Source organism: Shewanella sp. 4t3-1-2LB, from assembly GCF_017368415.1.
Lineage (GTDB): Bacteria > Pseudomonadota > Gammaproteobacteria > Enterobacterales > Shewanellaceae > Shewanella > Shewanella fodinae.
Genome location: NZ_JAFNJD010000006.1, coordinates 1 through 57671 on the forward strand (window position 1 = coordinate 1; position 57671 = coordinate 57671).

Sequence of the window (57671 nt, forward strand, 5' to 3'; positions counted from 1 at the left end):
ACATCGTACAGAGGGTCGGAAAACAACGATAGACACCCGTTACTATGTGAGTTCGTTGTCCCCACGCCACAAACTGCTTGGGCACTACATCCGCCAGCACTGGCGGATTGAGAACAGTCAGCATTATGTGCTAGATGTTGTATTTAAAGAAGATGAGTCACGGATAGCACTCGAAGGTGCTGTCGAAAACCTAGCACTGTTCCGACGTTTCGTGATGAACATACTGCGGCAGTGTGATTGCGGCTCACCGAGCCAGCGGAACAAACTAAAACAAGCTAGCTGGAGCGATGACTACCGTGAAAAAGTGTTCTTTGGTTAGAAATTGCTCAAAGTGTGCTCCGACCCTGGTCGCCTGCCACCTCAAAGTCCTCCATCAATTCTTCAAAAGTCAAACTTAGCTTCTCTGCGTCATGGTGAATCCATAGATTGTTCTCATATTTATCGGTGGAGTAGAACTTTGACAATCTAGGAAGGGAAGATATTTTCAATCGCAACGGAGCGCCAAACTCCATCTCCTCCATTGCAGGGACATAATCGGAGACGTAATCAATCCTGAATGCTATTTCGGACAGCATTCCTTTTTCAATGAGTTCCTCGATAGAGGTAAGCAGCTTCCTCGGAACTTTTATCCAGAAGTGTCGCCCTATGCGTTCATCGCGTATTGTCTGACTATCCTTGTCGTTGAATATCTGAATATTCTCGTTCAGGCTGACAAGACTATATTTAGAGAACTGAGCATCTTCCTTTCTTATGTCAATTCCAATTTTCTCGTACTCACGTTCAACTACCTTGGAATATTTTAGCTCCAGCATCTCAGCCCTCCCCATGATTGATTGGTGCTTGGAATAAAAAATGCAGCCAATGCGATAATTTGCGTAATTTTCTTTTATGTACGAAACACCATCTTCGTCATGGATATGCTTGTAGGAATTGTTGAGAATTTCTAGCGATCCCGGATACTCGTTGAGATAATTATTTAAGTAGTCCATTAAATGCTGGATTGTCTTTATAGCCAATCGCTTGTCCACTAGATCAAGCTGTGGCCCATAAAACTTGGCTGCGTTTGGATGGTCGCGTTTGGCTTCAAATTCTTTCAGAATGGCCGCCTTTTCATTCATGCAGCCCTCCGTATAAGCACGCATTACGTCTGCCTGAAAGCTCTCATTTGCCAGAGAGGTTTGGATGAGGGGAAGCAATTTCTTGACAAAGATCGGGTCTTTATTAAGAAAGACGTAGCAAAATTTCCCAAAGCTGAATAACGCGATTTTTTCCGAAGAAAATTCATTGATTTCTTCAAAGATATTTTTCATATTTTTTACTCAACTCGCCGTAGTCCAAATAGTAAGCGACGGAACCTTGAGCGTCTCCACTTTGTGGATCGCGCTGCTCCACGTTCGCTATTCGCTCATCCCTGACGGGACTGGCATTCGCCAGCCCTCCACGGCCCGACACTGTGATCCGGGCCTGCGCGCTCCGCTTGCATGTTGAGCTGGCGACAGCAGGGCATGCAGAGCGAGCCGCGCGCAGATGATTCAGCCAAACGCTAAACAAAGCTGTAGGGCATCCCATAGAGAGCGCGGTTGCGCTACTCGTGATTTCTATGGAATTTGATCGTATCCAAAACTGCATGAGGCAAGCTTGCGAGTTACTTGATACTCTTCGCCAGAATACTGGCGAACTCGACCTCGTTCCGAAACAAGGTGCAGGTTCTTCCTTGCCCGCGAACCAATGACATACAGCAATTTCATCGCGCTTTCTTGACCGTTCGGATCATTGAAATGCGGCACCATATCTTCTAATAATGCATAAGCGATCACTGCATCGAACTCGGCTCCCTTGACGCCGTGTATCGTCGAGATGGTGATTCCAGTCCTATGCTGAAATACCTTCCTGAATGTCTCAATATCGCCTATAAATTCGCTACCTTCACTCTTCAATCGATTTACCCGGGCTTGCGAACTATCGAAGAAGGCAACGTGATGCTCTTGAAGCAGCGTGAAAAGGCGAAAGTCGATTGCTAAGTTTGCAAACAGACGCTCGAAAAATGCGCTCAAGTAGGTAAGACCATCTGTTTCATCGATCTTAATTGCATTGCACTCCCTCAACAAGGACCTCCGCGTGAGCTTCGACACGCTAGCCCCGGCCGCCTCTAGGTCATTCAGAATCTCCCCGGCCCACCGCAGTCTGCGCACATACATTCCCGGCGATGCCTGAGTAAGTGCAATCTTAGAAAGCCTGTACCAGAAATTCTCTGTGTCCCGTGCAAAGGGAACCATACCGGGGCCATCGAATGAGTACTCCGGCATGCTGGCGACCAAACGACGTGTCATGCTTGCAAGATGCGTCCACTGTGGCGCGAGAATGCACACCTCGTGAGGTGAGATGCCCATAGTCTCAATGTTGAAACGGATGAGCCGGATGAGCTCAGCGTCCAGATCATTTTTGCTCACTGTGTCGTCGAATGAAATAAGGCTTGGGTACGCCTTGTCCTCGGATGCGGCTTCGATGCGTGTGTTGTGAACGTTGTAGTTTCCGAAGTACTCAATGATGCGCTCAGAAGAACGGTAGTTCCGCGACAGTTCGAGTTCGTCCAAATCGATATTGGCCATCGCCTTGAAATCCTCGAAGGCAATCGGATATCCGCCAAGCGATTGATAAATCGCCTGGTTAGGATCTCCGACAATAAAGGCCTTGGTCGCACCTTGACCAGCTTTCAGAATGGCGGTGATGATCGAATACTGAATTCGTTTGGTGTCCTGATACTCGTCGATCAGCACGAAAGAGAACAACTGTGCCAGAAGAGTGCTGATCGCAGGATGACGTGCGATCAGTTGGTACGCATAGTAAAGAATGAGCTCAAAGTCTAGCTGCCGACTTTCGTGCAGAATCTCAAAATACTTGCCCAATATGACGTGAAGACCCGAATGCTTCCAATCTTGTGGGCAGGAGAGCACATATCCAGTTTCGGTGTAATAAAACTCACAATCCCAGAATGTTATTTTTGGCTTCTGGTAAGGCTTGCACAATGCCTCCAGGATTTTCTCGCGCTCATGCTGATCGATCACACGGAAGCCTCGATCCAACGCTTCGTGATAGATGCCGTACGGTTTCAATATCCATTCAAGACAGAACGAATGTATCGTTCCTATCCATAATCGGGATGTATCCACCCCAAGGCTCTCAATGCGCTCGTGGATTTCGTCGGCGGCACGGTGCGTATAAGTGATGGCAACGACAAACTGCTTGTTCGATTTCAGCCTGGACAACTCATAGGCGATTTTGTAGGTGAGCGTGCGCGTTTTCCCGCTGCCCGGGCAAGCGATGAGAAAGACGCTCCCTGGCTTCAGAATGGCTGCTTCCTGCTCGGGATTCAGATCATCTTTGTTCCACATGAACATGATCAGAACACCGCGAGTACATCGTTGATGCGATCATCTGGGAACGTGGCAAGCATCTCGTTTCGGATGCCGACGAAGTCGATGTCTCCATTTCGGAAGGCCAGCAGCTTGGCCCTAAAGTCGTCGAATACGGCAGACGCAGTGAAGATATCTTCTGCATCGATGTAGTTCACGCGGTAGCTCAGCACGTTAAACCAGACTTCCTTAGTGACCACCGGATGCGCAAAAGCGATGGCGTCCAAGATGTACTTCGGAATGGCGGTCTGCGGATCGATCTTCTTTCCCAGCAAGATGGCAAACCATCCCTTGCCGTAGTTGTCCGCCATGGTCAATGCGCGCTGACCGAACAACGCGATGTCCGCTGATTCGAGCTCCGCCTTGGCCGTCGCGATGGTTGGTGCATCCTTGTAGACATCAGGAAGGATGCCGACCACCTTACGCGCATTGCCGGCGGCAATGAAGTCGACCTCGAAGGTATGGGGGGCAAAGAATGGAGAAACCCACCCGTTATCTTTGAAGGTGTCTTCCAATAACGCTTTCCTGGCGACCCCTTTTTCCTGGGATGCCTGATACTTGCCCTTGCGCCGGAGCAGCCCTTCGGAGTCTCCCGCCGCCGGCGTTGTGTCAATGATGGACTTGTCAAGGTCGGTGACGATGCTGCACCGCTTCCGGATTCGGGCATCATCGAAAAGAACCGCGACGTTCTGAAATCCAGTGCTGCGGATATTAATTAAACTGATGCCGAGTTCATCAAGGCTGACGCCTAGCACGTTCTTGATCAGGATCGGAACGAGAATTTCTTCTGCATCGCCCTCCACTAAGAGGACGCTCTTGGCAAACAACAAGTTGCTACGGACAGCATCCAGGTAGCGTTGAATGTTGCCGATCTCTTCTGGGTTTAGGCCAATTGCAGGCTGGTATGCCTCGCAACGATCACCTTCTCTGCCGAGGATGTTCACGTTCTGAACATTGCTGACCTCAGAGATGTGCGTCGAATGGGTCGAATAAATGATCTGTGTGTCGTCGTATTTGAGCTTGTCGAACAGTGTTTTCTGGATATGTGTGTGAATGTGAGCTTCCGGCTCTTCGATAAGCAGAAAGTTGGCGATCGACTGTTTAGCCTTTTGATACTTGAATTCAAGCAGTTTCAACGTGAGGAATATCAGGTTTGCTCCACCAAGGCTCAGCTCGTGGATCGGTCCTTCGTGGCTCTCCCCCGATTCGCCAACGAACAGCTTGAGCGACTGGAACAACTTGTCAGCTTCGTCTGGCAGATCCGACTTGATAGAAAGAGAAGACGGCGAATACGCCTCACCCGCCGCATCCTTGATGGTGTCTCTGATATCCGTCCGGACGACCTGCACGTCTGGCAACGCTTCGATGGAGTCATTCAATGCCTTTACCCCGTCGGTGATAGCCTGGAACGCCACGGGGTCGATATCGCCGCTCTTGCCCTTCAGAAGCGAAAAGAGCGGATTTGTCCGGTTGTTGTGAAATTCGGAGACGACGTCCCGTAGCGCCTGGACGAAAGTGAACGAAATTTCTTTGGAGACGGACAGCACGTTCGGAATCTTCGCGCCGATAACACGAAATTCAACCTCTTCATTGAATCGAACATTCGCGAAGTCGCCGACCACATCCTTATAGAAGGCCTCGTCGTTGAAGTCGGCTTCACTCCGACCTGTGAAAATCGTTTCATAGTCGTCGATGGTGACCGGGTTCAGGATAGCGTCGAGGCCTGCCTGATCACCATCGTTCAATTGAGAAAGTCGCAGCCTGATTTCCTTCTTCGGACGAAAGATCAGGTTGTAAGTGGCCTTGCCGTTCGCCTCTTCCTCAATTACGCCCGTCCCATGTCGGAAGAGCGCCTGCACTGATTCATCCGCAGAGATTTCCTCAAACTCAAGACTGATGATGATCCAATGTCCCTGCCAGCGCCCTAGGCCGCGATGAAAGTCGGTATGCTCCAGCCGGTAGGCAGAGCGAATCATGTTGTCATCAAGCAGCAATCTGATTGCGCGAAAGAGATTGGTTTTGCCAGATCCATTTTCGCCGATGACAGTGTTGATACCCTTCTGGAACAGCAGCTTCGTGTTGGGAAAGTTCCGGTAGTTGACCAGGCTGAGCTTGGATATATGCATTTGATTCAATCTTGTTGTTGAAATCCACATGCCGATCGGCCGATGGATTGGTTGAACACTGCAGCCATTGATCCCAACTACGGAATGGCCAACTGTCAGTTGGTTTTAGAACGGCACCGTGTCTAAGGTAGGAATCGGTTGGAGCGCATTTTTAATCTCGGTTAGCCTTGCAAGTAGTTCATCGAAAGTCACGATCACGATCTCTGCGAACGCATTTCGAACGAGCTCGAATGACTTTCTTTGCTGATGCTCTTGTGGCGTCATGCCAGCGACAACTATGCAGCGAACCGCATAGCTGTGGAGGTCGTATCGGTTCATGTTATTTTTTATGACGGGTAGTTCACTCTGCAATTTGAAACGCTGATCTAGAATTTGAGCAATCGCTCCACCCAATTCTGTCGATGGGCCAAAAACATCATCTCCACGATAGGGAGATTTTCCTAGCAGTTCGGTTTGCGGCTTTTTTATCTCAATGAGGCCAAGATTGCCCGTGGAAGCGGATGCGTATAGAAAATCTGAAAATTTTCCGCCGGACCCGTTAAGTCGCTTGCCACCTGCATAAGCTTGCCCCTGAACCAGCATGGCTGGAACGGCAAATGCAAGACTAAGTATGAAAGGATTTTCCAGAAAGAAGCTTTGCCACTTGCTTTCCGTCAGTCCTTTTCCAAGCATTTCCTGGTATCGCTCAATCAGTTGATTCAGTGTGATGAGCTCAATATCATTCTTTAATGCCAGCAGCGAGCGCGGCTCAGATTCCGCCAGTGCTTCTATATTGTCTTGAACCATGCGAACAGCGGCGCGCCGATCACGCTTGGAAAGCGTCACATGCTGCCGCCCACCATCGGTCATTTCCGTTAGTGCATCAGGTCTTACGCTCTTCTTTAGAGCGGGAAATTGTGCTGAATCGGCAGCATGTAATAAGGTCTGGTAGACATGAAATTGCTTGTCCTTGCGCGCGTCTCTCTGGTGGCGAGAGGCTATGCGATTTAATTCTTTTCTTAATTCATGAAATCTTCTTATTCCGAGAATAAAGAATGGCGAATCAATTTTCGCGTCATTTCCTTTGTGGACAATGAGTATGCTTACGTTTTCTAAGCTGGCGGCTGTTTCGCAAATTTGCCGATATTCCCACAGAAGCCCCAAACCGAATCGAAAATCTTTGGCAAACCCATCCGGCAACTGCTCAAGAAGCCCAACGACATCGTCAGTAGTCTCTGGCAGTATGTAGGGCTCGATAACAGGCCGAGCGACGACGATGCGTTCAAGGGTGCCGTATTTAGGTTGCAGGTAATCGTCGCGATCTTCTCGAATATTAAGAGGCCAAATGGTCAATCTGTCTGGACACACATTGAGCAGTCTCGCTATTGGCGAATCCGGCTTGCGCTCCGCTGCGGGAATATCAGTGAAGAAAACGTTAATGCCTTCCTCTTCCGGTTCGGCTGCTTCAATGACAAGGAAGGGGCCGCCGTCCAAACGCTCACGTTGATTGAATGCTGAAGGTCTGATAGATGCCATGAACTATTCTTGATCCCTACTGTTCAGAGAAACGATTTGCGGGCCTTGCCTCAGCGCAACCTTATGGTGCCTTCCGATCAGAATCGGACGACACACGATTGATGTCAAAGGGGAGTGCCTTATCTGCCGCGATTCGGGTCAGCAGCATCCGAATCGCATCCGAAATTGATAACCCCATTTCAGCCAGAACAACAGTTGCGGCTTCTTTAATCTGCCCGTCAATCCGGGCACGAACGACGTCGTTACTTGCCATTGTTGCGCTCACAATAGATGTAGCTACATTGTGGCTCATAAGTACTATTGCGTCACTTACATTTTGTTGTGAACAGTAGAGCATCCCGGCGTGCCGCCGTCGGGCTCGCGGGCGTTGCCCCGCGCCTCGTGCCGAGTCGCGGCCATGCGGCTTTGATCCCTGATGCCTCCGGCCGTCTCTTCGCTCCTGGCCTGCGCGCGGCGCTTGCCCTCCAGGGGATCGGCTGGACAGCCCATCCCCGCCGCGCCTTGCTTGGCGCCCCTCGCATGCACCGAACAGGTTGCACCTGATCGACCAACAGCCATCCAGCTAGGCGTGCCGCTGGCACGCAGGGGCGCTCGCCGCGCGGCGTTGGTTTCAGCGCACCCCCTGGCCCATTGGCCGCTGTTCGTCTTTCCCCAAGTTCATCGCTTTTTCCCGCGACCGTAGCCCGCGGTGCCTGGCCGTCAAGGCGCGCAGGGCCGAGTCCTCGCTGCGCTGCGGGCCGCACCAACCCTGCGCTTCTCCCTTGACGGCCAGTCCCTCGCTGGCCCGGTTTTTCGCGGGCGATGAACTCAGGAAAGACGGCGGCAAACAGGACCGGCCCAGGTCTCTGCGCCGAACCAACCGAAGCCACAACGGGCTCCGAATCTTGGAATCCGGTCAGCTTTGAAACCACAGCAACTCATTGGAGAAAACCATGCAACTCGCATCTCGATTCGCTTCCCATTCCCCGACGCTGCGCAGTGACTACCCGCTGTCCGACGACCAAATCCGCCGCGTAGCCCCGTCCATCTTCGCGGAGGCCCCGCACGATAGCCGCTCCGAACGGTACGCCTACATTCCCACCGCCGCCGTGCTGGCGGAACTGCGCAAGGAAGGGTTTGAACCCTTCATGGCAGCGCAAACCCGCGTGCGGCACGACGACCGCCGCGACTACACCAAACACATGATTCGCCTGCGCCATGCCAGTCAGATCAACGGCGCGGAAGCCAATGAAATCGTGCTGCTGAACTCGCACGACGGCACCAGCAGCTATCAGATGCTGGCCGGAATGTTCCGGTTCGTTTGCAGCAATGGCCTTGTGTGCGGCGATACCGTGGCCGATGTGCGCGTGCCGCACAAGGGCGACGTGGCCGGTTCTGTCATCGAAGGCGCTTTCGAGGTGTTGAGCGGCTTCGAACGCGTGAAGGAATCCCGCGACCTGATGCGCGCTATCACGCTGGACGAAGGCGAAGCCGAAGTGTTCGCCCGTTCCGCGCTGGCCCTCAAGTACGACCCCACCGATAACAAGCCCGCGCCCATCACGGAAAGCCAAATCCTGATGCCGCGCCGGTTCGACGACCGCCGCCCGGACTTGTGGAGCGTGTTCAACCGCACCCAAGAAAACCTGACCAAAGGCGGATTGCATGGCCGCAGCGCCAACGGACGCCGCCAGCAGACCCGCCCCGTGCAGGGCATTGATTCCGATGTGCGCCTCAATCGCGCCCTCTGGATGTTGGCCGATGGCCTGCGCCAGTTGAAGGCCTGATTCCCCACGCGGCAGGGGCAGGCAGCAGCCCTTGCCGCTTTCTTCGCTGCTGCATCCCTGAACCGATAGGAGTTATCACCATGAACGCCATTACCCAAACCGAAGCCCGCGCCCTCAACACCGCCGCCGCTATCCCGCTGGAAGCCGCCGACCCGACCAAGAACCTGATTTTGGTTCCGCTGTCGCGGCTGGTGTCGCGTCCTGCTGGCCGCAACGTGCGCAAGACCCCGCGCATGTCCATTCCCGAACTCGCCGCGAGCATTCAGCGTGTCGGCCTGCTGCAAAACCTCATCGTCATTGCCGCCGCCGATGGCGAGCATTACGAAGTCGTGGCCGGTGGCCGCAGGCTGGCCGCGTTGAAGCTGCTGGCGAAGAAGCGCCGCATCAGCAAGGAATGGGAAGTGCCTTGCCTGTTGGTGGCCGATGGCACCGCCCGCACGGCCAGCCTCACCGAGAACGTGCAGCGCGAAGCCATGCACCCCGCCGACCAGTTCGAGGCATTCGCCGCGCTGGTGGCCGAAGGCCGACCCATCGAGGACATAGCCGCCGATTTCAGCGTCACGCCGCTGGTGGTGCAGCGCCGCTTGAAGCTGGCGAACGTCTCGCCCCGGCTGCTGGCCGACTACCGCGCCGAAGCCGTGACGCTCGATCAGTTGATGGCCCTTGCCATCACCGACGACCACGCCGCGCAGGAAACCGCGTTCTACGACGCGCCGACGTGGCAGCGCAACCCTTCCCAATTGCGCGACCGCCTCACCGAGCGCGAGATTGACGCATACCGGCATCCGCTGGTGCGTTTCGTGGGGCTGGATACCTACGGAGCCGCAGGCGGTGGTGTGCGCCGTGACCTGTTCGCGGAAGGTGACGCGGGCGTGTATCTGACCGATGCCGCGCTGCTGGAACGGCTGGCGCAAGACAAGCTGGCAGGTATCGCCGCCGAGGTGAAGGACGAAGGCTGGGCGTGGGTGGATGCCACCCCCGCCGTGACCCATGCCGACCTGCACGCCTTCCAGCGTGCGCCGAGGGAGCGCCGCGAACCGAACAAGCGCGAAGCGCAGCGCATCGAGAAGCTGCAAACCAAGATGCACGAACTGGCCGCCGCCGTGGATGACGCGCTTGATACCGAAGACGAGGAAAAGGCCGATGCCTTGCAGGAAGAAGGCGAAGCCGTGGGCGAGCAGTTGCAGGCGCTGGAAGATGGCTTGCAGGACTACGGCACGACCGTGAAGGCCGCAGCCGGTGCCATCGTCACCATCGACCGCAACGGGCAGGCAGTGATTCATCGCGGGTTGATGCGCGAGGCCGAGGCCAAGGCGCTGCGCACACTGGAACGCCTGCGCCAAGGTTTCGGCAGCGAAAGCGAAGCCGGGAACGACGACGAAGGCGAGGACGACGAGCAGCCCAAGACCGCCGCCATGTCCGACAAGCTGGCGCAGCGGTTGAGCGCCCACCGCACCGCCGCGCTGCAAATCGAAGTCGCCCGGCATCCGCAAGTGGCGCTGGCCGCGCTGGTGCATGGCATGGTGCAGACCGTCTTGCAGGGCAGCCACTACGGCCACGACTTGCCGCTGGGCGTGAGCCTGAAAGCGCAAGACCGGCTGGAAGGCATCGCCCCGGATATACCGGATTCGCCCGCCGCCGTGGCGCTGCGCGAGTTGCAGCAGGTAGCAGGCGAAGGCTTGCCGGAGGACAGCGCCGAACTGTTCGCCGTGCTGCTAGCGAAGTCGCAAGATGAACTGGTGCGGCTGCTGGCGATATCCGTGGCCGTCACGGTGGACGTGGTGACACCCCGCGCCACGCCGCAGCAACCGGGCGCGGAACTGGCGCAGGCTGTCGGCTTGGACATGGCCGCATGGTGGAAGCCCACCAATGAGGGTTATTTCCGGCATGTGCCGAAGGCCGCGATTCTGGAAGCCGTGGAGCAGTACGCCCCGGCGCACGTCACCCGGCTGGCGAAGTTGAAGAAGGCCGACATTGCCAGCGAAGCCGAGCGGCTGGCCGATGGCACCGGCTGGATGCCTGCCATCTTCAAGGCCGAAGGCACCGACGACACCACGGCGCAGGATGCGCCGCAGGCGGTGACGAACGACGAGCCGGAAGCCATCGACAACGACGACGAGCAGCAGGCCCACGCACTCGCCGCCTGACCTTCACCACCACCGAGCGCCCCGGTTTCGGCCGGGGCGCTTCGCTGTTCCATCAGCATCGGCCCCAGGCCGTTCCGCCCTGGTGCCGATGGTCAAAAATCCGGGCGCGGCGGTGGCCGCGCCCGGTTTCCAAGCCCAAAGCCAGAACGCCCCTTCGCCGCCTTCGGGCGGACGGCGAAGGGGCGGCGCACAAGTGACCTTGTGCGCGGGAAACCCTCGAAGCCCATAAGTGCGTCGGCGCACAGCGCCGACGACATTCCGAACGCGCCCCACCGCAATGGACGGGCGTGTGGGGCTACGCCCCGGCTTGCTGCCGCAGGTTGCACGAAAGCGTGCCGTCCTCGACGCTGGCGGTTCGTCGCCTGTACGTCACGAAGGACGGTTCACCGACACGCCGCCCGGCCTTGCAATGGAGCTTCCACGCCACGCCTCACGCAAAGGGCCGCAAGCAGCAGTAGGGACGCTTTCACCTTGTCGCTGGGCATTGTCCTTGCCCGTGTCAGGGCGCAGGCCGGTGAAGCCGTCGCGCGGGGATGCCGAGTCGGCCATGCCTCCATTCGGGAGCGGGCGGCCAGTACGTCCTTGTGTTGTTGTGAATCCTGGCGGTGGCTGGGCTTCATGGCCGCAACCTTCCAGCGAAAACAATTCCCCCTGCGCTGCGCGCATTCCTCGCGGGACAAATTCTTTTCGCTTCCAGGTTCTCCACGGTGTTGCGACCGCTGCGCGGTGCGGCCAGCCCATCCCCCGCCGGACGGATCACAACAAGGACGCACTGGCGCGACCTTGTTCAACCCGAAAGGAGAAATCATCATGGCTAACATCGGCACCTTCACCGCAGAGAAAGACGGCTTCACCGGCCAGCTCCGCACCCTGACCCTCAACTTCAAGGTCAAGCTGGTTCCCAACGACAAGGGCGAGAACGAAAGCGCCCCGGACTTCCGCCTGCAAGCGGCCGGCCACGACTTCGGCGCGGCGTGGAAGAAAACCAGCGAGGCCGGGCGGGATTACCTGTCGGTGGCCATCGACGATCCTTCATTCCCGGCGACGGTCTATGCCCGCCTGATCGAAGGCGAGAATGACACGCACGACCTCATCTGGTCGCGCAGCAAGCCCAAGGCGGCCTGACGGCCGCCCACCGCGCCCCGCCCATTGCGGCGGGGCGCGGTGCTGCTGATCGCAGCATCGCACGCACAGGGTTTCGGCAGTTGCCCCATGTCCCGCATGTCCAAGGCCAGCATTGCATTGGTGATGGTCGAATGGCTCGAAGCCCGTGGCAGTAGGAACAGCATGGCGTGTCGGCGCATTGCGCCGCCGGGCTTTCGGGCTGCGCCCCATGCCGCCAATGGCGTCATGTCCATTCGGCTTCAATCCCTCACGCCTTCGCGCCTGGCGGCGCTGCGCGCTCCGCTTGCGGGCATTCAGACGCGCTAGGGCGCGTCGCGCTCTTTCAGCACGGCCTCGAACTCCTGGCGCACCCGCGCCAGCAGTTCGTCGGCCTTGTGCGTGTCGTCGCCGGCGTAGGCCAGCGTCAACAGCGTCAGCGGATGCACTTCCATGACCTCGCACAGCTCGGTCAGCTTGTGCAGGGTCGGACTTTTCAAGTCGCGCTCCAGCGTACTCATATAGGTGCGGCTGGACACGTCGGAGAACGCTTCCTGGCTCAAGCCTCGCGCCTTCCTGACTGTCCGTATTGCCGTTGCCAATGAGTGTTTCGCTGTCACTAACTTGGTTTCCCCATAAAAACCAAGATGACAGCCCATTGCGCCCTATAGGGCTACAATCTATAGTGTTCATTCATGGCTGAAAGGCCCGCTTTCGTGCTTTTACGGAAATCCGCAGATGCGGATTCCGACAGAACCGGGGAATCGCATCCGTGTCTTTCCGGCTTCCGACAATTCCGCTTCGGCGCTTCTGTTCTTCTACGGATGCGATGGCTTGCACATCGGTGCTTCCACACGAATGCACGGATGCGTTTCGGCAGTTCTGCGCTTCGGCACCAAAGCGCATTCGCGCATCGTCGGTTTCGTGGAGAAGCTGCCCATGACCCTGCCGCTTGTCACCGCTGATGAACGCGCCCGGCTGCTGGCCCACGGCGCGGCGCTCGCCGCTGGTCAGCGGCTCGACCCGCTGCCCGTGGTGCGCTTGTTCACCCCGGACGCGCATGTGACCTGGCTGCTGGTGTCGCTCGACCCGGCGGATGGCGACACGGCCTACGGCCTGATCGACCTCGGTATCGGTATGCCTGAGCTCGGGATGGTCAAGCTGTCCGACCTGGCGGGCATCGTCGGGCCGCGCAAGCTGCCGGTGCGGCGGGATCGGTATTTCCAGGCGGTGCGCCCGTTATCGGAGTACGTCCGGCTGGCGCAGGAGAACGGCGCGATCACGGACTGATGAAAACCAGCGCGGCCTAGCCAGCCGGGGCGCATCGTGACTATTTCAATCTTGATCAAGACCGTGCAGGTCTGAATCCGCATTCTTGCACCGAAGTGGTGCGATCCTGTTGAAAACAGTCCTGATCTTGGGCGCGGGCTGCGGCACGGTGTTCGGTGCTGCGCGTCATTTTCCTGAAGGCGTAGCCGTCGCATTCAGACGATTTCCGCAACACGCAGAGCCAAATGGTCTTGACACCGACAGTTACAGCCTAACCAATTTTGATGACGACCTGATGGCATTTCGATAGTTCCCGCATCGCGGAAATCGTGGCGACGCATCCCAAACAGAGGGAGGTTTCGCCATGACTGATCGCAGCGCCGAACACTGGTATCCGACAGCGGCCTATCTCTACGTTCTGCACCTTGACGGCCCTGCGCTGGCGTGGGAATACCTGCGCCGAAATCCCGACTACCGCCGCGACTGGCTGCGCCGCCGCCGCCGGCCGGACACGGCGCAGGCGTGGGGCCTGCGCCTGCTGGAAGACCCAGCCCTGGATGCGCGCGACGCGCATCCGGCCTGGTTTCCCGATCACGATGCCGTCGTGCAGGTTTACCCGGACGATGACCCGCCACCCGAAGCCCATGCCTTCGAGTTCTGGCGCGTCCCTGGCCGCAAGCAACTGATCCACGACGGCAAGCGCCTGGTGCTGGTGTCGCATTGGCCCGGCTGCTGCCTGCGGCTCGCGCTCGCGCCGGGCCTGGAAGACGGCATGGCCTACCTCTACGCCACCCGCGCCTGCGCCACGCCCTGCGCGCGCTATCGCACGCTCGCGTCCGAGCTGGACGCATTGGCCGTGGCCACGGTTGCCACGCCTGCGGCGGCGGCCCGTTCCAGGCCCACGACGGCCGCGGTGCTGGAACTGCACACCTTGCAGACGCTCGACGCGACCCTGGCGGGCGCGTCATTGCGCGAAGTGGCCGAAGGGCTGTTCGGCGCCGATGCCGTCGCCGCCGACTGGCACAAGGACAGCGCCTTACGTGCCCGCGTGCGGCGGCTGGTACGTCGTGGCGATGCGCTGATGCGTGGCGGCTATCGCCGCCTGGCACAGCTTCCGCCGCCGTTGCAGTAGGGGGGGACGTTTCGCGTCCCCCGTAGATCGTCCCTTAGCAAGCAGCCTCGCTTTCTTGAAAGTGCCTCTAACCGGCCGCGTGGTGTGGCCGGGCTTGATGGAGGTACATCCCATGCGACCCGCTCCCTTGCGGCCTGCCGCCGCTGCTGTCGCTGCGCCTGCGCAGCCCCAACGCTACCTGACCAACGACGAAGCCGCCGAGTACCTGCGCCTTTCGCCGCGTACGCTGGAGAAACAGCGCGTGATCGGCGGTGGCCCGAAGTTCCGCAAGTTCGGTCGTCGCGTCATGTACGCGGTGTCCGACCTCGATGCCTGGGCCGACCAGCGCAGCTATGAGGCGACCTCCGACCCGGAATACGCCGAACGCCACGCGGGCGACTATCGTGATGGCCGCTGATCGCTGGCGCGTGGGTGGCCGTCCCCATGTCCAGCCCGCAAGGGCAAGCCTTGCCGCCGCGCGAACAGCTCGACCTGTTCCGCGCGCTGCCGGGCGACATGGCACCCCGCGACAGCCAGGACTTGATGGCCTTTCCGTTCTTCTCGCTCGCCAAGTCGCGGCGCACCGCGCCGATCGACTTCCGCGCCGGCGGCATCACCATCCGAGTGGAAGGGACGCAGGAGCACGGCATCGCAACGATATGGGATGCCGACCTGTTGATATGGGCCGCCTCGCAAATCGTAGAGGCGCGCGACGCGGGCTTGCGCCCGTCGCGCTGGATACGCGCCACGCCCTACGAGATTCTGCGGTTCATTGGGCGCGGCACGTCCCTCAACGACTATCAACGACTGAAAGCCGCGCTCGACCGGCTGCAATCGACCACCGTTGCCACGTCCATACGCGAAACCACGGGAAGGCGATTACATCGCTTCTCGTGGATCAACGAGTGGAAGGAACTGGCCGATGCCAGCGGCGTGCCGCTGGGAATCGAACTGATCCTGCCGGACTGGTTCTATGCCGGCGTGCTGGACGCTGCCCTAGTGCTGACCATCGACCCGGCCTATTTCCGCTTGAAAGGCGGCATCGAACGCTGGCTGTACCGTTTGGTGCGAAAGCACGGCGGCAAGCAGCCTGGCGGCTGGCAATTCGACTTCCGGCACCTGCACCGCAAGTCGGGCAGCGCTGCGCGCTTCTCCGACTTCGCCTACGACCTGCGCGTCCTGGTGGCGCGGCAGTCGCTGCCAGGCTACGTCCTGGGCATCGAGCGGATGCCAGACGACGGAATGGAGCTACTGACGTTCCGGCCCGTGCTGCACACGGCACGGGGATAACTCGGGGAAAAGGTGTGAACGGCCTCGTGCTATCAGGAGTACCGGGTATCGTGCTATCGGGAGTACGCCTATCGTGCTATCAGGAGTACGAAAACGCCGGAAAGCCAATAACGGCGAGGGTTTGTGGCCCCTCTAACTTCCCTAACAAGAAATACATAACTTTTAGTAGAAGCGCGCCGTTTCGGTGGACAACCGCGAAACGGCATGGCGAACAGCGTTTTGCACAGCAGGCAGAGCCTGGCTTTCCAGTCTGGAGGGCCACGCCATGATCGTCGCGCTGCTCAACCAGAAAGGCGGTGTGGGCAAGACCACGCTCGCCACACACATCGCCGGCGAACTGGCGCTGCGCGGCCAGCACGTCGTTCTACTCGATGCCGACCCGCAGGGTTCATCGCTGGACTGGACGCAACGCAGAAGCCAGCAAGGCTTACCACGGCTGTTCAGCGCCGTGGGTCTTGCCCGCGAAACGCTGCATCAGGAAGCGCCAGAACTCGCCAGGCGGGCCGATCACGTCATCATCGACGGCCCGCCACGCATCGCCGCCCTGGCGCGCTCCGCGCTGCTGGCGGCGGAGCGCGTGCTGATCCCCGTGCAGCCCAGCCCCTACGACCTCTGGGCCAGCGCCGAGATGGTGGCGCTGATCCGCGAGGCGCAGGTGTTCCGGCCTGCGCTGCGCGCGGCCTTCGTCATCAACCGGCGTGTCAGCACCACCATCATCGGGCGCGAGGCGCGGCAATCGCTGGCCGAACAGCCGCTGTCCGCGCTGCGCTCGGAAGTGCGTCAGCGCATCGTGTTCGCCGACAGCGTGGCCGCTGGACGTCTCGCACGCGAGACAGCACCCGACAGCGCCGCCGCCCGCGAAATCAGCGCCCTGGTGGACGAACTGCTGCGGTGGCCGACATGACAGCGAAGCAACCACCACGCGGTAAGCGCGTCGGCATCGGCGCACGTCCGCCCGCGAATCCACACGCCGAGTCGTGGATTCGCCAGGGCGACGCCGATGCGCTGGGCAAAGGCGACCTTTACACCGCGCGCCTGACCCTCGACATCACGCCCGCCATGCGGGCGCGCATCAAGGTGTCGGCCTTCACGCGAGGCGTGACCGTGGCCGACCTGCTGCGCGGTCTGCTGGAGCGGGATTTTCCACCGGAGAACACACCATGACCGCATCCGCTTTGCCTGCCGCGAACGCGGCACCGGCTACGCTGCCGCTGCATCCCGTAGCACTCGCCGGACAGGCCGGCAACGTGCCGCTGACGCGCGTTTCGCTGGCCTATCTCGAACACCGCCTCAAGCTCTACCTGCGCTTCGGCGAACCCGCACGCACGCTGCGCCTGGACGACTGGCGGCGCTGCGCGGTGTTCCTGCCGAGCGCGATGTTCTGCCGCATCCGCTGGCAGGCTAACGATTACGGCACCGTGCACTGGCAACTCATGGTGATGCAGGCTTGCACACCGCTGGACGCGGCGCAGCGCATCCCCGGTGTTCAGCCGGGCGCGCGCTTGCTGCTGAACACCGAAGGCGATGCCAACGTGCGCGCGGTGCTGGAGCGTATCGACGGCATCGAGGCGCTGGGCATAGCCGCCATCGACGTGTCGCCCGCGTACTGGCGCACGCTGAGCAACCGTCTTGCGGCTCGCCTTGCGCTGCCCGAATACACCACCGAGCGGCATACCGCCTGGCTGGCCGGGAATGTGCTGCCATGAGGGCCCCGACCACCACGGCTAACGCGCCCGCCTTACCGCCGTGTCCTCGCTCACGCCGGCGTGCTCGCATAGTGCTGGCGACACTGGCCGCCATCAGCTTCGCTGCGCTGGCCTGGGCGGCTTTCGTGTCGCCGCTGCCGCGTCTGACCTACAACCCGTCCGACAGCGTAGCGGTCGGCTGGTATCGGATCGACCCGTTCGACCCGCGCACCGCCTCGCTGTCACGTCCCTTGTCCGTGGACAGCATCGTGCTGGTGCCGTTGCCAGCCAAGGCCGCTGCGCTCGCTGCGCAGCGCGGCTACCTGCCGACGCGCGTACCGCTGCTCAAACGTGTGGGCGCGGTCGCGCCGCAACACGTCTGCATCGTCGCCGGTAAGGTACGCATCGACGGCGTGCCTTCGGCCGCCATGCTGCCCGCCGACCGGCTGGGGCGGGGGCTGCCGTCCTTGCAGCTTTGCCGCCGCCTTGAACCGGGCGAACTGTTCCTGTTGAGCGTGACGAATCCAGCATCGTTCGACAGCCGCTATTTCGGCCCGGTCAGCGCATTCGCCGTGATCGGCGTTGCGCGCCCGATCTGGCTGGAGACACGCCCATGATGACCGCCGATTCGCTGCGCTCCGATGTGCCATCGGGCATGTCGTTCCGCTGGCTGCTGCCGTGTCGCCGCACTTGTCGTGCCGGTGCATTCGCACCGCACGTCGCCCAGCATCCGGTGCAGCCGTCCAACGTGCAGGCGTCTTGCCTCGAACGCGCCCGGCCTTCGGCTATTGACGCTTTCGCCGGCGCGCTGTCTGCTCACCCAGCAGCGCCGCCGGGCCGCCGGTGCCTGGAGCGACAGCGAAGGGCAAAGGCGGAAGGCAAGACAAAAGGACGCGGCACCGGGCCGCGTCGAAAGCCTGTCTGCACATGGGGGTGGCGCGGCACGGAGCGGCTTCGCCGCCGTGCCGTGTTCGGCGCGAAGGTCGCGCCAATGCAGGCATGTCCGCGTGCATCGCACGACTGGACACGCCAGAGCTTACAGGGAGAACGCCCATGACCGACCGCCGCGACGACGATTTCCGCGTGCGCCCGAGCGCCCCAAAGAATCGGGGCAAGGGGCAGGGGCAGAGCTTCGTTTCCAAGGTGCTCAAGCAGGCGGGCAAAGCCAGCAGCGGCAAGTCGGCGGTACGGCATTCCGCAGCCGGTGGCAATGGCGCACGTGCCGGCCAGCGCCCCGGTTCACGCTTGGGCCGCGGCCACACAGCGGCGCGCTTCGCCGGGGTGAAGCTAACGCCCATGTCAAGGCGCGTGACCATCAAGACCTTGCTGGTCAATCACCAGCGTGCCAGCCCGCAATCGCTCGCCAAGCACCTGCGCTACATCGAGCGCGACGGCGCGGGACGCGATGGCGAACCGGGTCTGGCCTACGGACCACAGACCGACGAAGCTGACCTTGACGCCTTCAAGGAACATTGCACCGACGACCGCCACCATTTCCGCTTCATCGTGTCTCCAGAAGACGGCGCGGAACTGGATGACCTGCGTACCTACACACGCCATCTGGTGAATCGCATGGAAGCCGACCTGGGCACACGGCTGGATTGGGTGGCGGTCGATCACTGGAATACCGACAACCCGCATACCCACTTGATCGTGCGCGGGCGCGACGACACCGGCAAAGACCTCATCATCGCGGGCGACTACATCGCACACGGCTTTCGCTATCGGGCCGCCGAACTGGCGACCGAATGGCTGGGGCCACGCACCGAACTGGAGATCCAGCAGACCTTGGGGCGCGAGGTGGAGCAAGAGCGGTGGACGAGCCTCGACCGCACGTTGCAACGCGAGACCGGCGAGGATGGCCGGGTGCGAATCGAAGGCTTCAATGAGCCGCACTTGCAACGCCAGCGCCTACTGCTGATCGGCCGCCTGCAACGCTTGCAGCGCCTGGGCCTGGCCGACGAGGTGCAGCCCGGCAATTGGGCCGTCCATACGGACGCGGAAAAGACGTTACGCGCCCTGGGTGAGCGTGGCGACATCATCCGAACGATGCAGCGGGCCATGAGCGGCCAGCCGCGTGAGCTGGCGGTGTTCGAGCCGGGCGACGATGGTCGCAGCCTCATCGGGCGCGTGGCCGCGAAGGGGCTTGTCGATGAGTTGCACGACCGAGGCTATCTGGTCATCGACGGCACGGACGGTAAGGCCCACTACGTTGCACTGAACGCCCGCGACGAGCTGGCGAACTATCCCACGGGCGCTGTGGTGGAGGTGAAGGGTTCGACTGAGGTGCGCACGGCCGACAAGAACATCGCCTCGCTGGCGAGCGATGGCCTGTACCGCACCGATCATCACCTGGTAATCGAGCAGGGCCGGGCCAAGCCCGGACGCGACCCGCAGGAAGTCGTCGCCGCTCATGTCCGGCGACTGGAAGCCCTGCGCCGGGCTGGCATCGTGGAGCGCGTGGCAGAAGGGCTATGGAAGGTGCCGAACGACCTGGCCGAGCGTGGCCGCCAATACGACGCGCAACGACTGGGCGGTGTAGCCGTAGAGCTGAAATCACGCCTTCCTATTGAACGGCAGACCCGCGTCATCGGCGCGACTTGGCTTGACCAGCAACTGATCGGCGGCGGCCGTGGGCTGGGCAACTTGGGCTTTGGCGGTGATACCAAGCAGGCCATGCAGCAGCGAGTCGATTTCCTCGAAGAACAGGGGCTGGCACAGCGCCGCGGGCAGCGCGTCATTCTGGCGCGCGACCTGCTGGGCACGCTACGCAATCGGGAGCTAGTGCAGGCCGCGAAGGACATTGCGGCGGAAACCGGCCTAGAGCATCGCCCGGTGGCCGACGGGCAGCGCGTAGCCGGTATCTACCGGCGTTCCATCATGCTCGTCAGCGGGCGCTACGCGATGCTCGATGACGGCATGGGGTTCAGCCTCGTGCCGTGGCGACCGGTGATTGAGCAGCGGTTGGGACAACAGCTTACCGCCAAGGTCATCGGCGGCAGTGCCTCTTGGGAACTGGGACGAAAGCCCGGTATCGGTATCACTTAGATATCATGGGGGCTTAGTACTAGGCGCGGTCTGCTTGGCCGTCGAGATTCTTTTTAAAGATTCAATCAGCGCCAGAAACTCCTCGGATTGCCTTAGTGTTTCGCTTCCCGCAGTTTGCAGGTCCAAAACATCCTTAGCCTCGATCGTGAAGGCCGTGGGTACGCGCAGCAGCGAGTGCCGGATCTTATCGTCGTGCACGTCGTTCAGACTTACGCTTACTACGTAGATTTCTGCGTCGGCTGCAAAGGGGCTGTCCGCTTGGCCACGCGTGCGATCAATCTCGGAACGCCAGTGCTGCAGGTCGTCGTTAAGCATGGCCAGCGTCACCTGGGTCTCGCGAGCGCCGGCACCGAAGATCAGCGACTCAAGTACTTGCGTCGTACTGGGAACTCGGTCGCTACTGTCCACTCGCTCACTCAGCCCGCGTTCGGAGTTCACCGTCACCAACACGAGTCGGCGCAGGCTTCCGGGCTTGACCTCCGAGAAGTTGGCGCTCATTGAGCCCGAGGCTACTAGCCGGTCTAGCATCAAACGTACGCCGAGATTGTCGGAGACACCACCGTCCACGAGGTGAATATAGGGCCGATCCTGCGCATTGCGGTAGCTGTCTATGCTGCTTTGCAAGATGCGTGATCTGTAATCTTGCCCTCGGAAAGGCAAAGATCGGAGAGGCGGCGAACAAGTATTGGCGTTGTTTCGCACCGTTACGGGCGACAGCACCAGCGGTACTGCCGACGAGGCCGCCACCGCGAAAGACAGCGGTGTTGCATCGAGGTCGGAACAAATTAGCCGGAATTGCTCGGTGGTGAAATCAAAAGGGGCACCGGTCGTGAGGTCGGTTGCCGTGATCATCAGTTCGGGCGCGCCTGGTCGTCGTCGCACGTCACCAAAGGAGCGGCCCTCAAAAAGTTCGTCCAAGCGTTGGGCCAGGATCTGGCTGCGTCCAAACCAAGGCGAAGTTAATCTATAGAGACGCCCTGGCCAGAGAGCTTCACGTAAGAGTCGCCCCTCAAAGGGCACAAGTAGAAAATCCGGCTCGAAACGAGTCAGCGTAGCATCGCCGAATGCTGCGAAGTGCGCGGCAAGTATGCTGCCCCCCGACACGCCACTGACCAGGAACACCTGATCCAGCAGAGTGGTCTCCTGGCCCTCTAGAGTGAAGCGTGTGGCCTTGAGTTCGCGTAGCACGCCCAGACCGAAGGCCGCCGCCCGCGCGCCCCCGCCTGACAGTGTCACTGCAACAATCACCGGCTGGTTGACCTCCAACGGCCTGATGCTTTGGTCGCTCTCGGCAGGAGCCACTAAGGCGGCGTTGGAAAGGGGCGGGTTGATCCAAGGACGGTAGGTGGAGCACCCTGTCAAAACTACAGTTGCCAGCGCGCCGGCCAAACTCCATCGCGTGGACCTACACACCTCCAGGCGCTTTACCTCCGCAAGTAGCATCACGCAGCGTTTTGAACAGAAAAGAATGAGAACCGCCGGCAATTTTGCGACGGAACTGAGCGAATTTTGACTGATGCTGGCGATCCAAGAAAGGCACCCTACCAATCCTCTTGGTTGGGTTTCTCGCACTTTGCTTGTGGCACGCGAAGGTATGGAATCAATGCTATTCACGAGTCAGCACTTCTCCAAGCGCTATTGATCTGTTCAAGACAGGTGGAGATTGCAGACTTTGCATGTCCGAGCAATGTATAGGAGCCTTTGAAATCAGCGATAGCGTTGCCGTGCCCGAAACAGCTGGCAGCAGCAACTCGACGACCTGTTTTTTCATCTACTGCCTCGAACTCCAAACTGGCTCCGCCTGTTGTCACAGGCCCAACAAGCAACGTCGTTAGGGTATTGACTGCGCGATTAGGTGTCTCAATGGTCGTAATTGCTACACGCACACGTATGCGGCCTGACGAGGCGGGAGCTTCGGACTTGGTTTGGAGGTGTCGCAGTTCACTGTTGACGTGATCGAGAAGCTCACGCTCCTGCTCAGCTTCAAGCCCATCGATGTGTCCAGTTTTCGTAACTATCTGAGCGTCCTCGACTACTATTTCCCGGTAACGACTGGGTTCAAAGCCAGGCGCTCTGAAGAGTAAAACGTTTTCGTACTTCGTTTTCTCCAATACATCGTGATCGCCAAGAAACGCAGATCGAGTCATGCCATTTGATGCACAGCCAGATAAGGCTGCAGCAAGGCTTATCATCAATAAAAATCGAACAAATGCAAAAGAGGTTTTCATAGATATTTTCGCTTATCCAAGTTTCAAACAGACAATGCCGGCGACAACAAGCGCGATGCCAGCCCAACGTATCAAAGAAGCTGTGTCACCGAACGCATACACGCCTACGAAAAATGCGCCCAGCGAACCGATGCCGGTCCAAACAGCGTAGGCTGTTCCCATGGGAATCTGCTTGAGTGACAGCCACAGGAAAAAACCGCTGGCTGCCATACATGCGACCGCAATCGCCGGCCCCACGTAGCGCATCGCCGCATTGACTGCGCCCAGCTTGAGGCCAAGTGGCCAACCTATTTCGAAAAGTCCAGCAATCAAAAGCACTAGCCATGGATTCCACATCAGCGGGTTCATATATTTCTCCGAATCTATTTAGAAGAACTTAGCCATCCAACTATCTGGCAATGTCTTGCCAATAACGACTAATCAGCCCCCGCCTGCATTGCTCCGGCTATAGGAGATGGCGGGGCTTAAAAGGTGAATAGTTGATCCGATGGGTTAAACCGGATACGTCGGATGTTGCGTCGCCTCTTGACGCTGATTGCTGCCGGGCCACTTCATTCCGAAAAGCACTTCGTAGAGCAGCGGGATCAATCCCAGCGTCACGAGTGTGCCAAGCGCTAAGCCACCAATCATGGCGATGGCCATGCCCTTCCACAGTGGGCCGGCAAACAACATCAGGGGTACGAGACCCGCGATACAGGTCACTTTCGTCATCACGATCGGACGCAGCCGCTGCATCGCCGCCCCCACCAGGGCCTCATGCCGCGCGAGCCCTTCCGCGAGGCCCTGTTCAATGCGTTCGAGCAGCAGAACGGCGTTGTTGACGATGATTCCGAAAAGCGCAAGCACACCAAAGGTCGCCATGAAGCTGAAAGGCGTCCCTGTCGCCTTCAATGCAATCACAACACCAATCAACGTGAACGGAATGGTTGCTAGGATGACGATCAGCTTGCGGAACGAGTTGAACTGCCAGATGAACAGCAGCAGCATCGCCAGAAGAGCAAACGGCATGTAGTGCGAAAGCGAAGCATTCGATTCAGCTGATTCTTCAATTTCTCCACCAAGCTCTATGGCATAGCCCGCAGGTAGTTCGATTGCAGCGATCTTAGGTGCAAGGTGATCCACGATCTCTTGCGCGGTGTATGCCGTGTTCTGCCCCTGAACCGTAACCGTACGAATGAGATTGCGGCGTTGAATAACGGACGGCTCGCTGGACAGCGTGACATCGGCCACTTGCGCCAGAGCAACGGGTTGACCACCCGACGCTGGATAGATGGTCGTCGCACCTACGTCCGCAGTGCTGCGTCGATCATTAGGCGTCCCGCGCATTACGATTGGCACGCTGGTATCGCCATCTCGGATCACAGAGATCGACTGGCCGATGTAGCGGGTGCCAAGCCAGGCGGCGATGTCATCGGTGGTTACGCCAGCACGTCGCGCACGGTCCTGATCGACTCGAACATCGAGACGACCGACACGGGTGTCCCAGTTGTTCTTGATGTTGGCTGTTCCAGGCAGATCCCGAAGTGCAGACTCGATCTTTGCCGCTGCATTCATCAGCACCTCATGATCCGGTCCGCTGACCCTGTAGACGGCTGTGCCAGCTTCGGTAGTACCTAACGAGAACCGCTGAGGCTCTGCGCGTACATCTCCATGATGCTGGGCAAAGTAAGCCCGCGTTCGGGCAATCACCGCATCAATGTTGGTGCCTGTCTTGACCGTCACAACGAAGTACGCAATGTTCGATGCTGGCAACGGTGGATTCAATCCGAGGATGAAGCGCGGTCCACCGTCAGCCACGTAGCCAATGTGATCCGTGATTTCGGGGTTGATTTCTTGATCGCCGAGCCAGCCACTGACCTCCTTCACTTTCGCAAGCGTGAGGCGTGAATCCATTCCAGGTGCGAGTTGAACAGGTATCTGGAACTGCACACGGTCGGACTTCGGCAAGAAGTCGTATGGCAGTGTCGTGAATCCGTACAGAGCGACGGCCAATGCCCCCGTCATCACACCGACGTAGATCGCCTTGTGGCCAAGTACCCACTCAAGCACCTTGCGATAGCCGCGATAGAAGCGTGTGTCGTAGGTCTGCGCGTCGTCCGCTGGCTGATGGTGCACTTTGGCGAAGTGGTAGCACAGCAGAGGTGTGACGGTCAGGCAAAGCAGCCAAGATCCGAGCAAGGTGAGCGCAAGGACGATGACCAGAGAGCGCAGATATTCACTCGTCGCACTCTGTCCAAAAAAGAACGGTGAAAAAGCGATGACGATGACCAAGGAGGACGTCAGCAGTGGCAGTGCAAGCGTGCGGCCAGCTTCGAGGCAAGCATGTTTGCGGTCTTCACCAGCGGCCAAGCGCCGTTCAATGTCCTCGGCAATCACGATGCCGTTGTCAACTAAAAGACCCAGCGCGATGATGATGGCGGCCATCGAAACGCTCTGCAGTTCAATGTTCAGCGTGCGCATCACGATCAGCGCCCCCAGAATGGTCAGTGGCACGATCATTCCGACGATGATTCCAGTGCGCCATCCGAGGAAAAGGACGACGACGCCAAGCACGATGACAATAGTTTCAAGCATCACATGGTTCATCTTGCCCATCTCGTGCTTGACGATGTCTGCCTGAAACGTCACATAGGACAGCTCGAAACCTGCAGGCAGGAGCTTCTCAAGCTCCGCCACACGGGATTTGAGTGCCGCACCGAACTGCTCCACGTTCTGGCCCGAGGTCATGGACACAGCCATCACCACGGCAGGCTGCCCCTTGTAGATCGCGGCAGACTCGGGTGGATCTGCAGGTTGCACCTGCACGTGCGCAAGCTCTCCCAGGGCGATTGATGGAGTGGGAGAAGCGCCACGCACACCCTGGCTTTGCGCCATCATGATCGGCAATGCGCGTAGCGAAGCGGCATCACGAACCTCTCCACTGACAGCCAACGAAGCGTTGATGCCACCGATGGCAATCTGTCCGCCTGAAAGTACGACGTTTTGTTTGACGAGTTGATCGATCACTCCCTGAGGGGTCAATCCAAGTTGGGCCAGCTTGGGCCGATCAAATTCGAGATAGACGCGTTCTTCCTGCAGGCCGTAGAAGCTGATTCGATCGACGCCAGGAAGCGCGTACAGGCGGTCGCGCATCTCTTTCAGCGACACACGCATTTCGCTCATGGAGTAGCCTGGAGCAGTTACAGCAATGGACGCTACTGCAACACGGCCAAAGTCGTCGTTGACAAACGGCCCCAACGTTCCCTGGGGGAGCATCGGTTGAGCATCGGCAACTTTCGCACGCACGCGCTGCCATATGGGGGCTAGGTCGGTGTACCGCTCCCAGATCGTGACCTGTATGACCGCCGCACCCGCGCGAACGGTCGTGGTTACACGCTTGACCTCGGCCAGTTCCCGCAAGCGCTCCTCAATCGGGCGCGCAATCAACTGTTCGACGCGCTCGGCCGGCATGCCAGGGTTCAGAACGGCAACAACCGCATCTCGGATCGTGACCGATGGCTCCTCCTGCGACGGGAAATTGAGAAACGTGGCAATGCCGGCAACAAGAATGATGACGGCGGCAAGGTACGTGAGTCTGCTGGCGCGCAGCGCCATTTCTGTGATCTTCATAGCGAAGTCTCCCTGTAGCGCGCGTCAGCGCCCGGCCAATTGAGACAGGGCTTTCAGGGGAGTGACTTGCTGCCCCTCTGTGAGCCACCCAGCACCAGCCGCGACCACCGCCTCGCCCCGCTTCAGACCATTAACGACGCGAACGTTGTCGCCGCCAGGAACGCTCTGGAATTGCACTTCCCGGCGGTGCACTTTTTTTCCGGTCACGTCATATACGAACACTGCGGCTTGTCCCACTTTTTCACCGAGCACAAGTGCCGAATAGGGAAGAATCAAACCGTCTGACGAGGCATCCTTAGATTCCGGTGCTTTCAGCAATACTTGAACGGCAGACCCGGGCCGAAGAATGCGCGCCTGAGTAGCATCTTGAGGAACGAGAACCACAGGCAGAAGTGAGCCATTCTCTGCACGCAAGCCAATGCGTTTTACCGAAGCACGAACGGGACTTGCTGACTCGCTGAGGCGCAGTTCTGCGACTTGCCCAACTTGTATGTGCACCGCTTGGGTCGTCGATGCGGTCGCAAGGATTTCTACGCCGCTGCGCAGTCCATCCACTTCAAGCACGGGCGCTCCGGCTGCAATATCAGTGAAAGGGAGCGCGAGTTTCGCAGCAACGACGCCGTCAAATGGCGCATGAATGGCGGTACCCCGTTGCGCACGTTCTGCAAGGCCCAATGCGGCCTTGGCATTGCGAACCTGCCCCTCGGCAGCAACCAACTGCGCTTTCACGCTTTCGAAAGCGGCGGGAGAGATCACGTCACCCTCCAGTAACCCGCGTTGCTGCTTGGTCTGCACGATTCGGTCTGCCAGCGCGGCTTCTGCAGCGGCAAGTGCCGCCCGAGCCTGTTCCAGGCGAAGTTGCTCGGGCTGGACATCAAGCTCTGCAAGAACCTGTCCACGAGAGAATCGGTCCCCCACGTCCACATGAAGTTTGCTGATCCGCCCGCCAGTCTCAAACCCCAAGGTGCTTCGCTCGCTGGAACGAGCCAGGCCACTCAGCTCGATGCGATTGTCCACCGAAGCTGTATCACCCACGGTGAGCAGCTTGACCGCTCGCGGGGGATCGGAAGCAGGCTCCTTTTGAGCGCCACAGCCGGCGAGCAATGCGAGTAGAGCAAACGCAAGGCCGACTTTCTGCATTTGCCAGGACTGGGATTTAAAGGGAGTGCAAGACACGGGAAGGCCTTTCATCAGCGTTTATCAATAGGGGTGAGTTCCAGTTCGCCGCGGGCGAGCGCCTGGAGGGTGTGCATGAGTCGAGAAAGGTCTTCGGCAGCAAACGTCGGAAAACCCATCATTTCGGCGAGGAAGACTCCGTCCAAGGCAAATAGAACGATTCCGGCGATATCGGTGCCGCGTGGAGATTTGCTCGCGTTCTCGTACTGCCTGCGGTACCAGCCGCGCACAGGCTCAAGCAGCGTGGGGTCTTCAGCCACGGCCGCCAGCAATGCAGCGCTCATCTTTTGCATCCCGCCGTCAGGCATAGCCGAGACCTGGCTGGATAGCCAAGGGTCTGGATCGCCGACGAATGGCAGCTCTCGCTCTTCCTGCCCGCCATCAAACGCCGAGACCTGGTCATCAATCATCGTGAGGAGCAGATCGCGCTTGGTCTTGAAGTGGTACAGGAACGCACCTTTGCTCATTCCTGCCCGTGCAACGACCGCGTCAAGCGTTAGGTGCCCGGCACCTCCCTCCATGACTACGTCACGCGCAGCTTGAAGGATGCGCTCCCGTGTTTGTTGCGCTTTCTTAGAGATGGAGGGGGCTTCAGCGCCGTTGTCCGCCGAATGCGACTCCTCTGGGCTTGATTTCATACGAGTTGCCATGGTGAAACTCCAAAGATGCTTGATTTTTGAATCGTCTGGACGGTATAGTACACGCCATGAACTATGCCCGTCAAGACGGCCTCCTCAATTCACAACCTAGTGGCTCAACATGTCCGATCCCTACGCCCGCCGCGGCCTTACTGCTGTTGCATTCCTATCGATCACGCTTCTCGCCGCGTGCAGCCACTCGCCTCACAGGGTGGAGACATCACGCGTTGAGGTTCCGGCCAAATTCATGAACGAAGCGGGTCTGGCTGTGCAGCAGGTGCCAGCACAAGCACTCCCGGCCGAGTGGTGGACGGCGTACGGTGATCCGCTGATTGACGCGCTGGTGCGCAACGCGCTGGAGCACAACACCGATCTCGCTATTGCAAGAGCGCGGATTGATGAAGCTGTGGCGATCACCCGACGTACACGCGCTTCAATGTTCCCTAGCTTGGCGCTCACGCCCCAAGCAACGCGCGCGCGCGACTTTTCTTTGGCACCGACCATCAGCAGCGATGCCAGGCTTCCGCTGTCGGCTTCATGGGAAGTTGATCTAGCGGGCCGCCTCTCGCATGCCGCTGATGGCGCACGGATGGACGCAGTTGCTGTCGAACAGAACTGGTTCGCGACACGTTGGCAGATCGCCTTTGAGACAGTGTCCGCTGCACTGCAGCAGCGGCAGGCGGCAGAGCTGGAAGATCTGGCAAAAGAGCGACTTCAAGTCGCCGAGCGCCTTGAGCGTCTGACAGAGCAGAAGTTCAAGGCAGGTCAAGCTACGGGCTTTGACATTGAACGCACGCGTTCCGAGGTCATCGCCCTCCGGGTGGAGCAAGAGCAGTTGCGACGCGTACGCGGCGAAGCAACGCATGCCTTGGATGTGCTCGTTGGCCGGATTCCGGGGGCGCTTGGCAGCGGTCCTGCGCTTGCCTCTCTCACCATGCCCGATTGGACTCCCAGAAGCGTGCCAGGCGAATTGCTGCAGCAGCGCCCCGACGTCAGAGCCGCGCAGGCGCGTCTTGCAGCGGCGACGGCGCGATGGAACGCAGCAGAAGGCGAGCGGCTCCCCAAACTTGTGCTCGATTTGAGTGGTGGGCGCCAACGCTTCGAGAACAACGGAACACGTGTGGCAGGGAACATTTTCTCTCTGGGCTTGGGTGTGACGCTTCCGATCTTTGACGGTGGAGCAATACAAGCGGGAATCGACGAGGGCTCAGCACGCAGTCGCGGCGCACAGGCTGACCTGGAACGCACGGTTTTGCTTGCGCTTCAGGATGTGGAGAACGCTTATCTGGGCTGGCAGACCCAGCGGACTTCTCTGCAGCATCAGGTCGATGGTCTTGTCGTCGCTGATCGACTCCTTGACCGCAGTCGACGCCTCTTTGAGGCGGGACAGGTGGATGCGACCGTTGTTGCAGAAGCGGAGCGTGGCACCTTGTCCCAGCGAGCGGCTCTGGTCCGTGCTCGCGCCGACGCAGCCGTGCAATGGGGTGTTCTCGCTAAAGCGCTTTCTGGTTCGCCAGAGCATGTGAATCTGCAATCTTCACCCTGAGTCCTTGAGTTGGAAGAACGCAGCATGGCAGCGAGTTTTAAATACTGAATAGATCGACGATTAGTAGGGGACGCATGGAAATTCGACATCTACGTTGTTTTATGGCGCTCGCCGAGGAACTTCACTTCGCTCGCGCCGCTGCGAAACTGCATATTGAGCAGTCCCCACTGTCTCGCACGATCAAAGAACTCGAAGAGGAGTTAGGAGCACAGCTCTTTATTCGGAACACGAGAAGCACGCGTTTGACACGAGCTGGGTTGATGCTCATGGAGCACGCACCTCGGGTGTTCGCATCCTTGCAACAGGCGCGGGACTGCGTGAAGGCAGCAAAAAATGGCTTTCATGGACAACTCCGCGTCGCCTTGTCAGACGGCGCAACACTACTGTGCTTACCAGCCCTATTGGCGTTGTGTCGCGAGGAGGAGCCCGAGGTTGAGATTCGCTTTTTTGAGGTGCCACTATCCCAACAAATCAAAGGATTGCACGACGACCTGTATGACGTCGGCTTTGCACAGTCCGACGACGTAGGTGATGGAATCGTCGCACTTCCCGCGTGGACTGACACGCTTATGGTGGCGCTGCCAGCTCGGCATCCGTTGCTGGCTCTTAAGCGAATTCCATTGGATGAACTGCTGCGCTACCCGCTAGTGCTATCTGATCCTCAAGTGTGCGAGGGCCACGCCAAGCACATTGAGCGAGTACTTAGCCGGGCTGAAATGCAGCCTCTAGTTGCCGAGCGGGTTACCACTTTCGACCTGATGATGGCGTTGGTATCTGCCGGTTTTGCACTCGGACTTACAGGGGCTGCACACATTGCAGCCTCCCGAGAGCCAGGAGTCGTGGCGAGGCCGCTTTCGACACGCGTACCACCTTTGACGACCTATCTACTCAGACTTGAAGGCGATCCGTTTGACGAGCTTGCGCGCTTCATTCAGCGAGTACAGGCCATCGAATTGCCAGAGTTTCTCAGGTCAACAAAAAGCCGAAATCCCGATCTTCCGGAGGAATTGATGCCATGAGACTCGCCATCACGCTCGTCGCTGCAATGCTAGTCGCATGCGGTCAATCTGATAAACCGCACAAAGCCACTAGTGCAGAAAAGAAAACCCCGACAGTAGAAGAGCTGGTGGCAGACCCGGAACAGCTCAAGAAGTTGCGCCAGCAATGCAAGACGGATCGGCCTACTTTGGGCGAACTGCTTTGCAACCGGGTAGCGGAGGCAACACGTAAGCGGTTCTACGGTGACGGAAAAACGCCATACACACCGCCCAAAGAATCCCCCAAATTCTGAAATTCAGCAATTCAGCAATTCAGCAATTCAGCAATTCAGCAATTCAGCAATTCAGCAATTCGCTAGTCTGCCTGAATCTTCTGTTCGGCACGCTGATATTCGCCGGCGCTTACGGAGTCACTCCCTGGCTAGACACAGCGCGAATTCATTCTTTCTTATCGACCTTTCTGCCCCAAACGGTCTTTGACCGGCACTAAGCCAGCACCGATCCTGACGCCTGCGGCACATTTCTAAGCCGCGTTTCCCAAGGGAATCAGCGTAGGAGAGATTGGAGGCGGGGCTATGCAAGGTACGAATGTGCTGTTCGGTCAGATAGCCGTGGTATTCGGCATCGTGATCGCGGGTGTGTGGGGCGCCACACAATGGACGGCAGCAGCCCTTGGCTATCAGGTACGCCTTGGCTCCCCCTGGTTTGATTTCCTCGGCACACCGATCTACCTCCCGTGGAAGCTGTTTGAGTGGTGGTTCTTCTTCGATGCCTACGCGCCACGCGTTTTCGACACGGGCGGTGCCATAGCGGGTGGCAGTGGCTTGCTGGCGGTGGTGGTCGCAGTCTGCATGTCGATCTGGCGCTCTCGTCAATCACGCCTAGTCACGACCTATGGCTCGGCACGCTGGGCAAGTACGGAGGACATTCGCAAAGCCGGCCTTACGCAGCCGATCGGCGTGTTCCTCGGTCAGCACGATGGCAAGTACCTTCGGCATGAAGGCCCGGAACACATCCTCACTTTCGCGCCCACGCGCTCAGGCAAAGGCGTCGGCCTTGTGGTGCCGACGCTGCTTTCTTGGCCTGCATCCGCCGTAGTCCACGACATCAAGGGCGAGAATTGGCAGATCACCGCAGGTTGGCGCTCACGCTACTCACACTGCCTGCTGTTCAATCCGACCGATGCGAAGTCGGCGGCCTACAACCCGCTGCTAGAAGTTCGGCGCGGCGCACATGAAGTGCGTGACGTACAGAACATAGCCGACATTCTGGTCGATCCAGAAGGCGCGCTTGAGAAGCGCAACCATTGGGAGAAGACTTCGCACGCGCTGCTGGTCGGGGCCATCCTGCATGTGCTCTACGCGGGCGAGGACAAGACGCTGCGCGGCGTCGCCAATTTCCTCTCCGATCCGGCCAGCCCCTTCGAGCTGACCTTGCACCGGATGATGACCACACAGCACCTCGTGAACGTGGAAGGTGGTGGCCCGCATCCAGTCGTCGCTTCGGCGGCGCGCGAAGTGCTCAACAAGTCGGACAACGAGCGTTCCGGCGTGTTGAGCACCGCCATGTCGTTCCTGGGCCTCTACCGCGACCCCACGGTGGCCGAAGTCACCTCGCGCTGCGACTGGCGTATCGCCGACCTGATCGCGTCCGAGCATCCGGTGTCGCTTTATCTGGTAGTGCCACCTTCGGATATTTCGCGGACGAAACCGCTCATTCGCCTGATCCTCAACCAGATCGGCCGACGGCTCACCGAATCGCTCGACGGCAGCGACGGCATCGAACGCCGCCACAAGCTGCTGCTGATGCTCGATGAGTTCCCGGCGCTGGGCCGCCTGGACTTCTTCGAGACGGCGCTTGCCTTCATGGCGGGCTACGGAATCCGCAGTTTTCTTATCGCCCAATCGCTCAACCAGATCGACAAAGCCTACGGCCAGAACCATTCGATTCTGGATAACTGCCATGTCCGCGTGACGTTCGCCACCAACGATGAACGCACTGCGAAACGGATCTCCGAAACGCTTGGCACCGCTACCGAACTGCGCGCGCAGCGCAACTATGCCGGGCACAGATTGGCACCGTGGCTGGGGCACCTCATGGTGTCGCGGCAGGAGACGGCCCGCCCGCTACTGACGCCCGGTGAAGTGATGCAGCTTCCGACTGAGGAAGCTGTGGTGATGGTGTCCAGCGTGGCACCGATCAAGGCCAAGAAGCTGCGCTACTACGCCGACGCGAATTTCAAGAACCGCGTTTTACCGCCGCCTGTGCTCGCGGCCGGGCAATACGCGGACGCGCCACCGGCCCGGCCCGACGACTGGAGCGGCCTATCGATCCCAGCCGTGTCAACGGTCCGGGCTGCGGGCCTGTCCGGCGATGGCACAGGCACCGCCGATGACGGCGGCCCACGCCGACAGCCGGAGCTATCCGAAGTCAGCGAATACAGCCCCGAACCGCTGCTCGCCGGCCATGACCTGACTCTGCTCGATGACGACGACGACCTGCCGCTGCCGCTTCCCGGCCAGCTCGACCCGGCCATGCAGCGCACGGCCCGGCTGGCTTCCCTCGACCCCAACGACGGAATCGACTTATGAGCCAATACCGCCTCAATCTGTTCATTCAGCCCGAGCACGCCAAGCGTCTCGAAGAACTGGCCGCCAAGAAAGGCGTGTCCAAGTCGTCCATTGTCGCGGCGGCGCTCGCGTCGTGGCTATCGCCCGATGCTGGCGACCAGCGCGAGGCGGCCATCGCCAAGCGGCTCGATCGCCTGTCGCGGCAGGCCGAGCGCATGGAGCGCGACCAGAACATCCAGATCGAAACACTGGCGCTGTTCATCCGCTACTTCCTGACCGTCAGCACCCCGATTCCCGAAGCCCATCAGGACGCAGCTCGCGCCCAAGGCAAAGCGCGTTTCGAGCAATTCGTGGAGCGGCTCGGCCGCCACCTGCTGCGTGGCCGCAGCCTGGTGCGCGACGTTGTGGAAGAACTGCACCCAGACCCGGCGCGAATGGATGACGCGGAGGCACTGGCTGAAGCGCAGGAGCGTGCCTCATGAGCGCCATTCCGCAAACCCCGCCCGAACTCTCATCCGCCGCAACCTCTCTGGATCGCCGTATCCAGATGCTGCGCACGGCAATGGGGCCAGTCATCGCCGCTGCGCTGGCCGACCCCGACGTGGTGGAAATCATGCTCAACCCCGACCGCACCCTATGGGTGGATCGGTTGTCATCGGGCCGCATGCCGCTGGGCGTGGAGCTGTCCCAAGACGATGGCGAACGCATCATCCGGCTGGTGGCTGCGCACGTCGGCGCAGAGGTGCATCGCGGGCGGCCGCTGCTGACCGCCGAGCTGCCCGAAACCGGCGAGCGGTTCGAGGGCATCTTGCCGCCCGCAGCGCCCGGCCCAGCCTTCGCGCTGCGCAAGCGCGCCGTGAGCATCATCGGGCTGGATCGCTATGTGGCCGACGGCATCTTGACCACAGGCCAGGCCGAGTTCCTGCGCCGCGCCGTGCGTGAGCGCCAGAACATCCTGATCGCCGGGGCGACGAGCAGCGGCAAAACCACACTCGCCAATGCCTTGCTTGCGGAGATCGCCGCCACGGGCGACCGCGTGCTTGTGCTCGAAGACACCATCGAGCTGCAATGCGCAGCCCGCGACCATGTGCCGCTGCGCACCCGCGCTGGCGTCGTGTCTATGACCGAGCTGGTGCGGGCCACGATGCGCCTGCGCCCCGACCGCGTGATCGTCGGCGAGGTACGCGGCGGCGAAGCCCTGGACTTGGTTAAGGTGTGGGGCACCGGCCACCCCGGCGGCATCGCCACCATCCACGCCGGTTCCGCGCTGGGCGCGCTGCTGCGCCTCGAACAGTTGATTCTTGAAGTGGCGGTGAACCCACCGCGTGCGCTGATCGCCGAGGCGGTCAACGTCGTGATCCACATCGCCGGGCGTGGCCGCAAGCGCCGCGTCGAAAGCATCGCCCGTGTCGTCGGTTTCGACGGCACCGGCTATCGCCTGGCGGACGCGCTGGAAACACCGTTTCCCGAGCTGATGCCGGTTCCTCTCGCAGCCGATGCCGCTGCGCCTTCCTCGTCCCTTGACCTACCTGGAGAACTGCCATGACGCAGATGCACGTTCACGCTTTCCGTAATTCCGTAAATCCGGTTTCAACCATCGCACGCCTGCGGCGGCTGGCCGGCCCCGCGCACCACGGCCTGCTGCTGGCCGCAGTCATGCTGATGACGGCGGGCACGGCGAAGGCATCCGGCTCCTCGATGCCGTGGGAAGGCCCGCTGCAATCCATTCTGGAGTCGATTCAGGGGCCGGTGGCACGCATCGTCGCGGTCATCATCATCATCGCCACGGGCCTCGCGCTCGCCTTCGGCGACACGTCGGGCGGCTTTCGCAAGCTGATCCAGATCGTGTTCGGTTTGAGCATCGCGTTCGCCGCGTCCTCGTTCTTCCTGTCGTTCTTCAGCTTCTCCGGCGGGGCTGTCGTATGAGTGGCCCGGATAGCTTCGCGGCCGGCTTCGAGGTGCCGCTACATCGCTCGCTGACCGAGCCGCTCTTGATGGGCGGCGCACCGCGCACGGTGGCGATTGCCAACGGCACGCTAGCCGCTGCCGTCGGGCTGGGCCTGCAACTCTGGATTCCTGGCGTAGTGCTCTGGATCGTCGGTCACTCGCTGGCCGTGTGGGGCGCGAGGGTCGATCCGCAGTTCATGCAGGTCTTCGCCCGGCACATCAAGCACAAGCCGCTGCTGGACGTGTAGGAGACGCCGCCATGCTTAACCTTGCCGAATACCGCCAGCGGCCCGCCTTGCTGGCCGACTGGCTTCCCTGGGCTGGGCTGATCGCGCCGGGCGTGGTGCTGAACAAGGATGGCTCGTTTCAGCGCACGGCGCGCTTTCGCGGGCCTGATCTGGACAGCGCCACGCAGGGCGAATTGATCGCCACGACGGCACGGCTAAACAACGCGTTGCGCCGGCTGGGTTCGGGCTGGGCGCTGTTCGTGGAAGCCGAGCGCCAGTCGGCCGCGGACTATCCGCATTCCGACTTTCCCGAACCGCTGTCCTGGCTGGTGGACGAAGAACGCCGCGCTGCCTTTGAGGAATCGGGGAACCACTACGAAAGCAGCTATCACCTGACGCTAGCCTATCTGCCGCCGGAGGAATCCCGCGCTCGTGCAGCCAAGCTGCTCTACGAGCACGCGCCGGGCGATGGTGTGGACTGGCGCGGTCGGCTTGACGCCTTCCTGGCAGAAACGGATCGGGTTTTCGACCTGCTCGATGGCGTGATGCCAGAAATCGTCTGGTTGGACGATGCCGCGACGCTGACTTATCTTCACGCCACGGTGTCCACGCGGCGCTACCGGCTGGCCGTGCCCGAGGTGCCTTTCCACCTCGACGCACTGCTGGCCGATTCCGCCCTAGTCGGCGGCCTTGCGCCCATGCTGGGTGACCAGCATCTGCGCGTGGTGTCGGTGCGGGGCTTTCCGACCTCGACCTGGCCGGGCCTGCTGGACGACCTCAATCGCCTGGGCTTTGCCTATCGCTGGAGTACCCGGTTTCTCTGCCTCGATAAAGCCGAGGCGGAAAAGGAGCTGGGCCGCCTGCGTCGCCAGTGGTTTGCGAAACGGAAGAATGTCATTGCGCTACTGCGCGAAACCATCTTCCAGCAGGAATCGCCGCTGGTGGACACGGATGCCAGCAACAAGGCGGCCGACGCGGATGCCGCCTTGCAAGAGCTTGGCAGCGATCAAGTCGCCTTCGGCTACCTCACCGCCACGGTGACGGTGTTCGATGACGACCCTGCCGTAGCCGACGAAAAGCTGCGCATGGTGGAACGTGTCATCCAAGGACGTGGCTTCGTCACCATCCCCGAAACCTTAAATGCAGTCGATGCGTGGCTGTCGTCCATACCAGGCAATGCCTATGCCAACGTGCGCCAGCCCATCGTCTCGACGCTGAATCTGGCGCACATGATGCCGGTGTCCGCCGTGTGGGCTGGGCCGGAGAAAAACGCCCATCTCGACGGCCCGCCGCTGATCGTCACGCGCACGGATGGCGCGACGCCGTTCCGGCTGGTGACGCACATCGGCGACGTGGGGCATACGCTGGTCGCGGGGCCGACGGGCATGGGAAAATCTGTCCTGCTGGCGATGCTCGCCTTGCAGTTCCGCCGCTATGGCGGCTCGCGCATCTTCGCCTTCGACATGGGGCGATCCATGCGGGCGACGGTGCTGGGCCTGGGCGGCGAACACTACGACCTCGGCGCGGACGGCGCCATTGCCTTTCAGCCCTTGGCCCGTATCGACAGCGAAGGCTATCGCACCTGGGCCGCCGAGTGGATCGAAGGCCGCCTGCTGCATGAAGGCGTGACCGTCGGCCCCGACGAGAAAGCCGCCATTTGGTCGGCGCTCGGCAGCCTCGCTGGTGCGCCGGTGGAGCAGCGCACGATGACCGGGCTTTCGGTGCTGCTGCAATCGAACGCGCTGCGGCAGGCATTGTCGCCGTATGTGCTGGGCGGCGCGCACGGCAAGCTACTGGATGCCGACCGCGACCGGCTCGGCAGCGGCGACGTGCAGGGCTTTGAGATGGAAGAGCTAATGCACAGCCCCGCCGCCGTGCAAGCGGTGCTGCGCTACTTGTTCGCCCGCTTCGATGCACGTTTCGACGGTGCTCCCACGCTGCTGATTCTCGATGAAGCCTGGCTATTCCTTGATGAACCGTCCTTCGCGGCACGCATCCGGCAATGGTTGAAAACTCTGCGCAAGAAAAACGTGTCGGTGATCTTCGCCACGCAGTCGCTTGCCGACATCAAGGATTCGACCATCGCGCCCGCGATCATCGAAAGCTGCGCGAGCCGGATTTTCTTGCCCAACCCGCAGGCGACCGAGCCGCAGATTCGCACGGTCTACGAGGGCTTTGGCCTCAACAGTCGGCAAATCGAAATCGTCGCCACCGCGCAGCCCAAGCGCGACTACTACTACCAATCGCGCCTGGGCAATCGTCTGTTCGACCTCGACCTGGGGCCAGCCGCGCTCGCCTTCTCGGGCGCATCCACACCGCAAGACCAACGCGACATTGACCGAGTGCTGACGCAGGCCGGCGCTCCCGGCTTCGCCGGTGCGTGGCTACGCCATCGCGGCCTCGATTGGGCCGCCGACCTGCTGCCGTCCTCGCCGTCGGCGGCTTCTTTCCTCGCTACTCAACCCCTGGAGATTTCGCCATGAAGACCCGTGTACTTTCCGTTTCGCTCGCCGCCGCGCTGGCCGGCTCGCTGATGCTCGCTCAGCCAGCGGCGGCGCTCACTTTCGTTGATCCCGTCAACTTGGTGCAGAACACGCTGACTGCCATCCGCACGCTGGAGCAGATCAACAACCAGATCAACCAGCTCCAGAACGAAGCGCAGATGTTGATGAACCAGGCGCGCAACCTGGCGAATCTCGACTTCAACATCGTCAACCGGCTGCGCTCGACGCTCGCCACGACTGAACGCCTGATTGCCGAGGCGCAAGGGCTGGCCTACGACGTGCAGAGCATGGATGCCACGTTCTCGCGCCTGTACCCGGAGCAGTACGCCGCCACCATCAGCGGCGACCGCATGGCACAGGACGCACGCGAACGCTGGAAGAACACGCTCGACGGCCTGCACACCGCGATGCGGATGCAGGCGCAGGTGTCGCAGAACCTGACGCAAGACGAAAGCGCGCTGGCCGACCTCGTGAGCCAAAGCCAATCGGCCACGGGTGCGCTGCAAGCGATGCAGGCAACGAACCAGCTTCTCGCCTTGCAGGCCAAGCAGTCCATCCAGGCCCAGCAGCTCCAGATCACACAAGACAGGGCGGCCTCGCTGGAGCTGGCGCGGCAGGCAGCGGCCACCGAGCGCGCCCGCGAAGTGCGGCGGCGCTTCCTGGGCACCGGCACGCCGTACACACCGCAGTCCGTCAACTTCTACAACAACTGACGGGAGGCGGCCATGCGATGCGTTCCTGTCCTGCTGGCCGTGCTGCTGACCGCATGCGGCCAGCAGCCGGCTGAAGACCTGACCGCCACCTTGGCCGCCGATCCCGTGCGGCTCAAGGCGCTGCGCGCCCAATGCGCAGCCGACCGGCAAACCGCAGGCGAAGACACCTGTCGCGCCGCTGCCGAAGCCTTCCGGCGGCGCTTCTTCACCGGCCAGACTGGGCCGGACGAATACCGGACGCTGGCAGAACTGCCGCCGATTCCGGCGAGTTTCGACACGCCAACCGACGACGCGCCGGAAGGTGATGCGTCGCTCGCCGCTGCGGAGGACACGCCATGAACGACGTAACGATCATCGACAGATTCCTCGATACCTTCTCGCGCTACATCGACTCCGGTTTCGGTCTGCTGCAAGGCGAAGTCGCGTTCCTGACGGCCACTCTCATTGTCATCGACATGACCATTGCCGGTCTGTATTGGGCCATGAGCCATGCGACCGGCCAGGGCGAGGACGTGATCGCCAAGCTGCTGCGCAAGGTGCTTTACGTCGGTGCCTTCGCCTACATCATCGGTAACTTCAATTGGCTGTCGAGCATCGTGTTCCGCTCGTTCGCCGGGCTAGGCATCACCGCCACTGGCTCGGCCATAACGATGGAGAACTTCTTGCAGCCGGGTCGGCTTGCCAAGACCGGCATCGACGCCGCTGCGCCGATCCTCGACCAGATCGGTGACATGGCCGGCTTCCCCGAAGTGTTCGTGAACCTCGACCCCATCGTGGTGCTGTTCATCGCTTGGCTGGTGGTGATCCTCTGTTTCTTCGTGCTCGCGGTTCAGCTTTTCATCACGTTGATCGAGTTCAAGCTGACCACGCTTGCCGGCTTCGTCTTGATCCCGTTTGCGCTCTGGAACAAAACCTCGTTCCTCGCGGAAAAGGTGCTCGGCAATGTGGTTTCGTCAGGCATCAAGGTCTTGGTGCTGGCGGTAATCGTCGGCATCGGCTCGGGCCTGTTCGCGGAGTTCCAGGTTCATCCCGACGAGCCTTCCATCGACCATGCGCTTGTCGTGATGCTGGCTTCGCTTGCCTTGCTGGCGCTGGGCATCTTCGGCCCCGGCATCGCCACGGGCCTTGTGTCCGGTGCGCCGCAGCTCGGCGCGGGTGCGATGGCGGGCGCTGCCGTCGGCGCGGTAGGCACGGGTGTTGCCATCGGTGCCGCCGCGACCGGCGTGGGCGGTGCCGTCATGGCGGGCGCACGCATGGCCCCGGCCGCCGCAAAGCTGGCCGGGAGCGGCGCACGCGCCGCCACGTCGGCGGCCAGCAGCGCCAAGTCCGCATTCCAGGCCGGTTCCGCCGCTGCGGGCGGCGGGGCTAAAGGCGCGGCTGCGGGCCTCGGCAATGTCGCCAAGACCGGCGCGCAAGCGGCAGGCCGCCGAGCTGCATCGGGCGCTTCCGCTGCCGGTCAGAAGGTGGCCGACTCCTTCCGGGCAGGATGGAACGGTGCGGATGTCGGCGCTGCCGGTTCCGGCCAGGCCGCCGCAGGCGAAGGCGCAGCCAGCGCGCCGAAGCAAGAGCAACCCGCCTGGGCAAAGCGGATGCACCGCCGCCAGCAGATCACCCATGCCGCAACCACCGCAGCCCACACGCTGCGCAGTGGCGACGGCGGCGGCTCAGGGCAAGGCCCAAGCCTGCGCCCCGATGCGTGACCCGATACCTGACCACCAAGGAGAACCCTATGCGATTCAAACGCCCGCAGGTGCGCTATGCCGACACGCCGCAGCCTGCCACCCCGTACCAATCCGCCGCGCAGGTGTGGGACGAGCGCATCGGCTCGGCCCGCGTCCAGGCCAAGAACTGGCGTTTTATGGCCTTCGGCTGCCTCACGCTTGCGCTGCTGATGGCCGGTGGCCTGGTGTGGCGCTCGGCGCAGTCCATCGTCACCCCTTACGTCATCGAGGTCGATCAGTCGGGGCAGGTGCGCGCCGTCGGCGAAGCCGCCACGCCGTACCGGCCCGCCGATGCGCAGATCGCGCACCACCTGGCGCGCTTCGTGACGCTGGTGCGCTCGCTGTCTATCGATCCCATCGTGGTGCGGCAAAACTGGCTGGACGCCTACGACTACACCACCGACAAAGGCGCGGCGGTGCTCAACGACTACGCCAGCAAGAACGATCCTTTCGCCCGTGTTGGCCGCGAGTCGGTGACGGTGCAGATCACCAGCGTGGTACGCGCCAGCGATGCCTCGTTCAACGTCCGTTGGACGGAGCAACGGTTCATCAACGGTGCCCCCGCCGGGACCGAGCGATGGAACGCGGTGCTTTCCACCGTCCTGCAAACCCCGCGCACCGAACAGCGCCTGCGCAAGAACCCGCTGGGTATCTACGTCAACGGCCTGTCGTGGAGCCGCGAACTGGATTCTTCTGAAGGAGCCAAGCCATGAACCTGTCTTTCCGCTTATACGCTTTCGCGCTGACCGTGGTGGCCCTGTCGGGCTGCGCTTCGCAGGGCAAGCCGCCTCCGTCCATTTCGCTCGATGAGCCGGTGCAGGCACAGCCGCTGCCGGAGCCGCCTGCTCCAGTGGAAGTCGTCGCCATGCCCGAGCCGCTGGCGCTGCCAGCGCAGTTGAAGCCGCTGCACGAGTTGGACGCGGCCCCGGCTAAGCCGGAGCCGGCCGATGAGAAGGTGCGCGTTTCCCGTGCCAATGCCGAGGCGCGCATCGCGCCCACGCGCGAGGGCTACGTCAATGCGATTCAGGTGTGGCCCTTCACCGATGGTGCGCTCTACCAAGTCTATGCCGCGCCGGGACGCGTGACCGTGGTTTCCTTGCAGCCGGGCGAGGAACTAGTGACGGTCGCAGCCGGCGATACCGTGCGCTGGATCGTCGGTGACACGTCCAGCGGCAGCGGCGACGCGATGCGCATCAATGTGCTGGTCAAGCCCATCCGCTCAGGCCTCAAGACGAATTTGGTCATCACCACCAGTCGCAGAACATACCTGCTGGAACTGACCTCGACGGAAAAGGCATGGATGGCGTCGGTGTCCTGGGACTACCCAAAAGACCGGATGTTGGCCTTGCAGCGCCAGTCGCAGGCGGCTAGCGCCGCCGCACCGGTCGATACCGGACTGTCGCTGGAGAAGATCCGCTTCCGATATTCCGTCTCAGGCAGCAATCCGCCGTGGAAGCCGCTGCGCGCCTTCGACGATGGCGAGAAGGTCTATATCCAGTTCCCGCCGGGAATCGCCCAAGGCGAGCTGCCACCGCTGTTCGTCATCGGCGCGCAGGGCGACGGACAACTGGTGAATTACCGTTTTCGCTCGCCTTACTACATCGTGGATCGGCTGTTCGGCGCGGCCGAACTGCGCCTGGGCGGCGACAAGGGTGACGTGGTGCGTATCGAACGCACGGATGGCTTGGCGCGGAGGAACTGACCATGAGCCAGGACGACACTCCCGACCTCGCCACGCCGCATGCGGGCAAGGTGGCACCCGAGGCAGTTGCGCTGCGCGCCCAACCGCGCCCGGTCACGCGCCTGAACCGGCGCACGCTGGCCATCCTCGTCGGCGGTCTCTCGGTCGCTGTGCTCGGCGCGCTGATGTGGTCGCTGCAACCGCAGCGGCGCGGTGCAGGCGAGCAGACCGAGCTTTACAACGTCGATCGCGTCTCGAAGTCCGAAGGGTTGGACGCGCTGCCGGCGGACTACTCGAAGCTGCCGCCCCCCTTGGCGGCATCCGTGCCGGAGTTGGGGCCGCCGCTGCCAGGCGATCTTGGCCCGGCCATTGTGAAGTCGCAGCAGCCGGTGACGGCCGCCTACGCGGCCCCCGGCAACGACCCCAACGACGCGTTGCGCAAGGAAGCCGAAGCAGCAGCGGCATCGGCGGTGTTCTTCCGCTCTGGTTCGCAGAAGGCCGCGCCGGTGGCGCAGACACAGGTAGCCGCTGCGCCGGGCTTCACCGCCAATGCGGCCTTCGACCCGCTGGCGGCCGGGCCTGCGTCGACGGCGGCCCAGCCCGCCGACCCGACCGCCGTGCAGAACCGGCAAGACCAGAAAGAGGCATTCCAGAAAGCCGGAACCACGGAAGCCCGTGATTCCGGCAACCTGACGCTGCCGGCGTCGCCGTATCAGGTCATGGCCGGAACGGTGGTCGCCGGGGCGCTGGTGACGGGCATCAAGTCGGACTTGCCGGGCGATGTGATCGCCACAGTGACGGAGCCGGTCTATGACACGGCTACCGGCAAGTTCCTGCTGATCCCGCAGGGGTCACGCATCCTGGGCAAATACAACAGCCAGGTCAGCTACGGGCAGAGCCGCGTGCAAGTGGTGTGGAACCGGATCATCCTGCCCGACACGTCTTCGCTCAAGCTCGACAACTTGGCCGGCACCGATCCGGCCGGCTACGCCGGCTTGGAAGATGATGTGGATTGGCATTGGGATCGCGTCTTTGCCGGTGCGGCACTGACGACGCTACTGGGCATCGGTGCCGAACTGGCTGCGCCGGAGAACCGGCAGGACGGTGATCGCGTCATCATCGCCGGCCGCGATAGCGCCCAGGACAGCATCAATCAGGTCGGTCAGGAGATGACCCGGCGCAACCTCAACATCCAGCCCACCTTGACGGAGCGCCCCGGCTTGCCGGTTCGCATCATCGTCAACCGCGATCTGGTGCTGCGGCCGTACCAGCCACTTTTCTTCAACAGGGGGACTTCGCGATGACGACGCGCAAGCTACGGCTCGGGCCGCTGCCGAAAACGGAATCCACGAAGCTGACTTTTGCTTGCCCGGCCAGCCTGAAAGCCGACCTCGACCGCTACGCTACGCTGCACGCGCAGACCTACGGCGAGGCGGTCGATGCCACGGTGCTAATTCCGCACATGCTAGAAGCCTTCATGGTCGGAGATCGGGGATTCAGGAAGGGAGGCGCGGGCAAGGCCGCGCCGCCGAAGCCAAGCTGATGATGCCGGTTTCCGCTGGCGGCCATCCCTCAAACGCGCAGCCCAAGGCTGCGCGTTCTTCATTCTGGAGGACGGCGACCGATTGGGCTATGAAGACCAAACGCGGCTACCGCCTGCAGGCAACCGCCCCCGATGCAGCACGCTCGGGCTTTCTACCGCGAAGCTCCTATGTGGCTCCCAGCCCACAACGCCACAGCCCCGCAAGGCGGCCCGAAGTAGAGCCAAACCCGCACCCCATATAGACTTCCGGCCATCAGGCTGATTTCAACAATCGCTTGACTGCGGACATTTTTTATCCTGCATGGTATAGATGGCAGCGGCATCGCCGAGCACATTTACGGCGTTTAGTTAAGCTATGTCGCCGGATCCTTGAACGGGAAATCAGTCATGGTGAATAAACCCTTGTGGTTATTGAGTTACGATATCAGCAGTCCTAAACGCTGGCGAAAAATACATCGTTGTATCGGCAGTTTTGCATGGCCGCTACAGAAATCTGTATTTGTAGCTGCATTGACGCCGGTTCAACGGCGTGCCCTTTGTGGTGAATTAGCAGAACTATTAGAACCGGCAGAAGATGCCTTACTGTGTCTGCCTTTTGACACACCACCAGGGAGTTTTCACTGGCATCCATCTTCTGACATAATCATTCTGCCAGATGATGAGCGATTACAAGGCTTTATCAATTAAGTTTAAGCCATTGGCACGTTAAATGCTGTTTGTTGAATTTTTTGTAATGTTTGAAACGTACGTTTACCGTTTGTTTTGCTCTTTAAAAATCAGTGTATTAGAATTTGTTCCTGTCTTCACAGACTCGCCCTGCCAAAAGGGATTAAGACATGGTTGACGAAACTTATTTAATTCAGACTATGGTCTTCACAGACTCGCCCTGCCAAAAGGGATTAAGACCAACAGTATCTATTAAAACTTGTTTGTTATTCAGTCTTCACAGACTCGCCCTGCCAAAAGGGATTAAGACCACCCTTCACCTCTTATTGATGCGTCCAATTTTCGTCTTCACAGACTCGCCCTGCCAAAAGGGATTAAGACAGAAAATCTTCTTGCGATCCCAACGCTTGGCTGTGTCTTCACAGACTCGCCCTGCCAAAAGGGATTAAGACTACAGGTGAAAATGAAGAAGGTTTTTCTACTGATGTCTTCACAGACTCGCCCTGCCAAAAGGGATTAAGACGTTGATTGTCTTTGAAGGTAAAATACAATTCTGGGTCTTCACAGACTCGCCCTGCCAAAAGGGATTAAGACGAATGGTTCATCAGCAACAATCCATTCGACTACGGTCTTCACAGACTCGCCCTGCCAAAAGGGATTAAGACGGGCCTTACTTGAACCTTATCCCAAGCACTATCCGTCTTCACAGACTCGCCCTGCCAAAAGGGATTAAGACATTCTCAACCGGGTCACAAACTGCATCGGTAACAGTCTTCACAGACTCGCCCTGCCAAAAGGGATTAAGACACCTGCCATTTTTGCTAACCGACTTAGCATTAAAGTCTTCACAGACTCGCCCTGCCAAAAGGGATTAAGACCCATCTTTTAAATGGTTTTTGACGACTTGTTCAGTCTTCACAGACTCGCCCTGCCAAAAGGGATTAAGACGAAGCTGCCACGAGCGACCTGACGATTGAGCGAAGTCTTCACAGACTCGCCCTGCCAAAAGGGATTAAGACTTTTCGCTTAGATTTAAGCGTAATTGCCAAAGGTCTTCACAGACTCGCCCTGCCAAAAGGGATTAAGACTGAACTTGACTGAGGTGGTACTAGAGTCGCCCGCTGTCTTCACAGACTCGCCCTGCCAAAAGGGATTAAGACTTGTAGAGTGACTCAAGCGCTGCGCCAATTTGCTGTCTTCACAGACTCGCCCTGCCAAAAGGGATTAAGACGATACCGCGCTCTGACGTTCTGTTGTACTTTTTGGTCTTCACAGACTCGCCCTGCCAAAAGGGATTAAGACCCAAGTAACCTGGGTCGGATCAAAAAGACTTCTGTCTTCACAGACTCGCCCTGCCAAAAGGGATTAAGACAATTCTTAGTAAGTATGGATGTAGTTGATGGTAAGTCTTCACAGACTCGCCCTGCCAAAAGGGATTAAGACATAGCTTTCATTTCAAACCTTCGCATCCCTTTAGTCTTCACAGACTCGCCCTGCCAAAAGGGATTAAGACCCCGTAGATCGGACCAAGATCACCAGCGGAATGTGGTCTTCACAGACTCGCCCTGCCAAAAGGGATTAAGACCTAGCAATGCTGCTGAATGCGGTGTTACTGACGCGTCTTCACAGACTCGCCCTGCCAAAAGGGATTAAGACTCTACCAATCGTCTTACCAACGTATGGGTCTAGGTCTTCACAGACTCGCCCTGCCAAAAGGGATTAAGACCTCATCATCGTACGAGAGGATATCCAGTACGCTGGTCTTCACAGACTCGCCCTGCCAAAAGGGATTAAGACCCCACCCAACAGATGGGGATTGTTCTGACTGAATGTCTTCACAGACTCGCCCTGCCAAAAGGGATTAAGACGAATCGCCTCACCTTCGTCCAAGTGCATTTCACGGTCTTCACAGACTCGCCCTGCCAAAAGGGATTAAGACCCATCCCAATAAATCCGCTCGTACTGCTCTGCTGCGTCTTCACAGACTCGCCCTGCCAAAAGGGATTAAGACTGATGGTACGCCGCGTATCTCTAAATCATCCAGGTCTTCACAGACTCGCCCGGCCAAAAGGGATTAAGACAAGAAGATATGAAAGGGTCTGGTACTTGGTTCCGTCTTCACAGACTCGCCCTGCCAAAAGGGATTAAGACCCATCCCAATAAATCCGCTCGTACTGCTCTGCTGCGTCTTCACAGACTCGCCCTGCCAAAAGGGATTAAGACGCAAACACGATAGTGCGAGTATCACCTTCATCAGTCTTCACAGACATGCCCTGCTCAAAGGGATGAGTCGTTGTCTGCGTTTCGACAAATTTGTTGGAAAAATACGCGGAAGATTGCCCGGTAGACTGGCCTCATGTTAATCAATGAGGTCAGAACATGTTGGAACAGCTTACACCTCAACGTCATGCGCCCGTATCGGTGACGATGCCGCAATCCCAGGTGAACTGGGTGTGGCATCTGACACATAGAGATAATCTGTGCGGTATTATGCAGCGTGGTTTGCTGAGCCATTTGCAGCTGATGCAACTGAAAGTGCAGTATCAGGATATTTCGGATGCTGAGGTTCAAGCCTGTCGCAGCACTAAGCGACTTTGGGGGAATGATCTGCACGGATTTACGCCCACATTTTTTGTTAAGCGCAACCCCATGATGTATCGGTTGGCGCGAAATGATCGCCGCATATCGCAGTTAGTCTGGCTGAAAATTGATGTGCATCAGTTAGACGCCAGCCGTTGCGTCACAGCGGATGGCAACGCCGCGGCCAATCATACTCAGTTCTGGCAAGGGCCGCAGTTTGATAAACCAGACTGGTCGGTGTTACTGGCCGATAGCTGGCATGATGTCTGGGATGGCCGACGGTTAAGGGCCGCGGAACTCTTATACTGGGGGGGCATCCCCGCTGATGCTGTGGTGGAGCTGCAGGTTAACAATATGGTGTTACAGCACCAACTGCTGGCACAGCAATCGCTGCCGGTAGAGTGCCGTCCGTATGACTTTTTTGTGTGAGCCGGGAGAACCGTAAATGTTAGAGATTATTGAAGGAAATATCTTTAATTCCCGGATGCAGACGCTGGTCAATGCAGTGAACTGTGAAGGGGTGATGGGCGCAGGCTTGGCGCTGGAATGCCGCTTACGGTATCCCCAGATGTATGATCGTTATCAGACTTTTTGTGCCGAAGGCACTTTCAAACCTGGAAAATTGTCGCTGTATAAGGGGCATGATCGTTGGTTACTGAACTTTCCGACTAAATTGCAGTGGCGTCAGCCCTCGGAGGTCAAATATCTGGAACAAGGGCTGCGTAAATTTGCTGAAAGCTGGCAAAAGCTCGCTATTACCGGTATTGCCTTTCCGTTGCTTGGCACTGATAAAGGCGGGCTACCGGAGAAGAGGGTCATAGCGTTAATGGCTGACTATCTCACCCCTATAGCGGCACATATTCCAGTTGAAATTTATCGCTATCGCGCTGATGCCGAGGATGATCTGTTTAGTCAGTTTCGCCAACGTTTGCAGCAGATCTCTTTGCCCGAGTTGGCTGAAGCTACCGAGATCCAAAAACATCGTCTGGAACGCTTAATGGCCGCGGTCAGCAATGGCGAAGTTTGTCAGATAAATCAACTCGCTAATATTCAAGGCATTGGGTTGAAAACGCTGGAAAAAGTGTTTCGTTACTGCACTGATAATACATTACAGATCCAACCGGAATTATTCTGAATAGATGTTCCATCAGTATTCGCTAAAGCAATTATTGGTAATCGTTGAGCAGAGGGTATTACAAGTTGCTGTTTCTGCTGTCCGGTGTGTTATTGCTGGTCATTATCGTGACGCTGATATTGCTGCTGACAGATCATCTGGATGATGACTAAGTATTTTGCTAAACGACTAAATTAGTTCTATAACCCAAATGAAACATGTTAGTAGACTCACATTATTGTTTATCAAAATTGTCTTAATGAGTTTTATTTGATAATGAAATAAAAAGCATCATGTGCGAAGGGGGGGTATCATCTCAGTCGTTTCACATGGGAATTATCTCTTCCACAATATTTCAGAGTTGATATGAAGAGCGAAGGAATGCTTGATAGTTTCAGGTCTACAAATTTGTCCCGAACCTCGGCTCAGGTTTTCTCCCTTATTATCCTTTTCAGGCTAACCCGCTTTCTTTCATATTTGAACAAAATGAGTTTCCTAGAAAACCGGTGTTAAGTGCGCTTAAGACCTTGGTGCTGAATACGCGTTGACCACTCAAGGAGAGCTATGGTGACGGATTTAATGGACAGTAGTTGCCGTGTGGCGTTTACTGCTTATTTGCATGATATTGGTAAATTTGCCGAACGCGCTAAGTTGGCTGTCGCTGCTGAAAAATTGGAAATAGCCAAACAGTTGCACTGCCCTCGATGGGATAATCGATATTCGCATATTCATGCGGCTTACACCTCTTTAGCCTTTGAGCAATTGGAAAAATTTTTCCCAGAGACCATTGGAAATGATGTCAGCCCGTTTGGTGCTTGGAGAACAACGGATGTAGATGACTCGCTGATTAATGCTGCGGCGAATCATCATAAGCCTGAAACCTATTTGCAGTGGATCATTGCAACAGCTGATCGTCTGGCATCGGGTTTTGAACGTGAAGATTTTGAGCAATATAACGCTGCCGAAGACCGTCCCAACTATATTCAGACGCGTTTGCACCCATTGTTTGAGGTGTTGCAGCGTAATGCTGCTCATTTAAAAGAAGCCGACTATCAGCATCGATACCCACTGGCACCACTGTCAGTCAACAGTCTCTTTCCGGTAGACAGACAGCAAGCCGAACCCTCTGATAAGTCTGCCGCAGTGGCACAATACCACCAACTCTGGCAACAGTTCTGTGGCCAATTGGAACAGATCCCATCCAGTCATCGCCGTCAGTGGCCTTTATGGCTGGACCATTTTGATACACTTTGGCAAACCTTTACCCATGCCATTCCGTCGGCAACTGCGGGTAAAGTGATCCCGGATGTTTCTTTGTATGACCATTCAAAAACCACTGCGGCCTTAGCGGTTGCCCTATGGCGTTATCATGAGGAACTTGGCCATGACCAATCATTAGTTGCCACTCATCTGAAACAACGTGCTGGCGAACATGGTTGGGGAGAGCAGAAACTGCTGTTAATTCAGGGGGATTTCTTCGGCATTCAGGAATTCATTTTTGCTGGTGGCGCCGAAACCCAGAAGAAAGCCTCAAAACTATTGCGGGGGCGTTCGTTCTATGTGTCGTTATTGACAGAAATCGCTGCACTGAAAGTGCTGGATGCTCTGCAATTACCCTGCACCAGTCAGGTGATTAATGCCGCGGGAAAATTTCTGATAGTGGCACCGAATACACCGGCAACGATTGAGAAGCTTAATCAAGCCCGCAATGAGATCAATCATTGGTTCATGTCGCAAACCTATGGCCAGGCGAGTATCGGATTAGCCGCGTTAGCCGCCGCACCTAGCCAGTTCATCAGTAAGACTGCTAATGACCGACCGTTTAAGGCGTTGCTTAACGCTTTATTCCGTCAGTTGGAAGTCCAAAAATTCCACCGATTTGGGCTATTGTCCAATAAGCAGGAGGCTATATTGGCATGGGCCGCGCCATATAAGGTATGCCGTTACAACAATCGCTTACCTGCAGCGGAAAATGGTGTGGCACCTTTGTCTGCGGATCAAATTGAAATCGGCCGGCTGCTGACACAAACCGATACTTTGTTGTTGTCAAAACAACGTTTACCTGGCGTGCATTCATTGACTTTACCGATGTTGGGGTATTGGGTCAGTTTTTCAGAACGAGGGCAGTTAAATCAATTTGCTCCACCTGCGCAGAGTGGTGAATTACGCCGATGTTTTGATATTTCCTTACCACAAAACGAGGCAGCGGTGCTGTTTAATGGCTTTTCGCGGCGGAATATCAACGCTTACGTTGCCCGGTTTAAAGAAAACGAGATCAGCCGTAACGGTTTTAATGAACAGCGCTATGGCAAGTCGCTGGCAGATGATGACGCTGATGTTGCCGCAGATCGGATTAAAACGCTTAACCACCTAGCATGTGAAGATAAGTGGCAAGATGCTGATAGCGCGAATTACCTTGGAATTGAAGCTTTAGCGACCTTGAAGGGGGATGTGGATAATCTGGGGGCCATTTTTCAGGATGAATTAGCCAGTGCCTCTTTTGCCCGCATGGCAGGGCTTTCCCGTCAAATGAACAACTTTTTTGCAGTTTATTTGCCGTGGCTTTGCATGAGTAAGTATCCAAATACTTATACCATTTTCGCTGGTGGTGATGATTTCTTACTCATGGGGGCCTGGCGCAGTCAACTGCTTCTTGCTAACTCCATGCGCCAAGAATTTCATCGTTATGTCGCGGGTAATTCCCTTATACATTTTTCGGCCGGGATGTTTGTGAGCAAACCTGGTACACCCATTAGTTACCTTGGTTCTCAAGCTGAAGAACTGCTGTCTGATGCAAAAAGCTACGGGGCCGGTGAGAAAAATGCCGTGGCTTGTTTTGGTAAAGTCGTCGGTTGGAAACAGTTTGCAGAGTTACTTCAGGCTGCATCTTCACTGCGTGATCTGAGGGAGCGTTACGGACGTCGGCAATTAAGTACAGCTTATTGGTATGACGTACTGCAATTATCGGATTTAAGCGCCAAAGCACTGGATGATCCCAAAGCCAATATCTGGCGTTCACGTCTTGGGTATAGGACGTTCAGAACCTTTAAGACTGAAAAGGATAAAGCCATCAGAGACGAATTGATGCAGTTAATTGGTGGCGAAATTAACCGTCATCGGGACAACTATCGGATAGCTCTTACCACATTTATCTATACCTATCGCAAATAAGGAATGCGTATGAGTAACCAGGAATTATTAAGTAAGCTGGTGTTTTCCGGCCCCAAAGAAGACATCGAGCTGTACAACCAGACCGCTGAAGCAGTTGCTAAGGCATTGATCCCGAATGAGGGAACTCCACGGGAATATAAAGATGCCAATAAACCCACACAGTTGCGGCGATTTTTCGACGAATTGACGCTGTGGCACCAACGTACCAGAGATTGCTCCGATGAGCAGTTTCAGACCATTTTGCCTCGTATAAAGATGATGAAAGCCAAAGTGGCGTATGCCAAAGGGCGTAAACATGTGGATGACTTTTTTTATGACGTGTTTAAAAAGATGATTGATCCCATGAGCAGTAAGCAAGAACTGGATCGCGCCAAACTGTTCTTTGAAGCCGTATTGGGCTTTTCAAAAATGCATAACCCTAAGAAATAAAGTTGCCGAGAAAAGGAAGCCATCATGTCTGAATTGAAACTGGAAAAGATTTACCGCATTGACGCAACACTTGAGGCGGTAACAGGGATCCATATTGGCAGCAGTAACAGCGAGATGCACATAGGCGGCATTGATAGTCCGGTAATTAAGCACCCTCATACGGATGAACCTTATCTGCCAGGCTCTTCGTTGAAAGGTAAGATCCGCTCACTGCTGGAATGGCGCTTTGGCCTGGTCGGCGGAAACAAAGGTAATCCTGTGAGCGCCAGATATTTGCATGAGGTTCGGGAAGGGACTGAACAGCATGCCAGTGCCTGGGCGATTGCCAGATTATTTGGGGTATCCGGTGATGCCAATGAAGCGTTTGTGAATGAATTAGGTCCAACTCGTGTCAGCTTCTGGGATGCCAACTTATGCTCAGAATGGCGTCAGTTACGACGCGATAACATTGAGCTCCTGACCGAAGAAAAAATGGAAAACTGCATTAACCGTATTTCAGGAGTTGCAGACAATCCTCGAAGTATTGAAAGGGTTCCGGCCGGAAGCCCATTCCAACTGACCATCACGCTGAAGAAACTGTCCGTTGACAGTGATGCGCTACTGACATTGTTGCTGCAAGGACTCAAGTTATTGGAACTTGATGGTCTTGGCGGCAGTGGATCTCGTGGTTATGGCAAAGTTGTGTTAAAGAACATTTGCCTGGATGGTGAAGATATCAGTGAGCGTTATCAACAGGTTGAGCCTTTTGCACAGGTACAATTATGAAATTGCTTCAATGTCAGCTTCGGACAGAAAGTGCATTTGCGACACCTGTGGTTGGTGACACACTGTTCGGACATCTTTGCTGGGCGATTAGAATGCGTTTCGGAAACGAACGCCTGGAGTCGCTGCTAGCAGGTTATACCGATGACCATCCATTTTTGGTTGTGAGTGACATGATCCCTGATGGCGTTTTGCCGAGACCGACAATGCCTCAGTTCCTATTAAGCAATGAGTCAACGTCAGATGTGGCATTGCGTAAAACGTTGAAAGCCAAACGCTGGATGCCTGTCGAGAAAGCCAGTTTGCCACTGAACCAATGGCTGACTGATGGTTTGATGACCGACAATGAATTGCTTAACACCAGACAACTAAATGCACAAATAGCGCTGGTCGGGCATACGATGCATCAGCACAACAGTTTGAATCGTTTGACTAATACCACCGGTAAAGGCGCTGGCTTTGCACCTTATCAGCAGCAACGGATCTGGTATCACCCCGATATTCATTGGCAACTGTTGTTGGTAATAGACGAAGCACGGTTGAGTCCTGCTGAGTGTCAGCAGGTGTTGGAAGATGTTGGTTTGGCCGGCTATGGTCGCGATGCCAGCAGCGGTTTGGGCAAATTTTCGGTATTGGCGATTAATTCTTTGCCAGAACCCAGTGTATCCGATTGTTGGCTGGCTTTGGCCCCGGTTTCACTAAGCCCTGATGATTTCGTTGCCGACAAATCTTATTACCAGACTACCGTCCGCTTTGGTCGTCACGGTAATACTGCGGTCCACAGCGGTAACCCATTTAAAAAGCCAATTTTGCTGGCACAAACAGGAGCATTGCTGACTGCGCCAGTGTCTCAGCCCCGTTATATTGCCGGACATGGCATTCGCGGTATTTCCGATGTGATGCCGGAAACTGTACATCAGGGATATGCGCCGGTGTGGCCGGTGACGGTCAAGGAGGCATTATGAGTTTTTTCTCTCATCAACCATGGATGCTCAGCACGTTGTCTCCGGTGCATCTCGGTACTGGTCTGGATTACGAATTTACCAGTTATCTTATCGACGATGGTGTAATGTACTGTTTCGGTGAGTCTGCGTTATTCGATGCATTATCACCAATTCAGCTGGCACAAATTTCTGATTATGCAGATAAAGGGGTCGCTGGGTTAAAGTCAATTCACGCCTTACTGCACACTAATCGAGAAGTACTTAAACTGCACGCAAGCCATTTGGTTGCCATTGGTGAGGGTGTAGAGCAGTTTTACAGTAAGCGTAAGGCTGGTACCGATAAAGATTTTAATCAGATGTTACTGCCAAAAACGGCCAGCGAGCCATTTTCCGGCAGCCCAGTATTGCCAGGCACGGCACTGAAAGGCGCGATTCGTACGGCCTGGCTGGACTGGAAAGTTCATTCGAAGCCGCAATTTGCACTAAAGAATGAGAGCCGCCCATTAAAAATCCTGCAGCAAGTTACTGAATTTGAAAAGGTTGATAAAGATCCGTTCAAAACACTAAGAATTGCTGATGCTCGCGCGGTGAATGCGCAAGTCCACAAAAAGATCGTTTTATTTAGTAGCCATGATTGGATAGATGCCAAAAAATCCAAAAGTGCGCGGGTTGGCATGGTCGAGGCCGTTGCGGCCGGACAAGTGGATGCCTTTGAAATGGACTGGCGCTTATGGTTTAACCAAGATGTTAAACCCCCTGTAGAGGATTTGACGCAACTAGCCACTCTTGTCAATCGCTTTTACTTGCCAATTCTGCAGGAAGAACTGGCTCGAAATGCACAGACAGGCTATTACGCCGAGTCTTATGCTAGTGCCTTGTCTCAGTTATTGCATGACCATCAGCTCCAGCAGTTAATGGCGCAAGGCCAGGCGATGTTGCTGCGGTTGGGGCGTTATAGCGGCGCGGTCTCTAAGACATTAAATGATCATCGTAAGATCAAGATCCTTGGACAAAAAGGTGCTCCAAATCAGATTAAATCTTTACCTCATGAACAGCGCCTGGTTGTATCTGGTGAAAAAAATGTCAGTGGGAGTGAACCGTTTGGTTGGGTATTGCTGGTGGAGCAAGGGCTGACGCCTGCGGCCGTTAAAATGTTCGCCGCAACTTTGTATGACCAGGATGCACAACTGCAAAAGTTGGCAGAAGTCGCTGCCAGTCAGCAACACAATCGTGAGCAATACCAGTTGGAGCAGCAGCAACGGCTGGAACGTGAACAGGCGTATGCCGCTGAACAGGCGGCTAAAGCGGAGAAACTTGCCGCGATGTCTGACAACCAACAACAGATGTTCGGACTACAAGAGCGGATGGAAAAAGGCGAAAGCAAAGGAAAAGGACCTTCAGAAAAATTATGGGGGGATTTGCGAGGACTAATTCAGATTTGCGATGTCTGGCCTGCGGCTGAACGTCAGCAGTTATTACAATTAGCGAAAGCTTTGGTGACGCATCTGGGGATTGATTTGAAGAAAAATAAGAAAGCCAAGGAATTGGTTAAACAACTAGAAGGTTAGGGATGACTGCACTGCCTATTGCTCGCTACCGTTTTAACTGTGTTGTCACCTCTGCAATACAATTGCCCTTTTTTAGTGGTTCGGCACTGCGTGGGGCATTTGGTCATGTCTTGCGTAAAACCAGCTGTATGACTCGCCAGTCGGATTGTACCGGCTGCCCATTACGGCAAACATGCCCATACAGCGTTATTTTTGATCCTTTGCCGGCAGTGAATACCAGTATCAAACCAGAACAAACGCCACCTGCTTATATTCTTGAACCCTTACCGTTGGGTACCCGAGAGCTTAAAGCTGGAGATGCGTTTCACTTTCAAATGGTACTGTTAGGAGAAGCCAGACACCAATTAGCTCTGATAGTGTTTGTCTGGGAGCAATTGCTGGCTCGGGGATTACGCATACCTGAGGGACAGGGACGCTTGCTATCTGTAGACTGGTTGCTGGATCAACACCAAAGTGTCCGGGTATACCAGCCGAAAGCTGCTTTAGTTTCTCACTCAGCTGAACTACAAATTCCTGCCATTCCTGCTGCGGATACCTGCAGTCTTAACTTTGTTACGCCGACTCGTATTCGCCAGGAAGGCCACAAAATGAACGCTCAATCAATGGATTTGGCCGCGTTGCTCCAGGCTATAGAACGGCGGATCCGACTGTTGAATAAACAGTTTGGCTGGCAGTGGGACTTGGCGACTCCAGCGCTACCCTCTGCGATGAAAATAAATCAACCACTATTACGCTGGCAAGACTGGGTGCGTTACTCCAGTCGTCAGGAGCAAGAGATGATCCTTGGTGGTGTCCTGGGAGAATGGATAGTGTCATTTTCCGAATTACATGCATGGTGGCCAATGCTGTATCTGGGACAGTGGTTACATGTCGGTAAAAACGCTGCATTTGGTATGGGGCAATATCAACTGTCCCTGTCTTAAATAATAACGGCGACAAATTTGTCCGCATTCTCTGCGTTCAAAATCAGCATATATTGTCGCTATCAATTAACGCTGTTGTCGAGGCACTATGAAAACCATCTATATCAATCTGGTATCCGAACAGTTAATTCCGAATCTCATTCCTACATTGCAGGACAACAACTGCATAGGCGTGGTGTTAGTACTCGGGGATGTGCGCTTTCAACAAAAGGCAGATTTGCTGAGAAAGATTTATCAACGTAACGGCATAGACGTCTTAGGTGATTACCAGGGCGACAGTAGCACCAGATTGATGAGTTTGCAGAGCTTGGCCCATTCATTGTTGGATGATTTGCAGGCGCGTTACAACGACACGGATATTCGTTGGATATTAAATGCGACCTGTGGGACTAAACCGATGTCGCTGGCATTTACCAATGCATTTAATCAATTCAATCAGCAGCATGCTGATGACGGTACTGGGCCCAAAGCGTTGGTGCTGTATACGGACACAGAACATAAAGAGATCCCGTTATTAAATCAGGATACCGATTTTGCATTGCCTTTTACCGATGTCCTGACATTAGACGACAGTTTGTTAGCCAATGGCTTTGAGCTCGAATCTGCTTCTGATAGCGATAACGACACTCACGTGCGACATCGCAAAGCACTGACCCTGTATCTGCTGCGGCAGTTTGCCGAAAGCTGCAAACCTCTAATGGGAATATTGCAATATGCCGCTCATCAGGCCCGACAAAATTTTCTGCTGGCAGATACCCAGCTTTTAAATACTACGCCTAAAGGACCTTGGGCAGATTTGATTGGCCGCGTTCAGGACGCCGGACTGGTGCAATGGGATGGCGAAAAGCAGTTGTGTTTCACTTCTGAAGAAGCGTGTGTATATCTCTCCGGTGGCTGGTTGGAAGAAGCTACCTACCTGATAGCACAGAAAGTGGGATTTCGTTATGTCGCGTTAGGGGTTACGGGCCAATGGCGACAAGACCTTGCAGGATACAATTTGAGTTCAGAGGTCAGCAATGAGCTGGACGTTTTGGTATTGCACAACAATCGGTTGCTAGTGGTGGAATGTAAAGCGATTAACTGGAATGCGCAAGAATCGCAGAAAAATCAGGGCATTGTTCATAAGCTGGAAAACCTTGGTCGTAAGCTTGGCGGCCAGTTTGCGTCCTCTACCTTGATTTCGGCACAGGAACTGACCGACTCGGTACGCCAAAGACTGGAAAGCAGCAACATTGAATATGTGGAAGCGCCCTGTACCGAGGCTGCGATTGAAAGGATGTTTAATAATTGGAAAACGATGGTCAGTTGACCATCCGGACAGGGATGTCCGAACCTAGTTAATGGGAGTAAATACACGGCATGGTGTACTTGGTATGTCGTCACCCTGGTGCTGTTGAATGGTGCGCGCGACAGGGTGTTTATATTGATAAAGTGATCCCGCATCTGTCACTGGAACAGGTGCAACCTGGCGACACTGTAATAGGTGTTTTGCCGCTGCAATTGGCAGCAGAGGTATGTGACGTCGGAGCGAAATTTTTCCATCTGAGCATCGCTTTACCGGAATCTTTGCGTGGGGTTGAACTGACCGCTGACGTAATGGAACAACTGGGGGCAAAACTCCAGCCTTTTGGCATTAAGAAGTTATAAGGAACAACATGCAGCATCTGTTATTAGCTGTTTCCGGCATGACCCCACAGATCATTACAGAAACCCTTTATGGTATTTATTGTAAAACACCGCAGAAAATGCCGACGGCTATCAAGGTGATCACCACCAGCGATGGTAAAGATCGTCTTTGTAATACGCTGATGGGGCCAGATGGCCATTTACAGAAATTCTGCCAAGATTATGGACTGCCGCTTATTCCGTTTTCTGTAGATGATGTGCTGGTGCCCGCAGGTGATGACGGCAAATTGTTGGAAGATGTGCGCTCGGAAAGAGAGCA

The 57671-nt window shown here is 57.6% G+C and carries 53 protein-coding genes and 1 CRISPR repeat array (1 of these 54 running past the window's edge); of the genes, 41 read left to right on the forward strand and 12 right to left on the reverse strand.

The features are described from left to right. Positions 1-319 (forward strand): ISAs1 family transposase (locus J3L11_RS03815; protein ID WP_207570145.1); only part of this gene is annotated, 319 nt, incomplete at its 5' end. 7 nt (positions 320-326) lie between these two features. Here J3L11_RS03815 and J3L11_RS03820 read toward each other — a convergent pair. From J3L11_RS03820 to J3L11_RS03840, 5 genes are all read right to left on the reverse strand, one after another. Further along, positions 327-1310, reverse strand: coding sequence for a hypothetical protein (locus J3L11_RS03820; protein ID WP_207570146.1), 984 nt, complete (start codon positions 1308-1310; stop codon positions 327-329). A gap of 288 nt (positions 1311-1598) precedes the next feature. After that, positions 1599-3392, reverse strand: coding sequence for an ATP-dependent helicase (locus J3L11_RS03825; RefSeq protein ID WP_207570148.1), 1794 nt, complete (start codon positions 3390-3392; stop codon positions 1599-1601). Between the two features lie 8 nt (positions 3393-3400). Further along, positions 3401-5539 (reverse strand): AAA family ATPase, encoded by a 2139-nt coding sequence (locus J3L11_RS03830; protein ID WP_004883041.1) that lies wholly within the window; start codon positions 5537-5539, stop codon positions 3401-3403. 105 nt (positions 5540-5644) lie between these two features. Beyond that, the gene (locus J3L11_RS03835) at positions 5645-7054 is read right to left on the reverse strand and encodes a Shedu immune nuclease family protein (RefSeq protein ID WP_004883043.1); all 1410 of its coding nucleotides are present in this window, start codon (positions 7052-7054) and stop codon (positions 5645-5647) included. Between the two features lie 61 nt (positions 7055-7115). Then, on the reverse strand, positions 7116-7307 hold the full coding sequence (locus tag J3L11_RS03840) for a type II toxin-antitoxin system RelB/DinJ family antitoxin (RefSeq protein WP_004883046.1): 192 nt from the start codon (positions 7305-7307) through the stop codon (positions 7116-7118). Between the two features lie 679 nt (positions 7308-7986). Between J3L11_RS03840 and J3L11_RS03845 the strand changes: the two genes are divergently transcribed. From J3L11_RS03845 to J3L11_RS03855, 3 genes are all read left to right on the forward strand, one after another. Next, on the forward strand, positions 7987-8817 hold the full coding sequence (locus J3L11_RS03845; protein WP_004883049.1) for a DUF932 domain-containing protein: 831 nt from the start codon (positions 7987-7989) through the stop codon (positions 8815-8817). An 80-nt stretch (positions 8818-8897) separates the two neighbouring features. After that, complete coding sequence (locus J3L11_RS03850; RefSeq protein ID WP_004883050.1) at positions 8898-10964, forward strand: ParB/RepB/Spo0J family partition protein; 2067 nt, start codon at positions 8898-8900, stop codon at positions 10962-10964. A gap of 810 nt (positions 10965-11774) precedes the next feature. Beyond that, positions 11775-12089 carry a DUF736 domain-containing protein gene (locus tag J3L11_RS03855; RefSeq protein ID WP_004883051.1) on the forward strand — a complete coding sequence of 105 codons (315 nt, stop codon included), beginning with the start codon at positions 11775-11777 and terminating at the stop codon, positions 12087-12089. A 302-nt stretch (positions 12090-12391) separates the two neighbouring features. Here the strand turns inward: J3L11_RS03855 and J3L11_RS03860 are convergent, their stop codons facing one another. After that, the gene (locus J3L11_RS03860; protein WP_064717570.1) at positions 12392-12685 is read right to left on the reverse strand and encodes a helix-turn-helix transcriptional regulator; all 294 of its coding nucleotides are present in this window, start codon (positions 12683-12685) and stop codon (positions 12392-12394) included. A gap of 319 nt (positions 12686-13004) precedes the next feature. Here J3L11_RS03860 and J3L11_RS03865 point away from each other — a divergent pair, with 319 nt between their 5' ends. The 9 genes from J3L11_RS03865 to J3L11_RS03905 all read left to right on the forward strand — a co-directional run bounded on the left by J3L11_RS03865 (position 13005) and on the right by J3L11_RS03905 (position 20468). Beyond that, positions 13005-13355, forward strand: a complete 351-nt coding sequence (locus J3L11_RS03865) for a DUF2958 domain-containing protein (RefSeq protein WP_028699139.1) — start codon at positions 13005-13007, stop codon at positions 13353-13355. A gap of 343 nt (positions 13356-13698) precedes the next feature. Further along, positions 13699-14466: a DUF2285 domain-containing protein gene (locus tag J3L11_RS03870; RefSeq protein ID WP_004883055.1), complete on the forward strand. Its 768-nt coding sequence runs from the start codon at positions 13699-13701 to the stop codon at positions 14464-14466. A gap of 112 nt (positions 14467-14578) precedes the next feature. Continuing rightward, the gene (locus tag J3L11_RS03875; RefSeq protein WP_004883058.1) at positions 14579-14863 is read left to right on the forward strand and encodes a helix-turn-helix domain-containing protein; all 285 of its coding nucleotides are present in this window, start codon (positions 14579-14581) and stop codon (positions 14861-14863) included. A 26-nt stretch (positions 14864-14889) separates the two neighbouring features. Then, positions 14890-15735: a replication initiator protein A gene (locus J3L11_RS03880; RefSeq protein WP_207570150.1), complete on the forward strand. Its 846-nt coding sequence runs from the start codon at positions 14890-14892 to the stop codon at positions 15733-15735. Positions 15736-16000: 265 nt separating this feature from the next. Beyond that, on the forward strand, positions 16001-16639 hold the full coding sequence (gene parA / locus J3L11_RS03885) for a ParA family partition ATPase (RefSeq protein ID WP_207570152.1): 639 nt from the start codon (positions 16001-16003) through the stop codon (positions 16637-16639). Then, complete coding sequence (locus J3L11_RS03890; protein ID WP_207570154.1) at positions 16636-16899, forward strand: chromosome partitioning protein ParB; 264 nt, start codon at positions 16636-16638, stop codon at positions 16897-16899. The genes parA and J3L11_RS03890 overlap by 4 nt, the downstream gene beginning before the upstream one ends. Further along, positions 16896-17441 (forward strand): DUF2840 domain-containing protein, encoded by a 546-nt coding sequence (locus J3L11_RS03895; protein WP_207570156.1) that lies wholly within the window; start codon positions 16896-16898, stop codon positions 17439-17441. The genes J3L11_RS03890 and J3L11_RS03895 overlap by 4 nt, the downstream gene beginning before the upstream one ends. Then, positions 17438-18037: a S26 family signal peptidase gene (locus tag J3L11_RS03900; RefSeq protein ID WP_207570159.1), complete on the forward strand. Its 600-nt coding sequence runs from the start codon at positions 17438-17440 to the stop codon at positions 18035-18037. Before J3L11_RS03895 ends, J3L11_RS03900 begins: the two co-directional genes overlap by 4 nt. 436 nt (positions 18038-18473) lie before the next feature. Further along, positions 18474-20468, forward strand: a complete 1995-nt coding sequence (locus J3L11_RS03905) for a relaxase/mobilization nuclease and DUF3363 domain-containing protein (protein ID WP_207570161.1) — start codon at positions 18474-18476, stop codon at positions 20466-20468. Between the two features lie 3 nt (positions 20469-20471). On the opposite strand, the gene J3L11_RS03910 is transcribed toward J3L11_RS03905, so the two are convergent. The 6 genes from J3L11_RS03910 to J3L11_RS03935 all read right to left on the reverse strand — a co-directional run bounded on the left by J3L11_RS03910 (position 20472) and on the right by J3L11_RS03935 (position 28131). After that, positions 20472-21734: a patatin-like phospholipase family protein gene (locus tag J3L11_RS03910; RefSeq protein WP_242695080.1), complete on the reverse strand. Its 1263-nt coding sequence runs from the start codon at positions 21732-21734 to the stop codon at positions 20472-20474. Between the two features lie 344 nt (positions 21735-22078). Then, a complete protein-coding gene (locus J3L11_RS03915; protein WP_207570163.1) occupies positions 22079-22696 on the reverse strand; it encodes a DUF3313 family protein in 618 nt (205 codons plus the stop codon). Between the two features lie 12 nt (positions 22697-22708). After that, on the reverse strand, positions 22709-23044 hold the full coding sequence (locus J3L11_RS03920) for a multidrug efflux SMR transporter (RefSeq protein ID WP_207570165.1): 336 nt from the start codon (positions 23042-23044) through the stop codon (positions 22709-22711). Positions 23045-23188: 144 nt separating this feature from the next. Next, the gene (locus tag J3L11_RS03925) at positions 23189-26305 is read right to left on the reverse strand and encodes an efflux RND transporter permease subunit (RefSeq protein ID WP_207570167.1); all 3117 of its coding nucleotides are present in this window, start codon (positions 26303-26305) and stop codon (positions 23189-23191) included. A 24-nt stretch (positions 26306-26329) separates the two neighbouring features. Next, the gene (locus J3L11_RS03930; protein WP_242695081.1) at positions 26330-27496 is read right to left on the reverse strand and encodes an efflux RND transporter periplasmic adaptor subunit; all 1167 of its coding nucleotides are present in this window, start codon (positions 27494-27496) and stop codon (positions 26330-26332) included. Beyond that, positions 27496-28131 (reverse strand): TetR/AcrR family transcriptional regulator, encoded by a 636-nt coding sequence (locus J3L11_RS03935; RefSeq protein ID WP_022652140.1) that lies wholly within the window; start codon positions 28129-28131, stop codon positions 27496-27498. The genes J3L11_RS03930 and J3L11_RS03935 overlap by 1 nt, the downstream gene beginning before the upstream one ends. A 109-nt stretch (positions 28132-28240) precedes the next feature. Here J3L11_RS03935 and J3L11_RS03940 point away from each other — a divergent pair, with 109 nt between their 5' ends. The 28 genes from J3L11_RS03940 to csm6 form a co-directional block, all read left to right on the forward strand. Beyond that, on the forward strand, positions 28241-29665 hold the full coding sequence (locus tag J3L11_RS03940) for a TolC family protein (RefSeq protein ID WP_092937913.1): 1425 nt from the start codon (positions 28241-28243) through the stop codon (positions 29663-29665). Positions 29666-29739: 74 nt separating this feature from the next. Beyond that, positions 29740-30684, forward strand: coding sequence for a LysR substrate-binding domain-containing protein (locus J3L11_RS03945; RefSeq protein WP_004883081.1), 945 nt, complete (start codon positions 29740-29742; stop codon positions 30682-30684). Continuing rightward, positions 30681-30956, forward strand: coding sequence for an EexN family lipoprotein (locus J3L11_RS03950; protein ID WP_004883082.1), 276 nt, complete (start codon positions 30681-30683; stop codon positions 30954-30956). The genes J3L11_RS03945 and J3L11_RS03950 overlap by 4 nt, the downstream gene beginning before the upstream one ends. Positions 30957-31238: 282 nt before the next feature. After that, a complete protein-coding gene (locus J3L11_RS03955; RefSeq protein ID WP_004883083.1) occupies positions 31239-33254 on the forward strand; it encodes a conjugal transfer protein TraG in 2016 nt (671 codons plus the stop codon). After that, the gene (locus J3L11_RS03960; protein ID WP_004883086.1) at positions 33251-33715 is read left to right on the forward strand and encodes a ribbon-helix-helix protein, CopG family; all 465 of its coding nucleotides are present in this window, start codon (positions 33251-33253) and stop codon (positions 33713-33715) included. The genes J3L11_RS03955 and J3L11_RS03960 overlap by 4 nt, the downstream gene beginning before the upstream one ends. Beyond that, positions 33712-34779, forward strand: coding sequence for a P-type conjugative transfer ATPase TrbB (gene trbB, locus J3L11_RS03965; protein WP_004883088.1), 1068 nt, complete (start codon positions 33712-33714; stop codon positions 34777-34779). The genes J3L11_RS03960 and trbB overlap by 4 nt, the downstream gene beginning before the upstream one ends. Continuing rightward, complete coding sequence (locus J3L11_RS03970; protein WP_004883090.1) at positions 34776-35159, forward strand: TrbC/VirB2 family protein; 384 nt, start codon at positions 34776-34778, stop codon at positions 35157-35159. Before trbB ends, J3L11_RS03970 begins: the two co-directional genes overlap by 4 nt. Next, positions 35156-35428 carry a VirB3 family type IV secretion system protein gene (locus tag J3L11_RS03975; protein ID WP_004883097.1) on the forward strand — a complete coding sequence of 91 codons (273 nt, stop codon included), beginning with the start codon at positions 35156-35158 and terminating at the stop codon, positions 35426-35428. Before J3L11_RS03970 ends, J3L11_RS03975 begins: the two co-directional genes overlap by 4 nt. 11 nt (positions 35429-35439) lie before the next feature. After that, positions 35440-37890, forward strand: coding sequence for a conjugal transfer protein TrbE (gene trbE / locus J3L11_RS03980; protein WP_004883099.1), 2451 nt, complete (start codon positions 35440-35442; stop codon positions 37888-37890). Next, on the forward strand, positions 37887-38624 hold the full coding sequence (gene trbJ / locus J3L11_RS03985; protein ID WP_004883101.1) for a P-type conjugative transfer protein TrbJ: 738 nt from the start codon (positions 37887-37889) through the stop codon (positions 38622-38624). Before trbE ends, trbJ begins: the two co-directional genes overlap by 4 nt. A 12-nt stretch (positions 38625-38636) precedes the next feature. Next, positions 38637-38963: a hypothetical protein gene (locus tag J3L11_RS03990; protein ID WP_004883103.1), complete on the forward strand. Its 327-nt coding sequence runs from the start codon at positions 38637-38639 to the stop codon at positions 38961-38963. Next, positions 38960-40324 (forward strand): P-type conjugative transfer protein TrbL, encoded by a 1365-nt coding sequence (trbL, locus tag J3L11_RS03995; protein WP_004883106.1) that lies wholly within the window; start codon positions 38960-38962, stop codon positions 40322-40324. The genes J3L11_RS03990 and trbL overlap by 4 nt, the downstream gene beginning before the upstream one ends. A gap of 29 nt (positions 40325-40353) precedes the next feature. Continuing rightward, a complete protein-coding gene (gene trbF / locus J3L11_RS04000) occupies positions 40354-41058 on the forward strand; it encodes a conjugal transfer protein TrbF (protein WP_004883108.1) in 705 nt (234 codons plus the stop codon). After that, on the forward strand, positions 41055-42047 hold the full coding sequence (gene trbG / locus J3L11_RS04005) for a P-type conjugative transfer protein TrbG (protein ID WP_004883112.1): 993 nt from the start codon (positions 41055-41057) through the stop codon (positions 42045-42047). The genes trbF and trbG overlap by 4 nt, the downstream gene beginning before the upstream one ends. A gap of 2 nt (positions 42048-42049) precedes the next feature. Further along, on the forward strand, positions 42050-43330 hold the full coding sequence (locus J3L11_RS04010; RefSeq protein ID WP_004883119.1) for a TrbI/VirB10 family protein: 1281 nt from the start codon (positions 42050-42052) through the stop codon (positions 43328-43330). Beyond that, positions 43327-43569, forward strand: a complete 243-nt coding sequence (locus tag J3L11_RS04015) for a DUF2274 domain-containing protein (protein WP_004883121.1) — start codon at positions 43327-43329, stop codon at positions 43567-43569. Before J3L11_RS04010 ends, J3L11_RS04015 begins: the two co-directional genes overlap by 4 nt. A gap of 387 nt (positions 43570-43956) precedes the next feature. Then, positions 43957-44256, forward strand: coding sequence for a CRISPR-associated endonuclease Cas2 (gene cas2 / locus J3L11_RS04020; protein WP_207570170.1), 300 nt, complete (start codon positions 43957-43959; stop codon positions 44254-44256). Between the two features lie 112 nt (positions 44257-44368). Beyond that, positions 44369-46528: a CRISPR direct-repeat array (repeat unit 37 nt; unit sequence GTCTTCACAGACTCGCCCTGCCAAAAGGGATTAAGAC). A gap of 86 nt (positions 46529-46614) precedes the next feature. After that, a complete protein-coding gene (locus J3L11_RS04025) occupies positions 46615-47244 on the forward strand; it encodes a DUF4433 domain-containing protein (RefSeq protein WP_207570172.1) in 630 nt (209 codons plus the stop codon). A 16-nt stretch (positions 47245-47260) separates the two neighbouring features. After that, positions 47261-47950 (forward strand): macro domain-containing protein, encoded by a 690-nt coding sequence (locus J3L11_RS04030; RefSeq protein WP_207570175.1) that lies wholly within the window; start codon positions 47261-47263, stop codon positions 47948-47950. Between the two features lie 543 nt (positions 47951-48493). Next, positions 48494-51100 carry a type III-A CRISPR-associated protein Cas10/Csm1 gene (gene cas10, locus J3L11_RS04035; RefSeq protein ID WP_207570177.1) on the forward strand — a complete coding sequence of 869 codons (2607 nt, stop codon included), beginning with the start codon at positions 48494-48496 and terminating at the stop codon, positions 51098-51100. A 9-nt stretch (positions 51101-51109) separates the two neighbouring features. Next, entirely contained in the window at positions 51110-51529 is a 420-nt protein-coding gene (csm2, locus tag J3L11_RS04040) for a type III-A CRISPR-associated protein Csm2 (RefSeq protein WP_207570179.1), read from the forward strand. Between the two features lie 24 nt (positions 51530-51553). Next, complete coding sequence (gene csm3 / locus J3L11_RS04045; protein ID WP_207570181.1) at positions 51554-52294, forward strand: type III-A CRISPR-associated RAMP protein Csm3; 741 nt, start codon at positions 51554-51556, stop codon at positions 52292-52294. Then, entirely contained in the window at positions 52291-53256 is a 966-nt protein-coding gene (locus J3L11_RS04050) for a hypothetical protein (protein ID WP_207570183.1), read from the forward strand. Before csm3 ends, J3L11_RS04050 begins: the two co-directional genes overlap by 4 nt. Further along, entirely contained in the window at positions 53253-54803 is a 1551-nt protein-coding gene (locus J3L11_RS04055) for an RAMP superfamily CRISPR-associated protein (RefSeq protein WP_207570185.1), read from the forward strand. The genes J3L11_RS04050 and J3L11_RS04055 overlap by 4 nt, the downstream gene beginning before the upstream one ends. Before the next feature lie 2 nt (positions 54804-54805). Next, a complete protein-coding gene (gene cas6 / locus J3L11_RS04060) occupies positions 54806-55726 on the forward strand; it encodes a CRISPR system precrRNA processing endoribonuclease RAMP protein Cas6 (protein WP_207570187.1) in 921 nt (306 codons plus the stop codon). 88 nt (positions 55727-55814) lie between these two features. Continuing rightward, the gene (locus J3L11_RS04065; RefSeq protein ID WP_207570189.1) at positions 55815-57035 is read left to right on the forward strand and encodes a DUF1887 family CARF protein; all 1221 of its coding nucleotides are present in this window, start codon (positions 55815-55817) and stop codon (positions 57033-57035) included. A gap of 50 nt (positions 57036-57085) precedes the next feature. Next, the gene (gene csx16 / locus J3L11_RS04070) at positions 57086-57373 is read left to right on the forward strand and encodes a CRISPR-associated protein Csx16 (RefSeq protein ID WP_207570191.1); all 288 of its coding nucleotides are present in this window, start codon (positions 57086-57088) and stop codon (positions 57371-57373) included. A gap of 8 nt (positions 57374-57381) precedes the next feature. Continuing rightward, on the forward strand, positions 57382-57671 hold the beginning of the coding sequence (gene csm6, locus J3L11_RS04075) for a CRISPR-associated ring nuclease Csm6 (protein WP_207570192.1). The gene runs 964 nt beyond the window's last position; 290 of the gene's 1254 nt are visible here — the first part of the coding sequence; its start codon is at positions 57382-57384; the stop codon falls past the right edge of the window.

What these genes read in the sequence shown, in the direction of transcription:
- J3L11_RS03895 (WP_207570156.1), top strand. Translation starts at nt 16,896, where the DNA reads ATGACCGCATCCGCTTTGCCTGCCGCGAACGCGGCACCGGCTACGCTG.
- J3L11_RS03960 (WP_004883086.1), top strand. Translation starts at nt 33,251, where the DNA reads ATGAGCCAATACCGCCTCAATCTGTTCATTCAGCCCGAGCACGCCAAG.
- trbG (WP_004883112.1), top strand. Translation starts at nt 41,055, where the DNA reads ATGAACCTGTCTTTCCGCTTATACGCTTTCGCGCTGACCGTGGTGGCC.
- csm2 (WP_207570179.1), top strand. Translation starts at nt 51,110, where the DNA reads ATGAGTAACCAGGAATTATTAAGTAAGCTGGTGTTTTCCGGCCCCAAA.
- J3L11_RS03990 (WP_004883103.1), top strand. Translation starts at nt 38,637, where the DNA reads ATGCGATGCGTTCCTGTCCTGCTGGCCGTGCTGCTGACCGCATGCGGC.
- csm3 (WP_207570181.1), top strand. Translation starts at nt 51,554, where the DNA reads ATGTCTGAATTGAAACTGGAAAAGATTTACCGCATTGACGCAACACTT.
- cas10 (WP_207570177.1), top strand. Translation starts at nt 48,494, where the DNA reads ATGGTGACGGATTTAATGGACAGTAGTTGCCGTGTGGCGTTTACTGCT.
- J3L11_RS04055 (WP_207570185.1), top strand. Translation starts at nt 53,253, where the DNA reads ATGAGTTTTTTCTCTCATCAACCATGGATGCTCAGCACGTTGTCTCCG.
- J3L11_RS04010 (WP_004883119.1), top strand. Translation starts at nt 42,050, where the DNA reads ATGAGCCAGGACGACACTCCCGACCTCGCCACGCCGCATGCGGGCAAG.
- cas2 (WP_207570170.1), top strand. Translation starts at nt 43,957, where the DNA reads ATGGTGAATAAACCCTTGTGGTTATTGAGTTACGATATCAGCAGTCCT.
- J3L11_RS03950 (WP_004883082.1), top strand. Translation starts at nt 30,681, where the DNA reads ATGAGACTCGCCATCACGCTCGTCGCTGCAATGCTAGTCGCATGCGGT.
- J3L11_RS03930 (WP_242695081.1), bottom strand. Translation starts at nt 27,496, where the DNA reads ATGAAAGGCCTTCCCGTGTCTTGCACTCCCTTTAAATCCCAGTCCTGG.
- J3L11_RS03835 (WP_004883043.1), bottom strand. Translation starts at nt 7,054, where the DNA reads ATGGCATCTATCAGACCTTCAGCATTCAATCAACGTGAGCGTTTGGAC.
- J3L11_RS04030 (WP_207570175.1), top strand. Translation starts at nt 47,261, where the DNA reads ATGTTAGAGATTATTGAAGGAAATATCTTTAATTCCCGGATGCAGACG.
- csx16 (WP_207570191.1), top strand. Translation starts at nt 57,086, where the DNA reads ATGGTGTACTTGGTATGTCGTCACCCTGGTGCTGTTGAATGGTGCGCG.
- J3L11_RS04050 (WP_207570183.1), top strand. Translation starts at nt 52,291, where the DNA reads ATGAAATTGCTTCAATGTCAGCTTCGGACAGAAAGTGCATTTGCGACA.
- trbJ (WP_004883101.1), top strand. Translation starts at nt 37,887, where the DNA reads ATGAAGACCCGTGTACTTTCCGTTTCGCTCGCCGCCGCGCTGGCCGGC.
- J3L11_RS03920 (WP_207570165.1), bottom strand. Translation starts at nt 23,044, where the DNA reads ATGAACCCGCTGATGTGGAATCCATGGCTAGTGCTTTTGATTGCTGGA.
- J3L11_RS03925 (WP_207570167.1), bottom strand. Translation starts at nt 26,305, where the DNA reads ATGAAGATCACAGAAATGGCGCTGCGCGCCAGCAGACTCACGTACCTT.
- J3L11_RS03880 (WP_207570150.1), top strand. Translation starts at nt 14,890, where the DNA reads ATGTCCAGCCCGCAAGGGCAAGCCTTGCCGCCGCGCGAACAGCTCGAC.
- J3L11_RS03850 (WP_004883050.1), top strand. Translation starts at nt 8,898, where the DNA reads ATGAACGCCATTACCCAAACCGAAGCCCGCGCCCTCAACACCGCCGCC.
- J3L11_RS03875 (WP_004883058.1), top strand. Translation starts at nt 14,579, where the DNA reads ATGCGACCCGCTCCCTTGCGGCCTGCCGCCGCTGCTGTCGCTGCGCCT.
- J3L11_RS03970 (WP_004883090.1), top strand. Translation starts at nt 34,776, where the DNA reads ATGACGCAGATGCACGTTCACGCTTTCCGTAATTCCGTAAATCCGGTT.
- J3L11_RS03855 (WP_004883051.1), top strand. Translation starts at nt 11,775, where the DNA reads ATGGCTAACATCGGCACCTTCACCGCAGAGAAAGACGGCTTCACCGGC.
- J3L11_RS03840 (WP_004883046.1), bottom strand. Translation starts at nt 7,307, where the DNA reads ATGGCAAGTAACGACGTCGTTCGTGCCCGGATTGACGGGCAGATTAAA.
- J3L11_RS03900 (WP_207570159.1), top strand. Translation starts at nt 17,438, where the DNA reads ATGAGGGCCCCGACCACCACGGCTAACGCGCCCGCCTTACCGCCGTGT.
- J3L11_RS03845 (WP_004883049.1), top strand. Translation starts at nt 7,987, where the DNA reads ATGCAACTCGCATCTCGATTCGCTTCCCATTCCCCGACGCTGCGCAGT.
- J3L11_RS04065 (WP_207570189.1), top strand. Translation starts at nt 55,815, where the DNA reads ATGAAAACCATCTATATCAATCTGGTATCCGAACAGTTAATTCCGAAT.
- J3L11_RS03830 (WP_004883041.1), bottom strand. Translation starts at nt 5,539, where the DNA reads ATGCATATATCCAAGCTCAGCCTGGTCAACTACCGGAACTTTCCCAAC.
- J3L11_RS03935 (WP_022652140.1), bottom strand. Translation starts at nt 28,131, where the DNA reads ATGGCAACTCGTATGAAATCAAGCCCAGAGGAGTCGCATTCGGCGGAC.
- J3L11_RS04025 (WP_207570172.1), top strand. Translation starts at nt 46,615, where the DNA reads ATGTTGGAACAGCTTACACCTCAACGTCATGCGCCCGTATCGGTGACG.
- trbE (WP_004883099.1), top strand. Translation starts at nt 35,440, where the DNA reads ATGCTTAACCTTGCCGAATACCGCCAGCGGCCCGCCTTGCTGGCCGAC.
- trbL (WP_004883106.1), top strand. Translation starts at nt 38,960, where the DNA reads ATGAACGACGTAACGATCATCGACAGATTCCTCGATACCTTCTCGCGC.
- trbF (WP_004883108.1), top strand. Translation starts at nt 40,354, where the DNA reads ATGCGATTCAAACGCCCGCAGGTGCGCTATGCCGACACGCCGCAGCCT.
- J3L11_RS03975 (WP_004883097.1), top strand. Translation starts at nt 35,156, where the DNA reads ATGAGTGGCCCGGATAGCTTCGCGGCCGGCTTCGAGGTGCCGCTACAT.
- J3L11_RS03825 (WP_207570148.1), bottom strand. Translation starts at nt 3,392, where the DNA reads ATGTGGAACAAAGATGATCTGAATCCCGAGCAGGAAGCAGCCATTCTG.
- J3L11_RS03870 (WP_004883055.1), top strand. Translation starts at nt 13,699, where the DNA reads ATGACTGATCGCAGCGCCGAACACTGGTATCCGACAGCGGCCTATCTC.
- J3L11_RS03945 (WP_004883081.1), top strand. Translation starts at nt 29,740, where the DNA reads ATGGAAATTCGACATCTACGTTGTTTTATGGCGCTCGCCGAGGAACTT.
- J3L11_RS03955 (WP_004883083.1), top strand. Translation starts at nt 31,239, where the DNA reads ATGCAAGGTACGAATGTGCTGTTCGGTCAGATAGCCGTGGTATTCGGC.
- parA (WP_207570152.1), top strand. Translation starts at nt 16,001, where the DNA reads ATGATCGTCGCGCTGCTCAACCAGAAAGGCGGTGTGGGCAAGACCACG.
- J3L11_RS03820 (WP_207570146.1), bottom strand. Translation starts at nt 1,310, where the DNA reads ATGAAAAATATCTTTGAAGAAATCAATGAATTTTCTTCGGAAAAAATC.
- trbB (WP_004883088.1), top strand. Translation starts at nt 33,712, where the DNA reads ATGAGCGCCATTCCGCAAACCCCGCCCGAACTCTCATCCGCCGCAACC.
- J3L11_RS03905 (WP_207570161.1), top strand. Translation starts at nt 18,474, where the DNA reads ATGACCGACCGCCGCGACGACGATTTCCGCGTGCGCCCGAGCGCCCCA.
- J3L11_RS03940 (WP_092937913.1), top strand. Translation starts at nt 28,241, where the DNA reads ATGTCCGATCCCTACGCCCGCCGCGGCCTTACTGCTGTTGCATTCCTA.
- J3L11_RS03890 (WP_207570154.1), top strand. Translation starts at nt 16,636, where the DNA reads ATGACAGCGAAGCAACCACCACGCGGTAAGCGCGTCGGCATCGGCGCA.
- J3L11_RS03865 (WP_028699139.1), top strand. Translation starts at nt 13,005, where the DNA reads ATGACCCTGCCGCTTGTCACCGCTGATGAACGCGCCCGGCTGCTGGCC.
- J3L11_RS03915 (WP_207570163.1), bottom strand. Translation starts at nt 22,696, where the DNA reads ATGAAAACCTCTTTTGCATTTGTTCGATTTTTATTGATGATAAGCCTT.
- cas6 (WP_207570187.1), top strand. Translation starts at nt 54,806, where the DNA reads ATGACTGCACTGCCTATTGCTCGCTACCGTTTTAACTGTGTTGTCACC.
- J3L11_RS04015 (WP_004883121.1), top strand. Translation starts at nt 43,327, where the DNA reads ATGACGACGCGCAAGCTACGGCTCGGGCCGCTGCCGAAAACGGAATCC.